Annotated in this window: 55 protein-coding genes, 1 tRNA gene and 2 riboswitches (2 of these 58 only partly in view); of the genes, 10 read left to right on the forward strand and 46 right to left on the reverse strand. The window is 74.1% G+C overall.

Features of this window, described 5'->3' with window-relative positions; translation table 11 throughout:
• The 8 genes from G8D98_RS02200 to G8D98_RS02235 form a co-directional block, all read right to left on the reverse strand.
• Positions 1-540, reverse strand: partial view of a ketopantoate reductase family protein gene (locus G8D98_RS02200; RefSeq protein ID WP_166098446.1) — the 5' portion only. Its footprint begins 444 nt before the window's first position; the window shows 540 of its 984 coding nt (coding positions 1-540); its start codon is at positions 538-540; its stop codon lies beyond the left edge, outside the window.
• A 51-nt stretch (positions 541-591) separates the two neighbouring features.
• Positions 592-1,347 (reverse strand): amino acid ABC transporter ATP-binding protein, encoded by a 756-nt coding sequence (locus tag G8D98_RS02205; RefSeq protein ID WP_166098448.1) that lies wholly within the window; start codon positions 1,345-1,347, stop codon positions 592-594.
• On the reverse strand, positions 1,347-2,141 hold the full coding sequence (locus G8D98_RS02210; RefSeq protein ID WP_166098450.1) for an amino acid ABC transporter permease: 795 nt from the start codon (positions 2,139-2,141) through the stop codon (positions 1,347-1,349). Before G8D98_RS02210 ends, G8D98_RS02205 begins: the two co-directional genes overlap by 1 nt.
• 44 nt (positions 2,142-2,185) lie before the next feature.
• The gene (locus G8D98_RS02215) at positions 2,186-2,986 is read right to left on the reverse strand and encodes a transporter substrate-binding domain-containing protein (RefSeq protein WP_166098452.1); all 801 of its coding nucleotides are present in this window, start codon (positions 2,984-2,986) and stop codon (positions 2,186-2,188) included.
• A 408-nt stretch (positions 2,987-3,394) separates the two neighbouring features.
• Positions 3,395-4,018 carry an L-threonylcarbamoyladenylate synthase gene (locus tag G8D98_RS02220; RefSeq protein ID WP_166098454.1) on the reverse strand — a complete coding sequence of 208 codons (624 nt, stop codon included), beginning with the start codon at positions 4,016-4,018 and terminating at the stop codon, positions 3,395-3,397.
• Positions 4,019-4,055: 37 nt separating this feature from the next.
• A complete protein-coding gene (locus tag G8D98_RS02225) occupies positions 4,056-4,508 on the reverse strand; it encodes an OsmC family protein (protein WP_166098456.1) in 453 nt (150 codons plus the stop codon).
• Positions 4,505-5,047 carry a DUF1697 domain-containing protein gene (locus G8D98_RS02230; RefSeq protein ID WP_166098459.1) on the reverse strand — a complete coding sequence of 181 codons (543 nt, stop codon included), beginning with the start codon at positions 5,045-5,047 and terminating at the stop codon, positions 4,505-4,507. Before G8D98_RS02230 ends, G8D98_RS02225 begins: the two co-directional genes overlap by 4 nt.
• A gap of 57 nt (positions 5,048-5,104) precedes the next feature.
• Entirely contained in the window at positions 5,105-6,586 is a 1,482-nt protein-coding gene (locus tag G8D98_RS02235) for a glutamate-cysteine ligase family protein (RefSeq protein WP_166098462.1), read from the reverse strand.
• A gap of 92 nt (positions 6,587-6,678) precedes the next feature.
• Here G8D98_RS02235 and G8D98_RS02240 point away from each other — a divergent pair, with 92 nt between their 5' ends.
• A complete protein-coding gene (locus tag G8D98_RS02240; RefSeq protein ID WP_166098464.1) occupies positions 6,679-7,851 on the forward strand; it encodes an exonuclease SbcCD subunit D in 1,173 nt (390 codons plus the stop codon).
• Complete coding sequence (locus G8D98_RS15595; protein WP_166098466.1) at positions 7,848-10,850, forward strand: AAA family ATPase; 3,003 nt, start codon at positions 7,848-7,850, stop codon at positions 10,848-10,850. Before G8D98_RS02240 ends, G8D98_RS15595 begins: the two co-directional genes overlap by 4 nt.
• Before the next feature lie 6 nt (positions 10,851-10,856).
• Here G8D98_RS15595 and gcvP read toward each other — a convergent pair whose 3' ends face one another.
• The 10 genes from gcvP to clsA form a co-directional block, all read right to left on the reverse strand.
• Entirely contained in the window at positions 10,857-13,733 is a 2,877-nt protein-coding gene (gene gcvP / locus G8D98_RS02250) for an aminomethyl-transferring glycine dehydrogenase (RefSeq protein WP_166098469.1), read from the reverse strand.
• A gap of 68 nt (positions 13,734-13,801) precedes the next feature.
• A riboswitch (glycine riboswitch) is annotated at positions 13,802-13,897 on the reverse strand.
• A 50-nt stretch (positions 13,898-13,947) separates the two neighbouring features.
• Positions 13,948-14,475 (reverse strand): MerR family transcriptional regulator, encoded by a 528-nt coding sequence (locus tag G8D98_RS02255; protein WP_166098921.1) that lies wholly within the window; start codon positions 14,473-14,475, stop codon positions 13,948-13,950.
• Positions 14,476-14,709: 234 nt separating this feature from the next.
• Complete coding sequence (locus G8D98_RS02260; RefSeq protein WP_166098471.1) at positions 14,710-15,201, reverse strand: bifunctional nuclease family protein; 492 nt, start codon at positions 15,199-15,201, stop codon at positions 14,710-14,712.
• A 49-nt stretch (positions 15,202-15,250) separates the two neighbouring features.
• Complete coding sequence (gene ftsR / locus G8D98_RS02265; RefSeq protein WP_166098473.1) at positions 15,251-15,931, reverse strand: transcriptional regulator FtsR; 681 nt, start codon at positions 15,929-15,931, stop codon at positions 15,251-15,253.
• Between the two features lie 12 nt (positions 15,932-15,943).
• Positions 15,944-16,402 carry an FHA domain-containing protein gene (locus tag G8D98_RS02270; protein ID WP_166098924.1) on the reverse strand — a complete coding sequence of 153 codons (459 nt, stop codon included), beginning with the start codon at positions 16,400-16,402 and terminating at the stop codon, positions 15,944-15,946.
• A 98-nt stretch (positions 16,403-16,500) separates the two neighbouring features.
• Entirely contained in the window at positions 16,501-16,887 is a 387-nt protein-coding gene (gcvH, locus tag G8D98_RS02275; protein WP_166098475.1) for a glycine cleavage system protein GcvH, read from the reverse strand.
• A gap of 31 nt (positions 16,888-16,918) precedes the next feature.
• Positions 16,919-17,686, reverse strand: coding sequence for a DUF881 domain-containing protein (locus G8D98_RS02280; RefSeq protein ID WP_166098478.1), 768 nt, complete (start codon positions 17,684-17,686; stop codon positions 16,919-16,921).
• On the reverse strand, positions 17,683-18,015 hold the full coding sequence (locus G8D98_RS02285; protein WP_166098481.1) for a small basic family protein: 333 nt from the start codon (positions 18,013-18,015) through the stop codon (positions 17,683-17,685). Before G8D98_RS02285 ends, G8D98_RS02280 begins: the two co-directional genes overlap by 4 nt.
• Positions 18,012-18,911 carry a DUF881 domain-containing protein gene (locus tag G8D98_RS02290; RefSeq protein ID WP_166098484.1) on the reverse strand — a complete coding sequence of 300 codons (900 nt, stop codon included), beginning with the start codon at positions 18,909-18,911 and terminating at the stop codon, positions 18,012-18,014. Before G8D98_RS02290 ends, G8D98_RS02285 begins: the two co-directional genes overlap by 4 nt.
• Positions 18,908-19,504: a cardiolipin synthase ClsA gene (gene clsA / locus G8D98_RS02295; RefSeq protein ID WP_166098487.1), complete on the reverse strand. Its 597-nt coding sequence runs from the start codon at positions 19,502-19,504 to the stop codon at positions 18,908-18,910. Before clsA ends, G8D98_RS02290 begins: the two co-directional genes overlap by 4 nt.
• 59 nt (positions 19,505-19,563) lie before the next feature.
• Here clsA and G8D98_RS02300 point away from each other — a divergent pair, with 59 nt between their 5' ends.
• The 3 genes from G8D98_RS02300 (at position 19,564) to G8D98_RS02310 (ending at position 23,816) form a co-directional block, all read left to right on the forward strand.
• Positions 19,564-20,721: a MalY/PatB family protein gene (locus G8D98_RS02300; protein ID WP_229661696.1), complete on the forward strand. Its 1,158-nt coding sequence runs from the start codon at positions 19,564-19,566 to the stop codon at positions 20,719-20,721.
• Between the two features lie 8 nt (positions 20,722-20,729).
• Positions 20,730-20,824, forward strand: a riboswitch (TPP riboswitch).
• A complete protein-coding gene (gene thiM / locus G8D98_RS02305) occupies positions 20,815-21,663 on the forward strand; it encodes a hydroxyethylthiazole kinase (protein ID WP_166098489.1) in 849 nt (282 codons plus the stop codon). Its footprint overlaps the riboswitch before it by 10 nt.
• Positions 21,660-23,816: a bifunctional hydroxymethylpyrimidine kinase/phosphomethylpyrimidine kinase gene (locus tag G8D98_RS02310; RefSeq protein ID WP_166098492.1), complete on the forward strand. Its 2,157-nt coding sequence runs from the start codon at positions 21,660-21,662 to the stop codon at positions 23,814-23,816. The genes thiM and G8D98_RS02310 overlap by 4 nt, the downstream gene beginning before the upstream one ends.
• A 64-nt stretch (positions 23,817-23,880) precedes the next feature.
• Here the strand turns inward: G8D98_RS02310 and G8D98_RS02315 are convergent.
• The 10 genes from G8D98_RS02315 to ald all read right to left on the reverse strand — a co-directional run bounded on the left by G8D98_RS02315 (position 23,881) and on the right by ald (position 32,834).
• Positions 23,881-23,957 (reverse strand) — tRNA-Pro (locus G8D98_RS02315).
• Positions 23,958-24,026: 69 nt separating this feature from the next.
• Positions 24,027-25,496, reverse strand: a complete 1,470-nt coding sequence (gene der, locus G8D98_RS02320; RefSeq protein WP_166098494.1) for a ribosome biogenesis GTPase Der — start codon at positions 25,494-25,496, stop codon at positions 24,027-24,029.
• 44 nt (positions 25,497-25,540) lie between these two features.
• Positions 25,541-26,236 carry a (d)CMP kinase gene (cmk, locus tag G8D98_RS02325; protein WP_166098496.1) on the reverse strand — a complete coding sequence of 232 codons (696 nt, stop codon included), beginning with the start codon at positions 26,234-26,236 and terminating at the stop codon, positions 25,541-25,543.
• Between the two features lie 23 nt (positions 26,237-26,259).
• The gene (locus G8D98_RS02330) at positions 26,260-27,342 is read right to left on the reverse strand and encodes a prephenate dehydrogenase (protein ID WP_166098499.1); all 1,083 of its coding nucleotides are present in this window, start codon (positions 27,340-27,342) and stop codon (positions 26,260-26,262) included.
• Complete coding sequence (locus tag G8D98_RS02335) at positions 27,342-28,202, reverse strand: pseudouridine synthase (protein ID WP_166098501.1); 861 nt, start codon at positions 28,200-28,202, stop codon at positions 27,342-27,344. Before G8D98_RS02335 ends, G8D98_RS02330 begins: the two co-directional genes overlap by 1 nt.
• A complete protein-coding gene (gene scpB / locus G8D98_RS02340; RefSeq protein WP_166098504.1) occupies positions 28,199-28,834 on the reverse strand; it encodes an SMC-Scp complex subunit ScpB in 636 nt (211 codons plus the stop codon). The genes G8D98_RS02335 and scpB overlap by 4 nt, the downstream gene beginning before the upstream one ends.
• Positions 28,827-29,774, reverse strand: a complete 948-nt coding sequence (locus G8D98_RS02345) for a segregation and condensation protein A (RefSeq protein ID WP_166098506.1) — start codon at positions 29,772-29,774, stop codon at positions 28,827-28,829. The genes scpB and G8D98_RS02345 overlap by 8 nt, the downstream gene beginning before the upstream one ends.
• A gap of 5 nt (positions 29,775-29,779) precedes the next feature.
• Complete coding sequence (locus G8D98_RS02350; RefSeq protein ID WP_166098930.1) at positions 29,780-30,595, reverse strand: ParA family protein; 816 nt, start codon at positions 30,593-30,595, stop codon at positions 29,780-29,782.
• A gap of 176 nt (positions 30,596-30,771) precedes the next feature.
• The gene (gene xerD, locus G8D98_RS02355; RefSeq protein WP_308788805.1) at positions 30,772-31,683 is read right to left on the reverse strand and encodes a site-specific tyrosine recombinase XerD; all 912 of its coding nucleotides are present in this window, start codon (positions 31,681-31,683) and stop codon (positions 30,772-30,774) included.
• Between the two features lie 35 nt (positions 31,684-31,718).
• Positions 31,719-32,834, reverse strand: coding sequence for an alanine dehydrogenase (gene ald, locus G8D98_RS02360; RefSeq protein ID WP_166098509.1), 1,116 nt, complete (start codon positions 32,832-32,834; stop codon positions 31,719-31,721).
• A gap of 126 nt (positions 32,835-32,960) precedes the next feature.
• Between ald and G8D98_RS02365 the strand changes: the two genes are divergently transcribed.
• Positions 32,961-33,590 carry a hypothetical protein gene (locus G8D98_RS02365; protein ID WP_166098512.1) on the forward strand — a complete coding sequence of 210 codons (630 nt, stop codon included), beginning with the start codon at positions 32,961-32,963 and terminating at the stop codon, positions 33,588-33,590.
• Here the strand turns inward: G8D98_RS02365 and hisS are convergent.
• Both hisS and G8D98_RS02375 read right to left on the reverse strand, forming a co-directional pair.
• The gene (gene hisS / locus G8D98_RS02370) at positions 33,574-34,920 is read right to left on the reverse strand and encodes a histidine--tRNA ligase (protein ID WP_166098515.1); all 1,347 of its coding nucleotides are present in this window, start codon (positions 34,918-34,920) and stop codon (positions 33,574-33,576) included. The two genes, G8D98_RS02365 and hisS, sit on opposite strands and share 17 nt — an antisense overlap.
• Positions 34,917-35,618, reverse strand: a complete 702-nt coding sequence (locus G8D98_RS02375; protein WP_166098517.1) for an MBL fold metallo-hydrolase — start codon at positions 35,616-35,618, stop codon at positions 34,917-34,919. The genes hisS and G8D98_RS02375 overlap by 4 nt, the downstream gene beginning before the upstream one ends.
• A 70-nt stretch (positions 35,619-35,688) precedes the next feature.
• Between G8D98_RS02375 and G8D98_RS02380 the strand changes: the two genes are divergently transcribed.
• On the forward strand, positions 35,689-36,474 hold the full coding sequence (locus G8D98_RS02380; protein ID WP_166098519.1) for a peptidylprolyl isomerase: 786 nt from the start codon (positions 35,689-35,691) through the stop codon (positions 36,472-36,474).
• A 2-nt stretch (positions 36,475-36,476) separates the two neighbouring features.
• Positions 36,477-37,838: a DUF349 domain-containing protein gene (locus tag G8D98_RS02385; protein WP_229661695.1), complete on the forward strand. Its 1,362-nt coding sequence runs from the start codon at positions 36,477-36,479 to the stop codon at positions 37,836-37,838.
• A gap of 33 nt (positions 37,839-37,871) precedes the next feature.
• Here the strand turns inward: G8D98_RS02385 and G8D98_RS02390 are convergent, their stop codons facing one another.
• The 11 genes from G8D98_RS02390 to pdxT form a co-directional block, all read right to left on the reverse strand.
• On the reverse strand, positions 37,872-40,202 hold the full coding sequence (locus G8D98_RS02390; protein WP_166098522.1) for a RelA/SpoT family protein: 2,331 nt from the start codon (positions 40,200-40,202) through the stop codon (positions 37,872-37,874).
• Between the two features lie 20 nt (positions 40,203-40,222).
• A complete protein-coding gene (locus G8D98_RS02395; RefSeq protein ID WP_166098526.1) occupies positions 40,223-40,753 on the reverse strand; it encodes an adenine phosphoribosyltransferase in 531 nt (176 codons plus the stop codon).
• 2 nt (positions 40,754-40,755) lie between these two features.
• Positions 40,756-41,919 carry a protein translocase subunit SecF gene (gene secF, locus G8D98_RS02400; RefSeq protein WP_166098529.1) on the reverse strand — a complete coding sequence of 388 codons (1,164 nt, stop codon included), beginning with the start codon at positions 41,917-41,919 and terminating at the stop codon, positions 40,756-40,758.
• A complete protein-coding gene (gene secD / locus G8D98_RS02405) occupies positions 41,916-43,676 on the reverse strand; it encodes a protein translocase subunit SecD (protein ID WP_166098531.1) in 1,761 nt (586 codons plus the stop codon). The genes secF and secD overlap by 4 nt, the downstream gene beginning before the upstream one ends.
• Position 43,677: 1 nt before the next feature.
• Positions 43,678-43,956 (reverse strand): preprotein translocase subunit YajC, encoded by a 279-nt coding sequence (gene yajC / locus G8D98_RS02410; protein WP_166098533.1) that lies wholly within the window; start codon positions 43,954-43,956, stop codon positions 43,678-43,680.
• Positions 43,957-44,103: 147 nt separating this feature from the next.
• A complete protein-coding gene (gene ruvB / locus G8D98_RS02415; RefSeq protein ID WP_229661728.1) occupies positions 44,104-45,189 on the reverse strand; it encodes a Holliday junction branch migration DNA helicase RuvB in 1,086 nt (361 codons plus the stop codon).
• 32 nt (positions 45,190-45,221) lie between these two features.
• Positions 45,222-45,827: a Holliday junction branch migration protein RuvA gene (gene ruvA / locus G8D98_RS02420; protein ID WP_166098539.1), complete on the reverse strand. Its 606-nt coding sequence runs from the start codon at positions 45,825-45,827 to the stop codon at positions 45,222-45,224.
• Positions 45,824-46,336: a crossover junction endodeoxyribonuclease RuvC gene (gene ruvC, locus G8D98_RS02425; protein ID WP_166098542.1), complete on the reverse strand. Its 513-nt coding sequence runs from the start codon at positions 46,334-46,336 to the stop codon at positions 45,824-45,826. The genes ruvA and ruvC overlap by 4 nt, the downstream gene beginning before the upstream one ends.
• 88 nt (positions 46,337-46,424) lie before the next feature.
• The gene (locus tag G8D98_RS02430; RefSeq protein ID WP_205859672.1) at positions 46,425-46,628 is read right to left on the reverse strand and encodes a class I SAM-dependent methyltransferase; all 204 of its coding nucleotides are present in this window, start codon (positions 46,626-46,628) and stop codon (positions 46,425-46,427) included.
• The gene (locus G8D98_RS02435) at positions 46,625-47,383 is read right to left on the reverse strand and encodes a YebC/PmpR family DNA-binding transcriptional regulator (RefSeq protein WP_166098545.1); all 759 of its coding nucleotides are present in this window, start codon (positions 47,381-47,383) and stop codon (positions 46,625-46,627) included. Before G8D98_RS02435 ends, G8D98_RS02430 begins: the two co-directional genes overlap by 4 nt.
• Complete coding sequence (pdxT, locus tag G8D98_RS02440; RefSeq protein WP_229661694.1) at positions 47,380-48,000, reverse strand: pyridoxal 5'-phosphate synthase glutaminase subunit PdxT; 621 nt, start codon at positions 47,998-48,000, stop codon at positions 47,380-47,382. The genes G8D98_RS02435 and pdxT overlap by 4 nt, the downstream gene beginning before the upstream one ends.
• Positions 48,001-48,118: 118 nt before the next feature.
• On the opposite strand from pdxT, the gene kynU reads away from it, so the two are divergent.
• Entirely contained in the window at positions 48,119-49,357 is a 1,239-nt protein-coding gene (gene kynU / locus G8D98_RS02445) for a kynureninase (RefSeq protein WP_187566786.1), read from the forward strand.
• Positions 49,358-49,805: 448 nt separating this feature from the next.
• Here kynU and pdxS read toward each other — a convergent pair whose 3' ends face one another.
• From pdxS to pgsA, 5 genes are read right to left on the reverse strand one after another with little or no spacing between them, the layout of a single operon-like run.
• Entirely contained in the window at positions 49,806-50,714 is a 909-nt protein-coding gene (gene pdxS / locus G8D98_RS02450) for a pyridoxal 5'-phosphate synthase lyase subunit PdxS (RefSeq protein ID WP_166098552.1), read from the reverse strand.
• Between the two features lie 43 nt (positions 50,715-50,757).
• Entirely contained in the window at positions 50,758-51,357 is a 600-nt protein-coding gene (locus G8D98_RS02455; RefSeq protein ID WP_229661693.1) for a hypothetical protein, read from the reverse strand.
• Entirely contained in the window at positions 51,354-52,550 is a 1,197-nt protein-coding gene (locus G8D98_RS02460) for a glycosyltransferase family 4 protein (protein WP_166098555.1), read from the reverse strand. The genes G8D98_RS02455 and G8D98_RS02460 overlap by 4 nt, the downstream gene beginning before the upstream one ends.
• Positions 52,547-53,488, reverse strand: coding sequence for a phosphatidylinositol mannoside acyltransferase (locus G8D98_RS02465; protein ID WP_229661692.1), 942 nt, complete (start codon positions 53,486-53,488; stop codon positions 52,547-52,549). The genes G8D98_RS02460 and G8D98_RS02465 overlap by 4 nt, the downstream gene beginning before the upstream one ends.
• Entirely contained in the window at positions 53,485-54,099 is a 615-nt protein-coding gene (gene pgsA / locus G8D98_RS02470; protein ID WP_166098557.1) for a phosphatidylinositol phosphate synthase, read from the reverse strand. Before pgsA ends, G8D98_RS02465 begins: the two co-directional genes overlap by 4 nt.
• Positions 54,100-54,241: 142 nt before the next feature.
• Here pgsA and G8D98_RS02475 point away from each other — a divergent pair, with 142 nt between their 5' ends.
• A protein-coding gene (locus G8D98_RS02475) for an elongation factor G (RefSeq protein WP_166098560.1) crosses the window boundary here: on the forward strand, positions 54,242-56,049 show its 5' portion. Its footprint extends 298 nt past the window's final position; 1,808 of the gene's 2,106 nt are visible here — the first part of the coding sequence; its start codon is at positions 54,242-54,244; the stop codon falls past the right edge of the window.

Raw genomic sequence — 56,049 nt, forward strand, 5'->3', positions numbered from 1 at the left:
GATGTCGGCCACCGTGCGGCTGTCGACGCCGGCGGACCGCAGGGCGTCGGCGACGCCCGCGGCGACGTCGTCGGTGCCGGAGGGCCACACCCCGACGTCCACCATGCCGACCGTCGGGGACGAGTAGGCCTGCACCTCCCCCGGCCGCAGGTGGGCCGCCGGCATCATCACGAGCGCCCCGTACGCGGCGAGCCCGGCGCCGGCGACGACGTCCTCGTTCCGGACCCCGTTCTGGGCACAGACCACGGGCCGACGGGCCAGCGCGGAACCGGCCAGCGCGTGTGCCACCCCCGCGGTGTCCTGGCTCTTCGTCGTCACCAGGACGGCGTCGACGCCCCGCTCCCCCACCTCGTCGACGCCGCCGACGGCCTCGAGCGGGACCACGACGTCCTCCTCGGGCGTGCGCAGCCGCAGCCCCTCGGCACGGATGCGCTCCAGGTGCTCACCGCGGGCGACGGCGACGACCTCGTGCCCCGCCTGGACGAGCCGCACCGCGAGCGACCCCCCGATGGCACCCACGCCGACGACGACCAGCCGCACGCCCGACCCACCTCCCGAGATGGCCGCGGGTTCCGGCGGCCGCGGGCCCCCTCAGAGGACCTTGGACAAGAAGGCCTGCGTGCGCTGCTCGCGGGGGTCGGCGAGGACCTCGACGGGGTCGCCCTGCTCGACGATGACGCCGCCGTCCATGAAGACCAGCTTGTCCCCCACCTCGCGGGCGAAGCCCATCTCGTGGGTGACGACCATCATCGTCATGCCCTCCTTGGCGAGGTCCTTCATGACGCCGAGGACGTCGCCGACGAGCTCGGGGTCGAGCGCGGACGTGGGCTCGTCGAAGAGCATGAGGTCGGGAGACATCGACAGCGCACGCGCGATCGCGATGCGCTGCTGCTGCCCGCCGGACAGGTGCGCCGGGTAGGCGTCCTCCCGGTTGGCGAGTCCGACCTTCTCCAGGTTGCTCCGCGCGATCTGCACCGCCTCGTCCTTGCGCCGCTTCTTGACCTTGGTCTGGGCGATCGTCAGGTTGTCCATGACGGTCAGGTGCGGGAAGAGGTTGAACTGCTGGAAGACCATCCCGATCCGGCTGCGCAGAAGGTCGAGATCGACGTCGGGGTCGGTGACCTCGACCCCCTCGACGAAGATCTTCCCCGACGTCGGCTCCTCGAGGCGGTTGACGCAGCGCAGCAGCGTGGACTTGCCGGACCCGGAGGGCCCGATGACGCAGACCACCTGCCCGGCGTCGACCTCGAAGTCGATCCCCTTGAGCACCTGGTTCTCGCCGAAGTACTTGTGCAGCTCCTGCACGTCGATCGCGTGCGCGGACCTGTCGATGTCGGTCTCGGACATCAGCGCGCCCTCTCGGCTCGGGCCTCCATGCGCCGCACGACGATGGACAGCGGGACGGTGATGATCAGGTAGCTCAGCGCGACGGCGAACAAGGGCGTGAGGTTGACGAACTGCGAGAGGTTTCGCCGCCCGAAGTCGGTCAGCTCGCTGTCGGCGAGGCTGAGGCCGATGACGTACACCAGGGAGGAGTCCTTGGTCAGCAGGATGAGCTCGTTGGTCAGGGGCGGCAGGATGATCCGGAAGGCCTGCGGGATGACGATCGAGAGCATCGCCCGGCTGTGACGCATCCCGAGCGAGCGGGCCGCCTCCATCTGGCCCTTGGGAACCGCCTGGATCCCGGCGCGGATGGTCTCGGCCATGTACGCCGCGCCCACGAGGCCCAGCGCCACGGTGACCACCCCGAGCGTGCCCCCGGGAAGGACACGTCCCGGGAAGGCCACCGGCAGGCCGTAGTAGAACCCGATGAAGACGATCAGCGCCGGCACGCCCCGGAAGAACTCGATGAACGTCGTCGCCAGCCACCGGTACGGGCCCACCGAGGACAGCCGCATGAGAGCCAGCCCCAGCCCGAGCAGCAGGCCGAAGACGAACGCGCAGGCAGTGTAGAGGACGGTGTTCTTCAGCGCCGTCGTGAAGATCGTCGGGAACAGCTGCGGGAGAATCTCACCGTTGAAGAACTGGTCCTTCAAGGTCCCCCAGTCGGCCGTGAGGACGATGACCAGGAGGAGGACGGCGAGTACGGCGTACTGGACGCCACGGCTGAACTGGGCACGCTGACGTGGGCTCGTGGCCATGGCGGTCCTCGTCCTTCGACGTCGCTCGGCGGGTTCCGGGGTGCTCAGCTGTCGCTCGAGTCGGGCGCCTGACCGAACCACTTCTCGTAGATCTCGTCGTAGCTGCCGTCACTCTTGGAGTCGGCGATGACCGTGTTCGCCGAGTCCAGCAGGTCGGCGTTGCTGTCCTTCTTCACCGCGAAGCCGTACTGCTCACCGGTGTCGAACTCGGCGGTCACGAAGGTGTCGGAGTTCTTGTTCGCGTAGTCGAGCAGCGGACCGTTGTCCTGGATGATGGCGTCGATCTGCCCGCTCTTGACCGCGGAGGTCTGCAGGCCGAGGTTCTCGAACGACTTCAGGGTCACCCCGTCGGGGGCGTTCTCCTTGGCGTACATCTCGCCGGTCGTGCCCGTCATCACCCCGAGGGTCTTGCCGTCCAGCGACTCCAGGGAGTCCAGGGACTTGTCCTTGGTGAGCAGCGCCTGGGTGGCGTCGAAGTACGGGTCGGTGAAGTCGATGACCTTGGCCCGCTCGTCGGTGATCGTCATGCCTGCGGCGGCGATGTCGCACTTGCCGGAGTTGAGCGCCTGACCGGACTGGATGCCCTCGAAGCCGGTGACGACGATGGACATGTCCAGGTCGTTGGCGTCGGCGACCTTCTTGACCAGGTCCATGTCGAACCCGACGATCTCGTTGCCCTTCTCGAACTCGAACGGCTCGTAGGGCAGCGAGGTGCAGACCGTGAGCGTCCCGTCCTTGATGACGTTGGCACCGCTCTCGGTCGTCGTCGTCTCGGTGGCGCAGGCGGAGGTGGTGAGAGCGAGAGTCCCGCCGGCGAGGAAGATGGTCATTCGGCGCGTGTTCATGGCTGCACCCTAGGGGTCACCACCGCACAGGTCACGCCTATCCGTGTTTCGTCTGTGCAACATCGCGGCGTCACCCAGGCTCCCCTGGGCGTTCACCCGGCCGGCCTCGCCGCACTCCCCCACGCCGCGGCTGACCTGGCCCGACCACGCGGGACCGGCCCCTGGAGCGCGCAGCCCGGGGGTGCGTTTCCGGGTGGACGGGCCCTGACCGGACCGTTACCGAGTCCTGACACCGTGCTGGTGACGCCCTGACCGAGCGGCTCCTACCGTGGCATCAGGTGGAACCCGCCCCGCGGCCGCCGGCACCGACGCGGTGCCGCCTGTCCTCCCCCTCGAGCCGCGCGCGGCAGACCACCGAGGCCGCGCCCCGGCGCCGGACGGCTCACCGGCGCCGGGGCGCGAGACACCTCAGCGCACCGGCCACGGCCCGGCGCCCTGGCGCACCACCTCGCCGGTCGGCTCGCCCAGGGTGAAGTCGACGACGGTCGTCGGCTCCAGCCCGCACTCCCCCGAGTCCAGGACGATGTCGACGACGTGGTCGAGCGCCTCCTTGACCGACCAGCCGTCGGTCATCGGCTCCTGCTCGCCCGGCAGGATGAGCGTCGAGGACAGCAGGGGCTCGCCGAGCTCGGCGAGCAGCGCCCGCACCACGGCGTGCTCGGGGATCCGCACCCCGACGGTGCGCTTCTTCGGGTGCAGCAGCCGCCGCGGTACCTCGTGGGTCGCCGGCAGGATGAACGTGTACGGGCCCGGCGTGGCCGCCTTGACCGCACGGAAGACGTGGTTGTCGACGTGCACGAGCTGGCCGAGCTGGGCGAAGTCGCGGCAAACCAGGGTGTAGTGGTGGCGGTCGTCGAGCCGCCGGACGGCGCGGATGCGCTCCTTGGCCTGGGCGTCGCCCATCCGCGCCCCGAGCGCATAGCCGGAGTCGGTCGGGTAGGCCAGCAGGCCTCCCCCGTCGAGCACGGCCACGGTCTGGGCGATGGCCCGGGGCTGCGGGTCGACCGGGTGGACGTCGAGGTAGCGCGCCATCGGCCCAGGGTGCCAGACCGGGCCGCGGCGCGCGGGCTCAGACCTCCTCGAGCGTCACCTCGACGGGCGTGCCCCGGGTGATCGTCTGGGTCACGGTGCACAGCCGGTCGTGGCTGCGCGCCATCGCGCTCGGCAGCCGCTCGCGCGCCCGGTCGCCGTCGGCGCCCTCGGGGAAGCGCACCCGGAAGGTGACGACGAGGTCGGTCAGGTGGTTGCCGGCGTCGTCCTTGGTCTTCTCACCCTCGGCGACGAGCTCGAAGACCTCCGGCTCGGCGAGCCGGCTCGTCATCCAGTCCACGTCCGAGCCACCGCAGGCGGCCATCGCGGTGAGGAGGAGCTCGACCGGGGTGAAGTCCTCGCTCTCCCCACCACCGCCACAGCGGATCGTCCCGCCGCGCGGGTTGCGCACCTCGTAGAGGCCCTTCTCCAGCCGGGTCATCGACACGCTGCGGTGGCCGGTGCCGGTCCCGCCGGTGTGCTCCTGGGTCATCCTTCTCCCCATCTGTCGTCGACCGCGCGGACCACGTCGATGCCGCGCCAGGTCGTGGTGAGGCCCGTGATCCGTTCGATCCGGGCGTTGGTCAGGGTGGAGCGGTGGAAGTCCACCCCCAGCTCGGCGAGCACCGCGCCGGTGAGCGCCCGGGCGGCCTCCCCCGCGCGCGGCCAGCCCGCGAGGACCTCGGCCGCCTCCTCGGGCACGTCACCGTCGGCGAGCGCGAGGTACCGGGCTCCCCCGCCCGGCAGCAGCGGCCCGAGTGCGTCGGCCTCCTCGAGGAGGGCGTGCAGCTGGGCCGGGGTCCGCACGATGGCCGGGATCTCGAAGCCCGCCCACCGCGAGAGCACCTCGGTCAGCTCCCCGGCGACCGCCTGCGGCGAGCGTCGCCGGCTGGTCACGTGCACGTTGCCCGACTGGATGTGGGTCTCGACCCGCCCGAAGCCGGCGTCCTCGAGAGCGCCACGCAGGTCGGCCATCCGCACGAACCGGCCGCCGACGTTCACGGCGCGGAGGAAGGCGACGTACCGGGGCACTCCCCCATCCTTCCATCCCCGCCACCGACGAGGACGGACACCCCCCGGGGTGTCGGGTCAGGGCAGCGGCCAGGTGTGCACCGGCTCGTTGGCGTCCATGAGCTCGGCGTACCGCGCGAGCATCCGGCGCAGCGCCTCACGGCGTTCGACCCCCTCGCCCTCGAGGTGCTCGACGGTGCGGGTCTGCCACTCGGCGCCGTTGACGCCGCTGCGCGCGCGGCCCTCGATGATGCCGAGGTAGCGCTCGCGGACCGCGTCGGAGACCCCCCACGCACGCAGGCCCTCGTGGGCCAGCGGCAGCAGGTGGCGCAGGACCAGCTCGTCGGCGGGCACCTCGCCGTAGCCGGGCCAGTAGATCCGCGCGTCCATCCCGTCGCGGGCGGCCTGGCGGAAGTTCTCCTCGCACGCCGCGAAGCTCATCTTCGTCCACACCGGCCGGTCGGCGGCGGCGAGCATCCGCACCGCCCCGTAGTAGAAGGCCGCGTTGGCCAGCACGTCGGCGATCGTCGGCCCCGCCGGCAGCACGCGGTTCTCGACCCGTAGGTGAGGCGTGCCCCCGACGATGTCGTAGATCGGGCGGTTCCACCGGTAGACCGTCCCGTTGTGCAGCCGCAGCTCGCCGAGCTCGGGCGCGATGCCCGCCTCGAGCTTGGCCATCGGGTCCTCGTCGGTGATCTCCGCGAGGAGGGTCGGGAAGTAGCGGACGTTCTCCTCGAACAGGTCGAAGATCGAGGTGATCCACCGCTCGCCGAAGAACACCCGCGGCCGGACCCCCTGGTTCTTCAGCTCCACCGGACGGGTGTCCGTGGCCTGGCTGAACAGCTCGACGCGCGTCTCGGCGTGCAGCCGCTTGCCGAAGAAGTAGGGGCTGTTGGCGGCGAGCGCGAGCTGCACCGAGGAGAGAGCCTGGGCGGCGTTCCAGTGCTGGGCGAACTCGTGCGGCGCGACCTGCAGGTGCAGCTGGACCGAGGTGCACGCGGACTCGGGGGCGATGGAGCTGCAGTAGGTCGCGACCCGCTCCCCCGTCGGGCCCTCGATGTCGAGGTAGACGTCCTCACCGCGGGCCAGGACGATGGAGTCGTTCAGGGCCGTGTAGCGGTTGTTCTCGCTGATCCAGTCGCCCTCGTAGTGCTCGGGCATGATCGTCGGCAGGATGCCGATGGCGACGATCTTGGACCCGACCTCTCCCGCCGCCTCGTCCGCGGCGTTCAGGCTGGAGCGCAGGTCCTCCTCGAGCTCGAGCGCCGCGTCGCCCGGGAGTGGCCGGGGCGGCACGTTGAGCTCGATGTTGTAGCGCGCCAGCTCGGTCTGGTAGCCGGGGTCGGCGATCGCCGCGAGGACCTCCTCGTTGTGGAAGTGCGGCTGCTGCTGCCCGTCGACGAGGTTGAGCTCGATCTCCAGCCCGGTCATCGGCCGGTCGAAGGCGAAGCTGCTCTGGGTGAGCATCCGCTCGAAGACGTCGAGGTTCTGGCGGACCTTCTCCCGGTAGCGCTGACGCTGTTCGCGCGTGTAGCTCTGCGCGCTGACCTCGGCTCCCATGACGACAACCAACCACATCGGGAGGCGGCGTGGTAGCCGGCGACGCGTTTCGGTCCCGGGCTGCGTCGGTGGGTTCTCCTAGCGTGGGACCCGTGCGGCTGCTCCACACCTCCGACTGGCACCTCGGGCGCTCGTTCCACGGGGTCGGGCTGCTCGGTGCCCAGGCCGAGCACCTCGACCACCTCGTCGAGGTCGTCCGCGGCGAGCGGGTCGACGCGGTCCTCGTCAGCGGCGACGTCTACGACCGGGCGATGCCCGCGCCGGACACCGTGGCCCTGCTCTCCCAGACCCTCGAGCGCATCGTCGACACCGGCGCCGCGGTCGTCCTCTCCACGGGCAACCACGACTCCGCGACCCGCCTCGGCTTCGCCGCCGGCCTGCTCGAGCGCTCCGGGGTCCACATCCGCGCCTCGGTGGCCGACATCGGTCGACCGGTCCTCCTCGGCGACGTCGCCGTCCACCCCCTCCCCTACCTCGAGCCGGCGCTGACCGCCGACACCCTCGGCGCTGCGGAGCGCACCCACGAGGCGGTGCTGCGAGCCGCGATGGGCCGGGTGCGCGCCGACGCCGCACGCCGGCCCGGCCGCACGGTCGTCATGGCCCACGCGTTCGTCTCCGGTGCGCTCTCGAGCGACTCCGAGCGCGACATCGCCGTCGGTGGCGTCGCAGCCGTCCCCGCCGACGTGTTCGCCGACGTCGACTACGCCGCCCTTGGCCACCTCCACGGGCGCCAGCGGGTCACCGAGTCGGTCCGCTACAGCGGCTCTCCGCTCGCGATGTCCTTCGGCGAGTGGCGCCAGCGCAAGGGGGGCCTGCTCGTCGACCTCGCCGGCGAGCACCCCGTCGTCGAGGAGGTCGACGCACCCGTGCACCGCCCGCTCGCGGTGCTGCGCGGCCGGCTCGAGGACCTGCTGGCCGACCCGCGCCACGGGGGTGCCGAAGGCTCCTGGTGCCAGGTGACGCTCACCGACGCCACCCGCCCCCTCGGCGCGATGGAGCGTCTGCGGCGCCGCTTCCCGCACACCCTCGAGCTGCGCTTCGAGCCCGAGGGGGCCGTCGCGCCGCTACGGCCCTACGCCGAGCGGGTGCGGGCCGCCTCGACGCTCGAGGTCTGCTGCGACTTCCTCGGTCACGTCCGCGGCGGGCGGGCCGCGGACGACGAGGAGCGCGCGCTCCTCACCGAGGCGCTCACCGCGGCCCGGGTGGCCCGCGGGCTCGCCGACGACGAGGGCGGCGCGCGCACCGCCGGGGCGGGCGCGGCGTGATCCTGCACCGGCTCGAGCTGCAGGCCTTCGGGCCGTTCGCCGAGCGTGCCGTCGTCGACCTCGATGCCGCCTCTGCCGCCGGTCTCTTCCTGGTCCACGGCCCGACCGGGTCGGGCAAGACGAGCCTGCTCGACGCCATCTGCTTCGCCCTGTACGCCGACGTCCCGGGCTCGCGCTCGCGCCGGGGGCTGCGCTCGGACCACGCCTCGCCCGAGACGCCTCCCGAGGTCGTCCTCGAGCTCACCGTCTCCGGGCGTCGGCTGCGGCTGACCCGCTCCCCCGAGTGGCAGCGCCCCAAGCGCCGGGGGACCGGCACGACCCGGGTGCCGGCGGCCGTCGTCCTCGAGGAGCGGCGTGGGAGTGGCTGGGAGGCCGTGAGCACCCGGCACGACGAGGTGGCCGACGTCGTCGCCGACCTGCTCGGGATGGGGATGCAGCAGTTCGCCACCGTCGTCCTCCTCCCCCAGGGCGAGTTCGCGACCTTCCTACGGGCCGAGCCCGAGGCCCGCCGTGAGCTGCTCCAGAGACTGTTCGACATCGGGGTCTTCAGCGACGTCGAACAGTGGCTGGCCGACACCCGGCGGGAGACCGTGGCGGCGCTGGAGGCGGCGGGCGCCGAGCTCGAGCACGACCTGCTCCGGCTCGCCGACGCGCTCGAGGCCCTCGCCACGGCCGATCCCGAGCTCGTGGTGGGCGACCCGGCGCCGGAGATGCTTCCTCGACGGCTGGCCGAGATCGCCACCCGGCTCGGCGACCGGGTCACCGCGTCGGTCACCGAGCTCGACGCACTCGAGGCGACCGAGGCCGCGGCCCACCAGGCTCTGGCCACCGGCCGCGAGCTGCTCGGCCATCGTCGGCGCGGCGAGCAGGCCACCGCCGCCCTCGCCGAGCTGGCCACCGCCGAGCAGGCCCACCGGGAGCGGGCAGCGCGGCTCGCGGCGTGCGAGCAAGCGGCCGCCCTGCGCGGCCACCTCGCGGCCCTGGAGCGCGCACGCGAGGAGGTGCGCACCGAGGCCGCCGAGGCCGAGTCCCGGCGGGCGGCCGCCACCGCCCTCGGGGTCGACCCCTGCGGTGACGAGCCTGCGGTGCTCGCCGAGCGGGCGGGCTCGCTCGACGACGCGGCCGGCGAGGTCGACCGGCTCACGCTCACCGCCCGAGAGCTCGCCACCTCGCTCGAGGGCCTCCTCACTCGGCGCGACCGGCTCGAGGCGCAGCAGGCAGGGCTCGCCGAGGAGCTGCCCGCCGCCCGCTCCGCCGCGGAGCAGGCCGGAGAGACCGCCACCGCGGTCGCCGCCGAGGCCGCCCGCGCCACCGACCTCGCCGCCGCCGTCGAGGAGGTCGAGCACCGCCTGGGCCTGCTCGCCGAGGCCGACGCCGACGCCGCCCGGGCCGCCGCCCTCGAGCCCGCCCTCCTCGCCGGCCGGGAGCGGCTCTCCGGGCTGCTCGGGCAGCTGATCGAGCTGCAGCACAGGCGGCTCGAGGGCATGGCCGCCGAGCTCGCCGACCGGCTCGAGCCCGGCACGCCCTGCCCGGTCTGCGGGGCCGCCGAGCATCCCGACCCCGCGGTCGCCGCCGACCCGGTCTCCCCCGAGCAGCTCGCGGCGGCGCAGGACGCCGTCGAGCACGCTCGCGTCGAGGTGGACCACACCGAGGGCGCCGTCCGGGACCTGCTCGCCGCCGTCCGTACGCGCGAGGAGGTGCTCGGCGGCGCCACCGGCGAGGGCCTGCGCGCCCGGCTCGCCGAGCGTCGGGCCGCGCTCGAGGCCGCGCGGGCGGCCGAGCACCACCTCGTCGAGGCCGAGTCCACCCGGGCCCGGCTGCGCGCCGAGGCCGACCGGGTGACCGCCGCCCACGAGCAGGCCACCAGCACGCTGGAGTCCCTGGGCGAGCAGGTCCGGGCCCTCGGCGAGCAGGCCGAGGACGTCGGCTCACGGCTCGCGGCGGCGGTGGCGGCCCACGACGGCTGCCCCTGCGGTGGCAGCGACCCGGCCCGGCACCGCGAGGTGGCCGCCGTGCTGACCGGGCTCGCGCGGGCCGAGGCCGCGGTCACCGCGGCGCGCTCACGCCTGGCCGGGGCCCAGGACGACCTCGCGGGCGCCCTGGCCGAGGCCGGCTTCCCCGACGCCGACGCCGCCCGCGACGCGCTGCTGCCCGCGCCCGAGGCCGACCGGCTGCGCGACGCCGTCCTCGGGCACGAGCGCGCGGTCGCCGCGGCCACGGCCGTCCTCGCCGAGCCCGAGGTCGACGCCGCGCTCGCCGGGCAGGCGCCCGACCTCGAGGCTCTCGCGGCGGCGCACACCGCCGCTCGGCGTCTCGTCCTCGAGGGCTCCTCGCAGCACGAGGCGCTCACCCGCGCCGCCCGCGCCGTCGACCGGCTGCGCCCTCGGCTCGAAGAGCACTGTCGGGGGCTGGCCGAGCTCACCGGGCGTCATGCCCGGGTGCGCGAGCTGGCCGACGCGGTGGGCGGCACCGGCGGCGAGAACACCCTGCGCATGCGCCTGACCTCCTTCGTCCTCGCTGCGCGCCTGGAGAAGGTCGCGGCCCTGGCCAACGAGCGCCTCGCGGTCATGGGCTCCGGCCGCTACCTCCTCGAGCACAGCGACGACCGGGCCGCCCGGGGTGCGCGCTCCGGGCTCGGCCTGCGAGTGCTCGACCAGTGGACCGGCCGGGTGCGCGACACCGCCACCCTCTCCGGCGGCGAGTCGTTCATGGCCTCGCTGGCGCTGGCCCTCGGGCTGGCCGACGCCGTCCGCGAGGAGGCCGGGGGTCTCGACCTCGGCACCCTCTTCGTCGACGAGGGCTTCGGCAGCCTCGACGAGGACAGCCTCGACCAGGTGGTCGGGGTGCTCGACGGACTGCGCGAGGGAGGCCGGGCGGTCGGCGTGGTCAGCCACGTCCCCGACCTGCGCGCCCGGATCGGGCACCAGGTCGTCGTCACCAAGGGGTCCGCGGGCAGCACCGTCGCGGTTCGGGTCGCGGGCGTCACCCCCGCGGCCTGAGCGGCCTCACTCCTCGAAGGCCTCCGGCGCCGGGCACGAGCACACGAGATGCCGGTCGCCGTAGGCGCCGTCGATCCGCCGTACCGGAGGCCAGTACTTCGCCGTCGGGTCCACGCCCGCCGGGTAGGCCGCCGTGTGCCGGTCGTAGGGGTGCTCCCACGGGCCCGCGAGCGAGGCGGCCGTGTGCGGGGCGTTGCGCAGGACGCTCTCGCCCAGGGTCACGGCACCCGAGGCGACCTCGTCGACCTCCGCGCGGATGGCGACCATCGCGTCGCAGAACCGGTCGAGCTCGGCGAGGTCCTCGCTCTCGGTGGGCTCGACCATGAGCGTGCCCGCGACCGGGAAGGACATCGTCGGTGCGTGGAAGCCGTAGTCGACGAGCCGCTTGGCGACGTCGTCGACGGTGACCCCGGTGTCCTTGGTGATGCCGCGCAGGTCGAGGATGCACTCGTGGGCGACGAGGCCCTCGGCGCCGGCGTAGAGCACCGGGTAGTGCTCACGCAGCCGGGCGGCGACGTAGTTGGCGCTGAGCACCGCCACCTGGGTCGCCCGGGTCAGCCCGGCGCCACCCATGAGGCGGACGTAGGCCCAGGAGACCGGCAGGATGCTCGCCGACCCGAAGGGCGCCGCCGAGACCGGCCCCACGCCGGTCGACGGCCCCGCCTGGGGGTCCAGCGGGTGGTTCGGCAGGAACGGCGCGAGGTGCTCGCGACAGGCCACCGGGCCCACCCCCGGGCCCCCGCCGCCGTGCGGGATGCAGAAGGTCTTGTGCAGGTTCAGGTGCGAGACGTCGGCGCCGAACCGGCCGGGCTCGGCCAGCCCGAGCAGGGCGTTGAGGTTGGCCCCGTCGACGTAGACCTGCCCGCCCGCGTCGTGGACCAGGGCGCACAGCTCGGTGATGGTGTCCTCGAACACCCCGTGCGTCGAGGGGTAGGTGACCATGATCGCCGCCAACGTGTCCCGGTACTGCTCGACCTTGGCGCGCAGGTCGGCGAGGTCGACGTTGCCGCTCACCGGGTCGGTGCCGACGACGACCACCGTCATCCCTGCCATGACCGCGCTCGCCGCGTTCGTGCCGTGCGCGCTGCTCGGGATGAGGCAGACCCGGCGGGCCTCCTCGCCGTTGGCGCGGTGGTAGGCGGCGATGGCCAGCAGCCCGGAGAGCTCTCCCTGCGAACCGGCGTTCGGCTGCAGCGAGCACGCGTCGTAGCCGGTGAGCTCGCACAGCCACCCCGACAGCTCCTCGACGAGGTCACGGATGCCGCGGGTCTGGCCGGCCGGCGCGAACGGGTGCAGGTCGGCGAACTCCGGCCAGGTGACGGCCACCATCTCGCTCGTCGCGTTGAGCTTCATCGTGCACGAGCCGAGGGGGATCATCCCCCGGTCGAGGGCGAAGTCCCGGTCGGCGAGCCGGCGCAGGTAGCGCAGCATCGCCGTCTCGGAGCGGTAGGCGGAGAACACCGGGTGGGTGAGGTAGCCCGAGGTGCGCACGAGCGCCTGCGGCCAGGCCGGGGCGGTGAGCTCGACCTCGCCCGGCGGAGTGACGCCGAGCGCCCGGCAGACCTTCCCGAGGACCACGGTGTCGGTGGTCTCGTCGACGCTGAGCCACACGGTGTCCTCGTCGTGGCGCCAGAGGTTGACCCCCTCGGCGAGCGCCGCGGCGAGAACCTCGTCGGCCCGGCCCGGCACGTGCAGCGTGAGGGTGTCGAAGAACGGCGCGTCACCGACGGCGACGCCCCCGGCGGCCAGGGCCTCGGCGAGCGCCCGCGCGTGGGCGTGGGTCCGCAGCGCGATCGCGCGCAGGCCCTCGGGGCCGTGGTACACGGCGTACATGCTCGCCATGACCGCGAGGAGCACCTGGGCGGTGCAGATGTTCGACGTGGCCCGCTCCCGCCGGATGTGCTGCTCACGGGTCTGCAGCGCCAGCCGGTAGGCCGGCGCGCCCTCGGCGTCGACCGACACCCCGACGAGGCGCCCGGGCAGGGTGCGCTCCAGCCCCGCGCGCACGCTCAGGTAGCCCGCGTGCGGGCCGCCGAAGCCCATCGGCACCCCGAACCGCTGGGTGGTCCCGACGGCGACGTCGGCGCCCCACTCCCCCGGCGGGGTGGCAAGCGTCAGGGCGAGCAGGTCGGCCGCGGCGGTGACCAGTGCACCCGCCTCGTGCGCGGCTCGGGCCAGAGCGCTGTGGTCGCGCAGTGCCCCGTCGGCGCTCGGGTACTGGACGAGCACGCCGAAGACGTCGCGGCCCCCGGCGGCGTCCCGTACCCCCTGTGCGGTGTCGACCGTGGTGAGGTCGGCGACGACGACCTCGATGCCGAGCGGCAGCGCACGGGTGCGGACCACCGCGAGCGTCTGCGGGAAGACCGCGTCGTCGACGAGGAGCACGGCGTCGGCGGGCGTCTTCGCCGCGCGCCGCATGAGCGTCATCGCCTCCGCGGCCGCCGTGCCCTCGTCGAGCAGGGAGGCACCGGCGGTCGGCAGCGCGGTGAGGTCGGCGACGACGGTCTGGAAGTTCAGCAGGGCCTCGAGGCGCCCCTGGGAGATCTCCGGCTGGTAGGGCGTGTAGGCGGTGTACCAGGCGGGGTTCTCCAGGACGTTGCGCTGGATGACGGCCGGGGTGAGCGTGCCGTAGTAGCCGAGGCCGATGAGCGAGGTGAGCACGGTGTTGCGCACCGCGCGCGCCCGCAGCTCCTCGACCACGGCCCGCTCCGAGGCCGCGGCCGGCAGCTCGAGGCGTCCCTCGAGCCGGATGCCGGCGGGGAGCGCCGCGTCGAGGAGCCCCTCGAGCGAGTCGCGCCCCACGCGCTCGAGCATCCCCGCGAGCTCCTCCTCGCGCGGACCGACGTGGCGGGCGACGAACGCGGGAAGGTCAGCGGTGCTCACGGAGGGCCTCCAGGGGCAGACGGCAGGGTCGTCCTCCCCCTCTGTCGGGCGCGCTCCTCCAGAGGTGCCTGCACCGTGCGGTCCCTGGTGCCTGAGAGGTTCTGGGGAGTGTTGCCCCTTCGGCGCCCCGGCACGGATGCCGGGGACTCTCCCGCGCGGTATGGGCGGCGAGGGCCAACCTACCACCGGGACCGGGCCGCGCCCGGGACGCGGATCAGGCCAGCCGGGCGGCCCGACGGGCGCCGAGCTCGTCCCCGGGCTGGAGCGCCTCGGCGCCGCCCTCGTCGGCGGCGCGCTCGCTCGGCAGGTCCGAGAGGGTCCCCTCGACCTCGCGCCAGACCTTGCCGACGGCGATGCCGAAGACGCCCTGGCCGCCCTGGAGGAGGTCGATGACCTCGTCGCTCGAGGTGCACTCGTACACCGAGGCCCCGTCGCTCATCAGGGTGATGCCCGCGAGGTCCTCGACCCCGCGCTCGCGCAGCACCTGGACGGCGCCGCGGATCTGCTGGAGGGAGACCCCGGTGTCGAGCAGCCGCTTGACCACCTTGAGCGCGAGGATGTCGCGGAACCCGTACAGCCGCTGGGTGCCCGAGCCCCCTGCCGCGCGGACCGACGGCTCGACGAGCCCGGTGCGCGCCCAGTAGTCCAGCTGGCGGTAGGTGATGCCGGCCGCCTTGCAGGCGGTCGGGCCGCGGTAGCCCACCTCGTCGTCGAGCTCGGGGAGGTCGTCGGCGAACAGCATTCCCTGCGCGGCGACGGGGGTGGTGCCCTGCCGCGCGTGTTCGGTGGAGCCCACGCCTACCTCCTGGTGATGCCGGCTGCTGCGAGCGACTCTACGCCCGCGAATGACATCGGCGTCACTCTGCCGGCCACGTCTGTGACGGATGTGACGCTAGGGGCGGATGTGACCAGCGTCAACGACCGAGGCCCCGACCGCCCCCGGCGTGTCGCATCCGGGCGTGTCGGGGACCGGCGCTCAGGACTCGGGGTCGGTGTCGAAGTCGTCGGCCGAGACCTGGTCGAGGAACTCCTTGAAGCGCTCCACCTCGTCGTCCTCGTTCTCGGCCATCTCCACGCCCGCCTCGTCCAGCAGGGTGTCCTCGGCGACGATCTCGGCGCCGGCACGCAGGGCCAGGGCGATGGCGTCCGAGGAGCGCGAGTCGACGTCGGCTCCCCCGCTGCCGGCGCCGCCGTCGATGGCGAGGACGGCGTGGAAGGCACCGTCGCGCAGGGCGACGATGCGCACCCGGGTCAGGGTGTGGCCGAGGTCGTCGATGACCGCGCGCAACAGGTCGTGGGTGAGCGGTCGCGGCGGGACGACACCCTGCTGGGCGTACGCGATCGCGGTGGCCTCCGCGGCACCGATCCAGATCGGCAGATACCGTCCGCCGTCGCGCTCGCGGAGCAGGACGATCGGCTGGTTGTTCGGCATCTCGACGCGGACCCCGAGGACGTCCATCACCTTCACACCGTCACCGTACCCCGCGGGCCTGGCGCGCGAGGATGGCGACCCGACCTCACTCCGGTCGCTCGAGAGCACTGCGCAACAGGGCCGCGTGCAGTGCCAGGAGGAGCCGGGCGACCTCCTCGGTGGCCCGCTCGGCGTCCTCCCCCCGGCGCGGCCCGAGCACCTGCTCGGCGAGCCCGAGCTCACGGTCCACGGCCACCCGGACCGCCCGCAGATGGCGCGCCTCGAGCCCGAACCCGGCAAGGCCGGCGGCGGCCCGGGCGGCCCGCAGGGCCTGCACGTCGAAGCCGCCGTCGCCGCCGGGCGCGAGCAGGCCGTGCTCGACGAGCTCGGCCACGGCCGCGGGCTCCAGGCCGCTCGCCCGGCCCAGCTCGGCTGCGGTGACCCGCAGCGCCTGACCGGCGCGGACCGCCGCGGCGTCGGGCAGGTCCGGGTCCGGCCCGGCCTCCGGCACCCACGGCGGGTGGTCCGGCCCGCCCGGCTCCAGCCCCCGGTCAGCGGCAGCGAGGGCCTCCTTGATGACCCGCAGCGGCCAGAAGTGGTCGCGCTGGGCGCGCAGGACGTAGCGCAGCCGCTCGACGTCGTCCGGGCCGTAGCGGCGGTAGCCGGAGGGGGCCCGCTCGGGCGTGAGCAGCCCCTCGGCCTCGAGGAAGCGGATCTTGGAGATGGTGACGTCCGGGAACTCCTCGACGAGCTCGCGGACCACCGCCCCGATCGTGCGGGCAGGCACCCCCGCGCCCGCTCAGTCCTCGGCGCTGGCGTAGAAGACGAGCCGGAACTTGCCGATCTGCACCTCGTCGCCCGTCGAGAGGCTCGCCTCGTCGACGAGGTCCCGGTTGACGTAGGTGCCGTTGAGCGAACCGACGTCCTCGACGACGAACGTCCCGGCCGAACGGCGGAAGACGGCGTGCTTGCGCGAGACGGTGACGTCGTCGAGGAAGATGTCGCTGTCCGGGTGCCGGCCCGCCATCACCTCGTCGTCGTCGAGCAGGAAGCGGGCGCCGGTGTTCGGGCCGCGCAGGACGACGAGCAGCGCCGTCCCGGGCCGCAGGGCCTCGACGGTGGACAGATCAGCCTTGGTCAGGACGTGCTCGGCCTCGCCCTGGGGCTCGCTGCGGGTACCGCCCTCGACGGCCTGCAGCCGCATCGTCGTGGGGTCGGGCGCAGGCTGCTGCTCCTCGCCGCGCTCGTCGCCAGTCATCTGCTCCATCACCCTTCGTCGTGACCTGCCGCCCACGCCACCCTAGATCACCGGGGCACCGCAGGCCCACCCCCTGCCGGGCGCTTCCCGCGCCCCGGTCAGGACAGCTGGGAGGTGTAGGCCTCGACGTCGAGGAGCGCCTCGACGTCCTCGGCCGTGGTCGGGCGCAGCTCGTACATCCAGCCCTCGCCGTACGGGTCGCTGTTGACCAGCTCGGGCGTGGCGTCCAGCGCGCTGTTGACCGCCGTCACCTCACCGCTCACCGGGGCGTAGAGGTCGCTCACCGACTTCGTCGACTCGACCTCGCCGCAGGTGTCGCCGGCGGTGACCGCATCCCCGACCGCCGGGAGGGTGACGTAGACGACGTCCCCGAGGGCCTCCTGGGCGAAGGCGGTGATCCCGACCCGCACCGTGTCGCCGTCCGGGCGCACCCACTCGTGCTCGGCGGTGTAGCGCAGGCCGGAGGGGTACTCGAGGTCGCTCATGACTCTCCTGTCTCGGGGACGCGCGGTGGCGTCAGGGGGTGCTCGTCGGTACCGGTTGAGCGTACTGAGGCGTGGTGACGCTGAGCAACGCGTCGACGTCGACCCGCTCGCGGATGTCGACCGTCGCCTCGGCGCCGACCCGGCGGACGGTGGCCGTCACCCCGCCGGGGATCTGCATCGCGCCGGCGAGGGTGTCGGAGTCGCCGATGGCGCGCACGACGTACGGAGGGCTGACCTCCGTGCCGGAGACCGAGATGCCCTCGTCGGTGTCGGCGAACCACGTCGAGGCCGCCACCCGCACGTCGCCGACCTGGATGGCCTCGGCGCCGGCGTCCCGCAGCTCCTGGATCGCGTCGAGCAGAAGGATCTGACCGACCGCGTGCTCCGGGTCGGCGATGCGCAGCACGATGCCGGGGCCGGTGGCCGGCTCGGTCCCGGCGAGGATGCCGAGGGCGTCGAGCCGCTCCTGGGCCGCGCGCTGGGCCTCCTCCTCACCTGTCGTCCGGCTCTCGAGCAGCTCGAGGGAGGACTGCAGGTCCCGCACCTCCTGCGAGAGACGGTCGCCGTCCTGGTCGACGTCGGCGAAGATCCGCACGAGCTCGTCCTCGCGCAGGTTCTCCAGCCCCTGGATCGAGGTCTGGCGCACCTGCGCGATGATCGCGAAGCCGAGTGCCGCGGCGAGCAGCATGGCCAGCAGGTTCGACCTGCTCGGCCGCGGGGCGCCCGCACGCCGCAGCCGGGCCCACGCGTGGCGGGCGTCGGTCGGGGGGTTCGTGCTCGCGCGCTCCGGCTGGCTCATGCGTCGAAGAGGTGGCGGCGGATGGAGGCGACGTTGGAGAAGATCCGCACGCCGAGGACGACGACGACGCCGGTGGACAGCTGGCTGCCGACCCCGAGCTTGTCGCCGAGGAAGACGATGAACGCGGCGACGACGACGTTGGAGAGGAAGGAGACGACGAACACCTTGTCGCTGAAGATGCCGTCGAGGATCGCCCGGACCGCGCCGAAGACCGCGTCGAGGGCCGCGATGACGGCGATCGGCAGGTAGGGCTGGAGCCACACCGGCACCGCGGGCTGCAGCAGCAGCCCGACGACGATGCCGAGGGCGAGTCCGATGGCAGGGATCACGACGAGGGGTCCTCCGGGTCGCTGGTCGCCCCGCTCGTCGGGGACACCCCAGTATCCAACGGCGTCGCGTAGCGGGTCGTCAGGCCGACGGCGGCGGGCACGCGCAGGTCGTCGGAGACCTCGGTGTCGGCCCGGATGCCGAAGTTGCTGTGCAGGGCCGAGACGTAGCTGCCGCCGACGCCGTCGGCGAACCGCCCCGGCAGCTCCTGGGGGTCCCCGAGGGCGGTGACGACGTAGGGCCGGGCCAGGGGTCGGTAGTCGACGATGAGCGCCGACCCGGCGAACCGGATGGCCGAGACCGAGGTCAGCCGGTTCCCGTTGATGCTCACCGCCTCGGCACCCGACTGCCACAGGGCGTTGACGACGTACTGCAGGTCGCGGGCGAGGATCCGCTGCTCGTCGGCCTGGTCGCTCGTCGTGGCGTCGGCGCTGTCGGCCTCCGGGGAGTCGTCGAGGGTGAGCACGAGGCCCGGGCCGGTGAGGGGCACGGCGCCGACGGCCTCGGAGATCTCCTGGCTGCGGGTGGTGTCCGCGCCCACGGACGCCAGCTGCTCGGCCTCGAGCGCCGCCACCTGCGCCTGCAGGCGCTGGGCCTGGGCGGTCAGCCGGTCGGCCTGGGCCCGTCCCGCCTCGATCTCGCGCACGAGGTCCTTCCGGGCGGTGCTGCGCGGCGTGTTGCTCGCGGTGAGGTTGGCGGCGGCCACGCCCACCGCGAGCCCCATGACGAGCGTCGCGAGCAGCAGCCGGGGCGCGCGCAGCGACGTCGAGCGAGGCAGGCCCGCCGCGGCCCGGCGGTCCGCGGCCGCCTGGTAGCCGGGGTCCAGCGGTCGCTCGAGCATCGTGCGGATCAGCGTCATCGACGCGTCGGGGCGTCGACCTCCCGACGCGGCCGTCATGCCAGGACCGTCCGTTCGTGCGCGAGGAGGCGGCGCAGCTGGGCGGCGTAGAGCAACCCGGCGAGCCAGTACAGGACGATGCCCCACCAGGCGAACCCCCACCCGATGGGTTCGGCCACCCGGGCCACCGGCGAGTCGCCGTCGGCGAGGAGCAGCAGCGGGAAGGCGTAGAGCAGGTTGAAGGTCGCGGCCTTGCCCGTGAGGTGGACCGGCAGCCCCAGCCAGCCGTGCCGCTTGGCGACGAGGACGACGACGCCCATGAACGCCTCGCGGGCGAGGAGCACCCCGACGACCCACCACGGGATGACGTCGCGCACCGCCAGCCCGAAGAGGGTCGAGGCGATGTAGAGCCGGTCCGCGACCGGGTCGAGGAGCTGTCCGAGGCGGGACTCCTGGCCCCAGGCGCGGGCGATCCGCCCGTCGAGGTAGTCGGTGGCCCCGGAGACCGCGAGCAGGACGATGGCCAGGGCGTCGTGCCCGGAGAGCACGGCCCAGAGGAAGACCGGCACACCGACGAGACGCAGCGCGCTGAGCAGGTTCGGCAGGGTCAGGACACGCGTGCTCACCGCCCCCGAGGAGTCCTGCGCCACCATGGCCGTCACTGTAGGCGGTGCGCGCGTCCGGGCGCTCGACACCCACCTAGGGTGGTCGGGTGAGCACTCCCATCCTCGGCGCGAGCGAGGCCGAGCTGCGCCGTGACCGCACGAGCGTGAAGTGGCGGGCCTACCCACCGGACGTGCTCCCCCTGTGGGTGGCCGAGATGGACGCGGCGCCGTGCCCCGCCGTCGTCGAGGCGGTGACCGCCGCCATGGCCCGGGGCGACACCGGGTACGGCTGGGCGCCGGACTACGCCGCAGCGGTCGCGCGCTACGTCTCGACCGCCTGGGGATGGGCCCCCGACCCGGCCTCGATGCTCGTCGTCACCGACGTGATGATCGGCGCGAGCGAGACCCTCCGGCTGCTCACCGACGAGGGCGGGCCCGTCGTGATCTCCCCGCCGGTCTACGACGCCTTCTTCGGCTTCCTCGAGGCGATCGGCCGCCGACGCGTCGAGGCGCCGCTCACCCCGCAGGGCCGGCTGGACCCCGAGGCGCTGCGGGCCGCGTTCGGGGAGGCCACCGCCCGCGGCGAGCGGGCCGCCTACCTCCTGTGCAACCCGCAGAACCCGACGGGGGCCGTCCACTCCCCCGCCGAGCTGGCGGCGCTGGCCGACGCGGCCGCCGAGTACGGGGTGCGGGTCGTCGCCGACGAGATCCACGCACCGCTCGTACTGCCCGGCGGGCCGGCGTTCACGCCGTACCTCACCGTGCCGGGTGCCGAGGACGCCTTCGCGGTCTTCTCGCCGTCCAAGGGCTGGAACCTCGCCGGGCTGAAGTCGGCCGTCGTCCTCGCGGGGCCGCGGGCCCGTGGCGACCTCGCCCGCCTCCACGAGGTGCACACGCACGGCTCCTCCCACCTCGGCGAGATCGCGCACGTCGCCGCCATGCGCGACGGCCTCGGCTGGCTGGACCGGCTGCGCGCCGAGCTCGGCGCCAACCGCGACCTCCTCGGGGGCCTGCTCGCCGAGCATCTCCCGCAGGTGCGCTGGCGTCCCCCCGAGGCGACCTACCTCGCCTGGCTGGACTGCCGTGCCCTGGGGCTGGGCGACGACCCCGCCGAGGTCTTCCGGGAGCGGGGACGGGTCGCCCTGGGCTCCGGGCCGCGCTACGGCTCGGACGCCGGCCGGGGCTTCGTGCGGCTCAACCTCGCGACCTCACCGGCCCTCGTCGAGGAGGCGGTGCGCCGGATGGCGTCGACGCTGTCGGACTAGAGTGCGCAGGTAGTGGCACGGGGTGCCGCCACGGGCGGCTGAGATCACACCCGTCGAACCTGCTCTAGTTCGTACTAGCGGAGGGATGTCGCCATGAGCGCACGTCTGCATTCGGAACTCGGCTCGACCCTGCCCGCCGCCGCCGCGGAGCTCCTCGGCGCGCTGCGCGAGCGACCGCCACTGACGCAGTGCATCACGAACACGGTCGTCACCGGCTTCACGGCCAACGCGCTGCTCGCGGTCGGCGCGGCGCCGGCGATGGTCGACATCGTCGGTGAGGCCGGGAGGTTCGCCGAGGGCGCCTCGGGCCTGCTGGTCAACCTGGGCACCCCCACCCCGGAGCAGCGCGCCGCGGCTCTCGAGGCGGTGGGGGCCGTCACGGCAGCCGGCACCCCGTGGGTGCTCGACCCCGTCGCGGTCGGCGCGCTACCGGTGCGCACCGAGCTCGCGCACGCGCTGGCGCGGCAACGCCCGACCGCGGTCCGGGGCAACGCCTCCGAGATCCTGGCGCTCGCCGGTCTCAGCGCGGGAGGGCGCGGCGTGGACGCAACGGACAGCACGGACGCCGCGCTCGAGGCAGCGGTGCTGCTGGCCCGCAGGCACGGCAGCGTCGTCGCCGTGTCCGGACCGGTCGATCTCGTCACCGACGGCGAGCGGACATGGCGCATCGCGAACGGCCACGTGCTGCTGACGCGCGTCACCGGCGGGGGCTGCGCCCTGGGAGCGCTCATGGCGGCCTTCCTCGGTGGGGCCGCCCACCTCTCGGCCGACCCGCTCCTCGCGGTCGCCTCGGCCACCCTCGTCTACACCGTCGCCGCCGAGCGGGCCGCGCAGGCAGCGGCCGGGCCCGGCAGCTTCGCGGTCGGGCTGCTCGACGCGCTGGACGCCCTGGAGCCCGGAGAGCTGGCCGCCGCGGCGCGCGTCGAGGCGGGCACGCTGTGACCGCCGACCTGTCGCTGCATCTCGTCACCGACCCCGTGCTGTGCGGCGAGCGAGGCGTCGTCGAGACCGTCCGGCTCGCCGTCGCCGGCGGGGTGCGGGTCGTGCAGCTGCGCGACAAGACGGCGACCGACGCCGAGGTCGTCGAACAGCTCGTCGAGCTCGCGGCGGTCATCGACGGTCGTGCCCTCCTCCTCGTCGACGACCGGGTGGACGCAGCGGTGGCGGCGAGGGAGCGGGGGGCGCGTGTCGACGGCGTCCACGTCGGCCAGAACGACGCGGACGTGAGGTGGGCGCGCGCGAGGCTCGGGTCGGACGCGCTCATCGGGCTCACCGCGAACCGTCCCGACCAGCTCGCCGCGGTGAGCGCCCTGCCCGCCGGCACGGTCGACTACCTCGGCGTCGGCGTGGTCCGGCCCACGCGCACCAAGCCCGACCATCCACCCGCGCTCGGCGTCGACGGGTTCCGTGCCCTGGCCGCGGCCACCCCGCTCCCGTGCGTGGCCATCGGCGGCATCGGCCCCGACGACGTCGAGGCACTGCGGGACGCCGGGGCCGCGGGGGTCGCGGTCGTCTCCGCGCTGTGCGCCGCGGACGACCCGGAGGCGGAGGCGGCAGACCTCGCCCGTCGCTGGCGGGCGGGCATCGCGCCCCGGGTGCTCAGCATCGCCGGGAGCGACCCCTCGGGGGGCGCCGGCATCCAGGCCGACCTGAAGTCCATCGCCGCCAACGGCGGCTACGGCATGGCGGTGCTCACCGCGCTCACGGCCCAGAACACCCGCGGCGTGCGGGCCGTGCACGTCCCGCCCGTCGACTTCCTCGGTCAGCAGCTCGACGCCGTGTCGGACGACGTCGCGGTCGACGCCGTCAAGATCGGGATGCTCTCGGACGCGGACGTCATCCGCACCGTCGCCGACTGGCTCGACGCGGTGCGCCCGCCGGTCGTCGTCGTCGACCCCGTCATGGTCGCCACGAGCGGCGACCGCCTGCTCGACCCCGACGCGGAGGTGGCGCTGCGCGAGCTGCTCGTGCGGGCCGACGTGGCGACCCCCAACCTCGCCGAGCTCTCCGTGCTCGCGGGGCGAGCGGTCGACGGCTGGGAGGAGGCGCTCGACGCAGCGCAGGAGCTGTCGGCGTCACTCGGCGTCGCCCTGCTGGTCAAGGGTGGCCACCTGCCCGGCGACGAGGCGCCCGACGCGCTGGTCGACGCGACCCGGGGGGTGCGGCAGGAGTTCCCCGGACCCCGCATCGCCACCGTCCACACCCACGGCACCGGCTGCTCGCTGTCCTCGGCGCTCGCCACCCGGCTCGCACACGGCGACAGCCCCGCCGACGCGGTGGCGGCCGCGCGCGGGTGGCTGCGCGAGTCGCTGCGGGCCGCCGACCGCCTCCGCGTCGGGGGCGGGCACGGGCCGGTCAGCCACTTCGCCGGGCTGTGGTCCCGCGGCGGGCTGGAGACCCGGCCGGCCGCGGCGGAGGTCGCCGACGAGTGGTGGGGGCGCATCGCCGGCATCCGCGCCCGCATCGACGAGCTGCCGTTCATCCGGGCACTCGCCGACGGCACCCTGGAGCGCGAACGCTTCCTGACCTACCTGGGCCAGGACGCGCTGTACCTGCGCGACTACGCGCGCGTGCTCGCGCAGGCCGCCCGGATCGCTCCGACACCGACCGAGCAGGCGTTCTGGGCGCAGGCCGCGCACGGCGCGATCGCCGGTGAGCTGGAGCTGCACGCATCGTGGCTGGACCCCGACGGCGACCTCGGGGCGGCCACCGTCGACCTGGCACCCTCCGCGGCGACGACCGCCTACCTCGACCACCTGCGCTCGGCGGCGTTCGCCGGCGACTACGGCCGGCTCGTCGCCGCCGTCCTGCCGTGCTTCTGGCTGTACACCGACCTGGGCCGACGGCTGGAGGCCGGCGAGCTCGGCGAGCGCGCCCGGGACCCGGGCCACCCCTACGCGTCGTGGCTGGCCACCTACGCCGACCCGGCCTTCGCGCAGGCGAACGACCAGGCCATCCGGCACGTCACCGAAGCGGCGGCCGCGGCCGGTGCGGCCGATCGGACGAGGATGTTCCGGGCGTTCGAGCTCTCCAGCGCCCACGAGCTCGCCTTCTTCGCCGATCCCGGGCCCGCTGCCACGCCACGGGGTGCGTAGGCCTCTGGCCACCGGAGACGAGATCGCCATGGCCCCGGGGAGACGGCCTCTCCTCCAGGGCAACTGGTCGGGCTGACAGGATTTGAACCTGCGACCCCTTGACCCCCAGTCAAGTGCGCTACCAAGCTGCGCCACAGCCCGTGGCTGCTCCCTCACGGGAGCGGTCGAAACCTTATCCCACGCCCACCCGCGCGGCCGAATCCGCCCGCCTCAGCGGCGGGCCCGGCGCTTCTCGCGCACCCGGACGGAGATCTCGATCGGGGTCCCCTCGAAGCCGAACTCCTCGCGCAGCCGGCGCTCGACGAAGCGGCGGTAGCCGGCCTCGATGAACCCCGAGGCGAAGAGGACGAACCGCGGGGGGCGGGTGCCGGCCTGGGTGGCGAAGAGGATGCGGGGCTGCTTCCCGCCGCGGACGGGGTGCGGGTGGGCGGCGACGACCTCGCCGAGGAAGGCGTTCAGCCGCGCGGTCGGCACGCGGGTCTCCCAGGAGTCCAGCGCCCGGTCGAGGGCCGGCACGAGGCGCTCGAGATGGCGACCGGTGCGTGCCGAGAGGTTGACCCGGGGCGCCCAGGGCACCTGGACGAGGTCGCGCTCGATCTCCCGCTCGAGGAAGTGCCGACGCTCCTCGTCGGTCAGGTCCCACTTGTTGTACGCGATGACGAGCGCCCGGCCGGCGTCGATGACCTGCTGGACCACCCGGACGTCCTGCTCGGCGATCGGCTCGCTCGCGTCGATGAGGACGACCGCGACCTCGGCCTTCTCCAGCGCGGTCTGGGTGCGCAGGGAGGCGTAGAAGTCCGCCCCCCGCGTCTGGTGCACGCGCCGGCGGATGCCGGCGGTGTCGACGAAGCGCCACGAGCGGCCCGCGAGCTCGACGACCTCGTCGACCGGGTCGCGCGTGGTGCCGGCGACGTCGTCGACGACCACCCGGTCGGTGCCGGTCAGCTTGTTGAGCATCGAGGACTTCCCGACGTTCGGGCGGCCCAGGAGCGCGACCCGGCGGGGGCCCCCCGGCTGGTAGGCGGTCACCCGAGAGACGGCGGGGAGCACCTCGAGGAGGGCGTCGAGGACGTCACCGCTCCCGCGCCCGTGCAGCGCGGAGACCGGCCACGGCTGCCCGAGCCCGAGGTTCCACAGCGCGGCGGCGTCGGCCTCGGTGCGCTGGTCGTCGACCTTGTTCGCGACGAGCACGACCGGCTTGCCCGAGCGCCGCAGCATCCGCACGACGGCCTCGTCGTCGTCGGTCGCCCCGACGGTGGCGTCGACGACGAAGAGCACCGCGTCGGCGAGCTCGACGGCGATCTCGGCCTGCTCGGCGACCCTCAGGTGGATGCCCGTCGCGTCGACCGCCCACCCGCCGGTGTCGACGAGGGTGAACCGCCGCCCGGACCACTCCGCGTCGTAGGCCACCCGGTCGCGGGTGACGCCCGGGACGTCCTCGACGACGGCCTCCCGGCGGCCGAGGACGCGGTTGACGAGGGTGGACTTGCCGACGTTGGGCCGACCCACGACGGCGACCACCGGGGCGGGCGCGCGGACCTCACCGTCCTCGTCGAGCAGCCCCTCGGCCTCGAGGAGCGCGCGGTCCTCCTCGTCGAGCTCGAAGTCCTCGAGACCGGCACGCAGGGCCCGCTCGATCGCCTCGGGGTCCTGGGTGCGGGTCGGCTCGTCCGTGCTCATCCCCCCATTCTCCCGTATGCGCGCGGGTGCCGGCGACGCGCGGCTCAGCCGCTCGCGGCGGTGCGCTGCGCGACGACGTCGAGGACCGCGGCGATGCTCTCCTCGAGGCCGAGCTCGGAGGTGTCGACGAGGGCGACGCCGTCGGCGGCCCGGGTGAACGCCGACACCGTCGAGTCGTCCCGGTCACGGCGCACGACCTGGTCGCGGGTGGCCTCGACGGCGGCCGCGTCCGCCGAGCCGTGCAGCTCGGCGGAGCGCCGACGCAGGCGGGCCTCCTCGGAGGCGGTGAGCAGCACACGCACCCGCGCGTCGGGAGCGACGACCGTCGTGATGTCGCGCCCTTCCGCGACGACGCCACCGGCGCGCGCCGCGACGTCCTCGATCAGCTGCCGCTGGAGGCGCTGCAGCACCGGTCGGACCTCGAGGTTGGTCGCGACCGCGGAGACCGCGCTGCTCACCGCGGTCGTGCGGATGGCGGCACCCACGTCGGTGCCGTCGACCGTGACGCTCGGGGCCGCGGGGTCGGTGCCCATCGCGAGCGGCAGGTCACGAGCGGCCTGCGCGACCGCGGCCCGGTCGGTGAGGTCGACGCCGCGCTCGAGGCACGACCAGGTGAGCGCCCGGTACATGGCACCGGTGTCGAGGTAGCCCAGGCCGAGCCGCGTCGCCACGGCACGCGCCACGGTGCTCTTCCCGGAGCCGGAGGGACCGTCGATGGCGATCGTCAGCGGCGTACCCATGGGGCCGCAGCCTAGTGGCCGCCTCACCCGTGGATCCGCCAGCCCCGTTCGCCCAGGGCCTGCGCCAGCCCGGCCGCGGCCGCCGGCAGCACCTCGACCTCGGCGAGGCCCAGCTGCTGGCCGAGGCCGTGGTCGAGGTGGAACTCCTCGACGTTGACGCCGATCGCGCCGATGTCGGCGAAGAGCCTCCCCAGCTGGCCGGGTTCGTCGGGCAGCAGGACGCGTACCGTCTCCAGGCTCGTCGGGGCGGCACCGTGCTTGCCGGGGATGCGGGCCTGTCCCAGGTTGCCGGCGGCGATCACCCCGGCGAGCGCCCCGCGGGCACCCGGGGCGTCGCCTCCGTCGGCGAGCGCGGCCAGCGCCTCGAGCAGCCGGTCGAGGTCCTCGGCCAGGCCGGCGAGCACCTCGCGGACGGCGGGGGCGTTGCCCGCAAGGATCTGGGTCCACAGGTGCGGGTCGCTCGCGGCGATCCGCGTGACGTCGCGCAGCCCCTGGCCGGCGAGGGCCACCGCGTCCTCGTCGAGCGTCTCGAGCCGCGCCGCGACGAGGCTGGCGGCCAGCTGCGGGACGTGCGAGACCACCGCCACGGCGCGGTCGTGGCCCTCCGGCGGGAGCTCGAGGACGGCGGCACCGGCGGCCCGCGCGACGTCGGCGACGAGCTCGCGGGCCTGCGGGCGGGTCTCCGCGGTCGGCGTGAGGACCCAGGCGCGGCCGTCGAAGAGGTCGTGCCGGCCCGACACCGCGCCCGAGCGCTCGCGCCCGGCCATCGGGTGCGACCCGCAGTAGCGCCCCAGGTCGGCGTCGGCGGCGCGCAGCCGGGCCAGCACGGCACCCTTGACCGACGCGACGTCGGTGACCGCCGCGGAGGGCCAGCGCTCGAGCGCGGTGGCGACGCAGCCGGCGGTGACGTCCGGGGGTGCCGCGACGACGACGAGCTGCGGGTCGAGCGTCTCCCCCTCCCCCGGCAGCCGGCCGGCCCCGAGGTCGCGGGCGAGGGCGGCGTGCGTCGGCACGGCGTCCTCGAGGGTCACCTCGTCACCGTGCCGGGTCAGGGCCAGACCGAGCGAGGTCCCGATGAGGCCGGTGCCGACGACGTGGACGCGCATCACAGCCCGGCGGCCTTGTACAGCGCGGCGACCTCGGTCGCGGTGAGCGCCCGCCACTTGCCCGCCTTGGTGTCCCCGAGCCGGACCGGCCCCACCTGCGTGCGCACGAGGGAGATCACCGGGTGGCCGACGGCGTCGAGCAGGCGCCGCACGATGTGCTTGCGGCCCTCGTGGAGGACGACCTCGACGAGCGCCTTGCCCGGCTGGGAGTCCACGACCCGGAAGGAGTCCACGACCACCGGGCCGTCCTCGAGCTCGACACCCTCGCGCAGCCGGCGCCCCAGGTCACGGGGCACCGGCCCGGGGATCTGCGCCAGGTAGGTCTTCAGGACCCCGTAGCGCGGGTGCTGCAGGCGGTGGGCGAGGTCGCCGTCGTTGGTCAGGAGCAGCAGCCCCTCGGTGTCGGCGTCGAGCCGCCCCACGTGGAAGAGGCGCTCCTTGCGGGCACCGACGTAGTCCCCGATGTCCACCCGCCCGAGCTCGTCGCTCATCGACGTCACGACGTTGAGCGGCTTGTTGAAGGCCAGGTAGACCCGCGACTCGTCGAGCTGGACCCGTTCGCCGTCGACGTGCACGACCTGGGTGGGCCGGATGCGCACGCCGAGCTCGGTGACCACCTGGCCGTCCACCTCGACCCGGCCCTGGCTGATGAGGTCCTCGCAGACCCGGCGCGACCCGACGCCGGCGGCGGCGAGCAGCTTCTGCAGCCGCACACCGTCGGGGTCGTGGACGTCCACCCGCGCACGCTGCGGCTCGCGAGGGGGCGTCGTCGGTTGGCTGCGGCGGGTGTTGCCCCCGCCGCGCGGTCGCTGCTGCCGGTCGCCGGCCCGGCGGCCGCCGCGTCCCTTCGGCGGGGTCATCCCCGGCCTCCTTCGGCGATCTCGTCGAGGACGTCCACCTCGGGCAGGTACGGGGCGAGAGCCGGCAGCTCCTCGACGCTGCCGAGGCCGAGGCGCTCGAGGAAGTAGGACGTCGTGCCGTAGAGGGTCGCGGTGGACTCCTCGTCCTGGCCGACCTCCTCGATGAGCCCCCGGGTGAGGAGGGTGCGGATCACCCCGTCGACGTTGACGCCCCGGACCGCCGCGACCCGTGAGCGGGACACCGGCTGCCGGTAGGCGATGACCGCCAGGGTCTCCAGCGAGGCCTGGGTCAGCCGGGCCTGCTGGCCGTCGAGCACGAACCGCTCGACCAGGGGCGCGTACTCGTGCCGGCTGTACATCCGCCAGCCGCCGCCCACCTGGCGCAGGGTGAACCCGCGCGACTGCTCCTCGTAGCCTCTCTCGAGCTCGGCGAGCGCCCGTTCGACGTCCTCGACCGGCTGCTCCAGGACGGCGGCGAGGGCCAGCGTCGTCACCGGCTCGTCGACGACCATGAGGACGGCCTCCAGCGCGCCGGGCACGCCCCCGGGCAGGTCCGCGACGTCGAGGGCCAGCTGGCCCTCGGCGGGCGCCGCGCCCTGCGGCTCGGGCGCGGTCGGCTCCGGCTCACTCATCGGTGCCCTCCTTCGGGCTGGGGTCGGGGGCCGGCCCCGCGGCGGGGTCGGGCGCCGCGAGCGGTGGCTCGTCGAACTCGTCGGTGACCTCGACCTCGCCCTCCGGCCCGGTCCAGCGCACGGTGAGGTCGCCCAGGGCCTGGGCCTGCTCGAAGCCGATCGCGGACTCCCGGAAGAGCTCGAGCAGGGCGAGGAAGCGCGCGACGACGACGAGGGTGCTGTCGGCGTCGGCGACGAGGCTGCGGAAGGACGCGACCCGCTCCCGGCGCAGCCGAGCGCCGATGACGCCGGCCTGCTCGCGCACGCTGACCTGGGGGGCGTGCAGGTGGGTCAGACCGACGCTCGGCTCGGTCTTGGGTGCCATCGCCCGAGCCGCGACCACCGCCAGCTGCTCCGGGGTGACGGTCATGACCAGCTCGGGCAGCAGGGCCGCCAGGTGCGGCTCGAGGGCCACCGAGCGCGGGTGGCGCCGCCCGGCGGTCGCCATCCGCTCGCCGAAGGTGTGCGCGATGTCCTTGAACGCGCGGTACTGCAGGAGGCGCGCGAAGAGGATGTCGCGGGCCTCGATGAGGGCGAGGTCCTCCTCGTCCTCCGGGCCGGCCTGGGGCAGCAACCGCGCCGCCTTGAGGTCGAGCAGCGTCGAGGCGACCACGAGGAACTCCGTCGCCTGCGAGAGGTCCCAGCCGTCCTCGGACTGCTGCGCCTGGCGGATGAAGGCGACGAACTCGTCGGTGACCGTGGCCAGGGCGATCTCGGTGATGTCCAGCTTGTGCTTGCTGATCAGCCCGAGGAGCAGGTCGAAGGGCCCGGAGAAGTTCTCCAGGTGCACCTCGAACGGGGTGACCGCCGCCCGGCGGGTGATGACGCCGCCGGGCACGGCGGCCGGCTCGGTGGCCGCGGCGGCGCTCTCGCGCTCCGGGGCCCCGGGAGGCGAGGACATCCGGGTCAGGCCGCCCCGCCGCGCGCGATGAGCTCGCGGGCGAGCTGGCGGTAGGCGTCGGCACCCTTGTGCGAGGACTCGTAGGTCGTGATCGGCTCCGCGGCCAAGGTGGCGTCCGGGAACTTCACGGTGCGCGAGATGACGGTGTGGAAGACCTGGTCGCCGAAGTGCTCCACGAGGCTCGCGACGACCTCCCGGGAGTGCAGGGTGCGCCCGTCGTACATCGTCGCGAGGATGCCGTCGATCGTCAGGCGCGGGTTGAGCCGGTCGGTGATCTTCTCGATCGTCTCGACGAGCAGCGCGACGCCGCGCATGGCGAAGAACTCGCACTCCAGCGGGATGACCACGCCGTGGGCCGCGGTCAGGGCGTTGACCGTGAGCAGGCCCAGGGAGGGCTGGCAGTCGATGAGGACGACGTCGTAGTCGTCGAGGACGGGCCGCAGCACGCGGGCGAGGATCTGCTCGCGGGCGACCTCGCCGACGAGCTGGACCTCGGCGGCGGAGAGGTCGATGTTCGCGGGGACGATGTCGAGCCCCTCGACGCGGGTGTGCTGGATGACCTCGCGCACGTCGTGCCCGCGCTCGACCAGGAGGTTGTAGACCGTCACCCCGAGGTCGTGGGTGGGGATGCCGAGGCCGACCGACAGCGCGCCCTGGGGGTCGAAGTCGACGAGGAGGACCCGGCGGCCGACCTCGGCCAGCGCGGCACCGAGGTTGATCGTCGTCGTGGTCTTGCCGACCCCGCCCTTCTGGTTGCACATGGCGATGATCCGGGCCGGGCCGTGGCTGGCCAGCGGCGCCGGGTCGGGGAAGTGCGGCATCGGCCGGCCGGTGGGTCCGAGCTGCCCCTCGGTGGCGATGCGGAACGCCGCGTCGGTCTCGCCCAACTCACACTCCCCGTGCCGCTCGTGCCTCGGTCAGCCTCTCGCTGATCGGGCCGACCCTACCAGCGGGGACCGGGGCGACCGCGACCCCGGGGCCGCTGCCGGCACCGTTCTCAGCGGGCCCTCGGGTGGGCCTGGGCGTACACCTCGCGCAGCTGCTGGACGGTGACGCGCGTGTAGATCTGGGTGGTCGTGACCGAGGCGTGCCCGAGCAGCTCCTGGACCACGCGCACGTCCGCCCCGCCCTCGAGCAGATGGGTGGCGAAGGAGTGCCGCAGGGTGTGCGGTGAGAGGTGGCCGGGCAGCCCGGCCCGCTCGGCGGCGGCCCGCAGCACGGCCCAGGCGCTCTGCCGCGAGAGCCGCGCGCCCCGGACGCCGAGGAAGAGCGCCGGGGTCCCCCGCCCGTGCGCGGCGAGGGCCGGGCGGCCCCGCACGAGCCAGGCCGAGAGCGCCTCGCTCGCGTACGAGCCGAGCGGCACGACCCGCTCCTTGCCGCCCTTGCCGCGCAGCCGCACGACGCCCTCCTCGCCTGCGAGGTCGTCGACGTCGAGGCCGACCGTCTCGGAGATGCGCGCCCCCGTCCCGTAGAGCACCTCGAGCAGGGCGCGGTCGCGCAGGGCCGTGGGGGTGTCCCCGACCGAGGCTGCCGCGAGCAGCCGCTCGACCTGGTCCACGGCGATGGCCTTGGGCAGGCGCTCGGGTGTCCGCGGCGGCGCGACCTCCCGGGTGGGGTCGGCGTCGAGCACGCCCTCGAGCGCGAGGAAGCGGTGCAGCCCGCGGACCGCGACGAGGGTGCGGGCCGCCGAGGAGGCCGCGAGGGGGCCGTGCGTGGCGTCACCCTCGCGCAGCCGGGCGAGGAACTCCGCCACGTGCGCCGGCGTCACGTCCTCGGGCCGGGTCACGCCGACGCTCCCGAGGTGCTCCATCCAGCGCCCGAGGTCGCGGCGGTAGGCGGCGAGGGTGTGCCGCGAGACCCCCCGTTCGACGTCGAGGTGGGTCAGCCAGGCCTCCGCCGCCCGGGCCACCGCCGTGGCCCGGGCCGGCTGCGGGTCCGGACCGCTCAGGAGAGCGCCTCCGCGAGGGGGATGCTCGCCATCCCGAACGCCTCGGCGACCGCGGCGTAGGTGATCTGCCCGCCGTGGGTGTTCAGCCCGCGGGCGAGCGCGTCGTCGGCCTGCATCGCCGCCTGCCAGCCACGGTCGGCCAGGGTCGTCGCGTAGGGCAGCGTCGCGTTGGTCAGTGCCCACGTCGAGGTGTGCGGCACCGCCCCCGGCATGTTGGCCACGCAGTAGTAGATCGAGTCGTGGACCTGGAAGATCGGGTCGGCGTGCGTCGTGGGCCGGCTGTTCTCGAAACAACCGCCCTGGTCGATGGCCACGTCGACGAGCACCGAGCCGGGCTTCATCTGGGAGACCATCTCGTCGGTGACCAGCTTGGGGGCCTTGGCACCCGGGACGAGGACGGTCCCGATGACGAGGTCGGCCTGGAGCACCTGCTCGCGCACCGCCATCGTCGAGGACGCGATCTGGGCGACCCGGTTGTCGTAGCGCCAGAAGCTCATCCGCAGCTTGTCGAGGTCGGTGTCGAGCAGCGTGACGTCGGCGCCCATGCCGAGGGCGATGTTCGCGGCGTTCTGCCCGGCGACCCCGGCGCCGAGGACGACGACCTTGGCGCTGGCGACCCCTCCGACACCACCCATGAGGACGCCACGCCCGCCCTGCGCGCGCATCATCGAGTGCGCGCCGACCTGCGGGGCGAGGCAGCCGGCCACCTCGGACATCGGGTAGAGCAGGGGCAGCAGTCCCGAGGGCAGCTGGACGGTCTCGTAGGCGACCGAGGTGACCCGCCGCTCGACGAGCTCACGGGTGAGCGGCTCGTCGGCGGCCAGGTGGAGGTAGGTGAAGAGGACGAGCCCCTCGCGCAGCCGGTGGTACTCCTGCTCGACCGGCTCCTTGACCTTCATCACCATGTCCGACTCGCCCCACAGCTCGTCGGCGTCCGGCACGATCCGGGCCCCCTGGGCGCGGTACTCGTCGTCGGTGATCGACGAGCCCAGCCCGGCGCCCTGCTCGAGGTAGACCTCGTGGCCGCGACGGCACAGCTCGTGGACACCGACCGGGGTGATGCCGACCCGGAACTCGTTGTTCTTGACCTCGGTGGGGATACCGACCTTCACGGCTATCAGACCCTGTCTCGTGTCCTGGGCCGCGGGCGTCGCGGACCACGCTGGGACGCCACCCGGGCGGGCGGCGATGGAAGTCTAGTGGCGGCGCCCCGCCGTCCGACCCGAGGGAGGAACCCCGTGAAGCTCTACAGCGACGTGACGACCCGACGAGCGGCCCAGGTGGCCGCCGACGTCGGCGTCGTCGTCTGGGTCGTGCTCTGGGTGCGCCTCGGGCTCTGGCTGCACGAGGTGACGCTCCGGCTCGCCGAGCCGGGCCACCGGCTCGCGGACGCGGGTGCCGGCTTCCGCGACACCATGACGAGAGCGGGCGACTCGCTCGAGGGTCTGCCGCTGCTCCAGGACCGGGTCGCCGCGCCCTTCCGGTCCGCGGCCGACATCGGCGGTGACCTGCAGCAGGCGGGAGCCGACCTCGCCGACGGCGTCGGACGCGTCGCCGTCCTCCTCGGCCTGACGACGGCCGCGGCGCCGGTGCTCCTCGTCGTCGGCACCTGGCTACTGCTGCGCTGGCGCTTCGTGCGCCGGGCGAGCGCCGCCGCGCGGTTCGTCGACGCCGACCCCGACCTCGACCTGTTCGCCCTGCGGGCGATGGCCAACCAGCCGATGGAGCGGCTGGCGCGGATCTCGCCGGACCCGGCCGGCGCCTGGCGCCGCGGCGAGCGGGACGTCGTGCGCGCGCTCGCCGTCCTCGAGCTGCGCGAGTGCGGGCTGCGCCCGCCCCCACAGGCGGCCGTCAGCCCGCCGGCGTGACGATGCCGGGGCGCAGGTCCTGCGGTGGGCACACCCACGTCGTGGCGTCGGCGTCGACCTGCTCGCCCGAGCGGATGTCCTTGACCTGGTCCGCGTCGTCCTCGCCGGCCCCGGGGAACCAGACGAACGGGATGCCCCGGCGGTCGGCGTAGCGGATCTGCTTGCCGAAGCGCGCCGCACTCGGCGCGACCTCGCAGGGGACGCCACGGCCCCGCAGTGCCGCGGCCACGAGGTCCGAGCGGCGGCGGGAGGCCTCGTCGACGACGGCGACGAGGACCGCCGCGGGGGTCGACCGGCTCGCGCGCAGGCCGCGCCGGGTGAGCAGGAGGTGGACCAGCCGCGTGACGCCGATCGAGATGCCGACCCCGGGGTAGGTCGTGCGGCCGTCGCTCGCCAGCGAGTCGTACCGCCCGCCGGAGCACACCGAGCCCCACTCCTCGGCGCCGAGCAGCTGGGTCTCGTAGACGGTGCCCGTGTAGTAGTCGAGCCCCCGGGCGATCCGCAGGTCGGCCACGAGGGTCCCCGGGGCGCTCTCGGCCCCGGCGCGCACGACGGCCGCCAGCGCCTCGAGGCCCTCGTCGAGGACCGGGTGCTCCACCCCGAGCCCACGCACGGCCTCGACGAACGAGAGGTCCTGCGAGCGCACCTCGGCCAGGGCCAGGGCGAGCCGCGCCTGCTCGGCGCTCGCCCCGGCCTGCACGAGCTGCGCCGCGACCTGCTCGGGCCCGATCTTGTCGAGCTTGTCGACGATCCGCAGGGTGCCCTGGACGTCGGTGAGCCCGATCCCGAGGTAGAACCCCTCGGGCACCTTGCGGTTGTTCACCTGGATGCGGAAGGGCCCCACCGGCAGTCGGCGGAAGACCTCGGCGACGACGAGCGGCACCTCGGCCTCGAAGTGCGCAGCGAGCTCTCCGGCGTCGACGATGTCGATGTCGGCCTGGGTGAACTCGCGGAAGCGGCCCTCCTGCGGGCGCTCTCCCCGCCAGACCTTCTGCACCTGGTAGCGCCGGAAGGGGAAGTGCAGCTTCCCCGCGTGCTCGAGGACGTACCGCGCGAACGGCACGGTGAGGTCGAAGTGCAGCCCGAGGTCGGCATCCCGGCTGCTCTCCTCGCCCGTGAGCCGGGTGACCCCGTAGATCTCCTTGTCGGCGTCGCCGCCCTTGCCGAGGAGCCGCTCGACCGGCTCCACGGCGCGGGTCTCCAGCGGGGCGAACCCGTGCAGCTCGAAGACCTCCCGGATGGTGTCCAGGACGTGCAGCTCGAGCAGGCGGTCGGCGGGCAGCAGCTCGGGGAAGCCGGAGATCGGGGTGACCTTGGTGGGGGCGCTCACGCCACCAATCCTCGCAGGTGCGGGTTGGTGGCCCGCTCCCGGCGCATCGTCGTCGCCGGTCCGTGCCCGGCGAGGACGAGGGTGGGGTCCGGCAGCGGCAGGACGACCTCGCGCAGCGAGCGGCGCATCGCCGCGGCGTCGCCCCCCGGCAGGTCGGTGCGGCCGATCGACCCGGCGAAGAGCACGTCACCGGAGAGGACCGTGCGCTCCAGCTCCTCCTGCGCCGTGAGGCCGTCGGGCAGGTCGGGGAGCGCGAACATCACCGACCCCTCGGTGTGCCCGGGAGCGTGCAGCACCTCCACGGTGAGCCCCGCGAGCTGCAGCCGCTCCCGGTCGGCGAGCTCGACGACCTGCTCGGGCTCGCGCCAGGTGGCCCGGGAGCCGAACTGAGCCTCCATCATCGCCACCGTGCCCGGGTCGAGGCTCGCGAGGGGGTCGGCCAGCCGGTAGCGGTCCTCGGCGTGGACGTAGGCGGCGGTGGTGCCCCCGCACACCGGCGTCACCGAGTAGACGTGGTCGAGGTGGCCGTGCGTGAGCAGCACCGCGGCCGGGCGCAGCCGGTGCTCGGCGAGCACCGCGGCCAGGGGCTCCTGCACGCCGATGCCCGGGTCGACGACGAGGCACTCCTCGCCGGCCCCCGCCGCGAGGACGTAGCAGTTGGTCCCGAAGGCGGCTGCGGGGAAGGTGACGGCGAGCACGCCCGCGAGCCTAACGGGCAGGCGTGCCTACACTGGGCGCCGCTGGAGCCTCGAGGAGCAAGGACGTGGCGTGACGAGGAAGCAGGAGCGGGCACGGGCCCGCCGGCGCTGGGCGAAGCAGGAGGCGGTCCGGGCGCGCAAGGCCGCCGACCGCGAGCGGCTGCGACGGGTCGGTGCCGTCGTGGGCGTTCTCGTCCTCGTGCTCGGCATCATGGGCGTGCTCGGCCTGACCGTGGGCCGCTCCGGCGGTGCGGCCCCGACGACCCTCGCCGGCTGTGCGGAGCCGCCCGAGGCGCTCGGCACCGGTGCGGAGCTGACCCTGCCGGACAAGAAGACCGCCGAGGGCAAGACCTACGAGGCGACCCTGACGACCAACTGCGGCGACATCGTCCTCGAGCTGGACGGCACCAAGGCGCCGCAGGCGGTCGCCTCCTTCCTCCAGCTGGCCCGCGAGCAGTACTGGAAGAACGCCCCCTGCCACCGGCTGACGACCGACGACGCCTTCAAGGTCCTCCAGTGCGGCGACCCGACCGGCACCGGGCAGGGCACCCCCGGGTACGGCTTCGGCGTCGAGAACGCCCCCGAGGACGGCGTCTACCCCCGGGGCACCGTCGCGATGGCTCGCACCTCGGACGCCGAGAAGGGCAACGGCGGGCAGTTCTTCCTCGTCTACGGCGACACGACGATCGAGGACCCCGACGGTTACACGGTCTTCGGCACGGTCACCTCCGGGTTGGATATCGTCGACAGGGTCGCCGCCGAGGGGGTCGCCCCGAACGACACCTCCCCCACGGACGGCACACCGGCCGCACCGATCAGCATCCTGCGGGTTGCTGTCACCGAGGAGAAGTCCTGACCGTGTCTGAGGACCAGCCCGCCCCCCGCCCGCCCGTGCCCTCCCCCGCCGCACTCGCGCGGCGGGTCGCTCCGCGTCCCCCGGCCGCGGCGCCGGCGCCGGCCGAGCACTCGGAGTCCGCCCGCTTCGGGCGGGTCGACGACGAGGGCCGGGTCTTCGTGAGCGTCGACGGCGGCGAGCAGGAGGTCGGCTCCTACCCCGGCGCCACGCCCGAGGAGGCCCTGCAGTACTTCGCCCGCAAGTACGACGAGCTCGCGGCCTCGGCGGAGCTGCTGCAGGCCCGCCTCGGCAACCCCGAGGTCACGGCCAAGGAGGTCTCCGACGCCCTGGCCACCCTCAAGGAGCACCTGGCACAGGCCAACGTCGTCGGTGACCTGCCGGCACTGCACGCCACGGTCGAGCGCGTCGAGGCCGGGCTGGAGGCCAAGCGCGGTGCCGAGACCGAGCAGCGCCGGGCGGCCCGGGCGCTCGCCGCGACCGAGCGCGAGCAGATCGTCGCCGAGGCCGAGGCGATCGCCGCCCAGCCGCCGGGCAGCACCCAGTGGAAGCAGTCGGGCGAGCGGATGCGGGCCCTGCTGGATCGCTGGAAGGAGCACCAGCGTGGCGCCGCCAAGCTCGACAAGCCGACCGAGGCCGCGCTGTGGCAGCGCTTCAGCCACGCGCGCAACGCCTTCGACAAGGCCCGCCGGGCGTGGTTCGCCGAGCTCGAGACGACCCGCGAGCAGGCCCGCTCGGCCAAGGAGGCCCTGGTCGCCGAGGCCGAGGCGCTCGCCTCGAGCACCGACTGGGGGGCCACCGCACGCGCCTACAAGCAGCTCATGGACCGCTGGCGCCGGGCGGGGCGGGCCGCGCGGGCCGAGGACGACGCCCTCTGGGAGCGTTTCCGCTCCGCTCAGGACGCCTTCTTCACCGCCAAGGACAGCGCGGCTGCCGCCGAGGACGAGGAGTACCGGGGCAACCTCGTGGTCAAGGAGGAGCTGCTCCTCGAGGCCGAGGCGATCCTGCCGGTCACCGACGTCGAGGCCGCCAAGTCCGCCCTGCGGGGGGTCCAGGAGCGCTGGGAGGCGGCCGGCAAGGTGCCCCGCGGCGACCTGGACCGGGTGGAGAAGCGGCTGCGCCGGGTCGAGGCCGCCGTCCGCGAGGCCGACGAGCGCAAGTGGCGCGCGACCAACCCCGAGCTGTCCGCGCGGGCCCAGAGCATGGTCGAGCAGCTCGAGGCCGCGGTCGCCAAGGCACAGGCCGAGGTGGACCAGGCGCAGGCCGCCGGGGACGAGCGCACGGCCGACGCGGCCCGTGAGCGGCTCGCGGCCCAGCAGCAGTGGCTCTCCCAGGCACGAGCCGGGGTCGACGAGTTCGGCGGCTGAGGGCGCCCCGCGACGCGGGCGCGCGACCCGGGCTCAGCCCTCGCGGCGCCCGCCGGTGACCCGGGCCGCGTCGAGGACGCCGTCGACCTTCTGCACCGAGCGGATGACGTGCCCGAGATGGCCGGGGTCACCCATCTCGAAGGTGAACCGGAGCACGGCCACCCGGTCGCGGGAGGTCTGCACCGACGCGGAGAGGATGTTCACCCCGTTGTCGGAGATGACGCGGGTGACGTCGGAGAGCAGCCGCGAGCGGTCGAGTGCCTCGACCTGGAGCTGGACGAGGAAGAGGCTGCTCGCCGTGGGCGCCCACTCGACCTCGATGATCTTGTCCGGCTGGGCGAGCAGGGAGTCGGCGTTCGTGCAGTCCCGACGGTGCACCGACACCCCGTTGCCCCGGGTGACGAACCCGAGGATCTCGTCGCCCGGCACCGGAGTGCAGCAGCGGGCGAGCTTGACCCACACGTCGCTCATCCCCTTGACGACGACGCCCGGGTCCCCCGAGCGGCGCGGTCGCGGATGGTCGGGGACGGGCGTGGCGACCTCGGCGAGGTCCTCGCTGGCCCCTTCCTCGCCGCCGACCGACGCCACGAGCCGGGAGACGACGTGCTGGGCCGAGACGTGCCCCTCCCCGACCGCGGCGTACAGGGCGTCGATGCCGGGGTAGCGCAGCTCCTCGGCCACCCCGGTGAGCGACTCGACCGAGGTGAGCCGCTGCAGGGGCAGCCCCTGCTTGCGCATCGCCTTGGCGAGGGCCTCCTTGCCCTCCTCGATCATCTCCTCGCGGCGTTCCTTGGTGAACCAGTGCTTGATCTTGTTGCGGGCGCGCGCCGAGCGCACGAAGCCCAGCCAGTCGCGTGAGGGCCCCGCCGAGTCGGCCTTGGAGGTGAGCACCTCGACGACGTCGCCGTTGTCCAGGCGCGACTCCAGCGGCACGAGCCGGCCGTTGACCCGGGCCCCGATGCAGTGGTGCCCGACCTCGGTGTGGACCGCGTAGGCGAAGTCGACGGGGGTGGCCCCGGCGGGGAGGCCGACGAGCTGTCCCTTGGGCGTGAAGACGTACACCTCGCTCGCGGTGATCTCGAAGCGCAGCGACTCGAGGAACTCCCCCGGGTCGGCCGTCTCCTTCTGCCAGTCGAGCAGCTGGCGCAGCCACACCATGTCGCCCGCGGGCTCGGTCTGCCCGTCGCGTACCTGGGCACCGGGGGTCTGGGCACCCCGGGCGGCCGGGTCCTCCTTGTACTTCCAGTGCGCGGCGACGCCGTACTCGGCGCGGCGGTGCATCGTGTGCGTCCGGATCTGGATCTCGACCGCCTTGCCGCCCGGGCCGATGACCGTCGTGTGCAGCGACTGGTACATGTTGAACTTCGGCATCGCGATGTAGTCCTTGAACCGGCCGGGCACCGGGTTCCACCGCGCGTGCAGCGCGCCGAGGGCCGCGTAGCAGTCACGGACGGTGTCGACGAGCACCCGGACCGCGACGAGGTCGTAGATCTGGTCGAAGTCGCGACCCCCGACGATCATCTTCTGGTAGACGGAGTAGTAGTGCTTGGGTCGGCCGGTGACGGTCGCCTTGATCTTCGCCGCCCGCAGGTCGGCCCCGACCTCGTCGCGGACCTGGGCGAGGTACTCCTCGCGCGCCGGTGCGCGCTCCGCGACGAGCCGGACGATCTCGTCGTAGACCTTGGGGTAGAGGGTCTGGAAGGAAAGGTCCTCCAGCTCCCACTTGATGGTGTTCATCCCGAGCCGGTGGGCCAGCGGAGCGTAGATCTCCAGGGTCTCCTTGGCCTTGCGCTGCGCGCTCTCCTGCGAGACGTAGCGCCAGGTGCGGGCGTTGTGCAGCCGGTCGGCGAGCTTGATGACGAGGACGCGGATGTCCTTGGCCATCGCCACGACCATCTTGCGCACCGTCTCGGCCTGCGCGGCCTGGCCGTAGGTGACCTTGTCGAGCTTGGTGACGCCGTCGACGAGCATCGCGATCTCGTCACCGAAGTCGCGCCGGAGCGCCTCGAGGCTGTAGGCGGTGTCCTCGACGGTGTCGTGCAGCAGCGCGGCAGCGAGCGTCGTCGGGGTCATACCGAGCTCGGCGAGGATGGTGGTCACCGCGAGCGGGTGGGTGATGTAGTCGTCGCCGCTGCGGCGCTTCTGGCCCTCGTGGGCCCGCTCGGCGACGGCGTAGGCGCGCTCGACGACGGCCACGTCGGCCTTGGGGTGGGTGCTGTGCACGATCTGCAGCAGCGGCTCGAGGACCGGGTTGCGCGGGGGGCGGGTGCGACCGACGCGCGCCAGCGCGGCGCGCGCCCGGGCGCGCGACCCCACCCCGGGTGGGGCGCTGCCCGAGGTGGCGGTGGTCGTGTGATCCGCCATGGAGGAAGTCTAGTCGCGGCTCACGGGACGACGTGCAGCGAGCGCACGGGCCGCTCCCCCAGCCGCCGGCGCCCGTCGAGGAAGCCCAGCTCGACGACGCAGTCGAACCCGACGACGCTCCCCCCGACCCGTTCGAGCAGCTCCCAGGCGGCCAGCGCCGTCCCCCCGGTGGCCAGCACGTCGTCGACGAGGACGACCCGCCGGCCCGGCCCGAGCGCGTCGGCGTGCACCTCGATCGTCGCCGACCCGTACTCGAGGTCGTAGGAGGCCGCGACGGTGTCGCCGGGCAGCTTGCCCGCCTTGCGCACCGGGACGAAGCCCACGCCGAGGGCGTGCGCGAGGGCCGCCCCGACGACGAACCCACGGGCCTCGACACCGGCGACGAGGTCGACCTGCCCCCGGCGCCCGTCGGCCAGGGCGGCCACCACGGCGGCGAACGCGCCCGGGTCGCCGAGCAGCGGGGTGATGTCCTTGAACACCACGCCGGGCTGCGGGAAGTCGGGCACGTCGCGCAGCGAGCGCGCGACGAGCTCGGAGACCCCGACGTCCATGCTCAGCGCTTGGACCTGGGGGTGCGCTTGGGCTGGTTCCGCGGCCCGGAGCGCGCGTACTCGTGCACTGCCCGTCCGGTGAGGGTCGAGCCCTCCTCCCGGGTGGCCGGGGTGCTCGGCAGGGCACCGGCCGGCACCGGCGCGTCCCCGGAGACGGGGGCCGCGTGCTCGGCGTCCTTGGCCACCTTGGCCTGGTGACGCAGCGCCTTCTTCTCGAGCTCGACGACGGCCGCGTCCTTGCGTCGCAGGGTCACGAGGAACGGCGTCGCGATGAAGATCGAGGAGTAGGCCCCGACGAGGATGCCGACGAACAGGACGAGCGAGAGGTCGAGCAGCACGCCCGGGCCGAGGAAGACCGAGCCGACGACGAGGACCGCCGAGATCGGCAGCAGCCCGATGACGGTGGTGTTGATCGAGCGCACCATCGTCTGGTTCACCGCGAGGTTCGCGGCCTGGGCGTACGTGAGGCGTCCGTTGGCGAACGCTTGGTTGGTGTTCTCGCGGACCTTGTCGAAGACGACGACGGTGTCGTAGAGGCTGTACCCGAGGACGGTGAGGAAGCCGATCATCGTCGCCGGGGAGACCTCGAAGCCGACGAGCGCGTAGATGCCCACCGTGATCGCCAGGTCGTGGGCCAGGGCGAACAGGGCGGCCGCGGCCATCTTCCAGTTGCGGAAGTAGATGCTCAGCATGAGCACGACCGCGACGAGGAAGATCACGAGCGCCCGCAGCGCCTGGGCGCTCACCGACGCCCCCCAGGAGGGGCCGATGAAGGTGGCGCTCACGTCCTCCTCGGGGACCTCGAAGGCGTCGGCGAGGGCGGAGCGCACGCTCTGGGAGTCGGTGTCGGAGAGCCGTTCGGTCTGCACCCGCACGGTGTCGGTGCCGACGAGGGTGACGTTCACGCCCCGCTGGTCCTCGGCCGCTCCGACGGCCTCGCGGGCGGTCTGCTCGTAGTCCTGGGGTGCGCTGCTCGTCGCGACCCGGAACTCCGACCCGCCCCGGAACTCCAGGCCCAGGTTGAGCCCCTGGGTGGCCAGGCCGAGCACGGCGACGAGGAAGAGGGCGAGCGAGCCGAGGTAGAACCTGCGGCGGTGGGCGACGACCGCCACCGAGCGCCGGCCCGTGTACAGGTCGTTGCCGAGCTGGGCGAACGAGGCGCTCATGCGCGGCTCCCTTCGGTCTCCCGCAGGGCGGGCGTCGGGGTGAACCGTCCACGACCCGCGTAGCGCATGCTCTTCGCCCCGAGCCGAGAGGGGTCGAGACCGGAGAGCCGGTGCCCGTCGCGGAAGAACGGTACCCGGGTCAGGAGGGTGAGCAGGGGGTGGGTGAACCAGAAGACGACGAGCACGTCGATGACCGTCGTCAGGCCGAGGGTGAACGCGAAGCCCCGCACGCTCGAGCTGGCCAGCAGGTAGAGCACGAGGGCGGCGAGGAGGTTGACGCCGTCGGCGATCAGCACCGTGCGCTTGGCGCGGTTCCACCCGGTCTCGACGGCGCTCGCGAGCGAGCGCCCCTCGCGCAGCTCGTCCCGGACACGCTCGAAGTAGACGATGAAGCTGTCGGCGGTGAACCCGATGGCGACGATGAGCCCGGTGACGCCGGCCATGTCCAGGCGGTAGTTCTGTGCCCAGCCCAGGACGGTGATCGTCAGGTAGGTGAGCAGGCCGGCGACGAGGATCGAGCTGATCGTGACGAACCCGAGCATCCGGTACTGCCCGAGCGAGTAGACGACGACGAGCAGCAGCCCGACGAGCCCGGCGAGGAAGCCGTAGCGCAGCTGCTCGGAGCCGAGGGTCGGGCTGATGTCGACGCTCGACTGCTCCTCGAAGGAGAGCGGCAGCGCGCCGAACTTCAGCTGGTCGGCGAGGGCCTTGGCCGACTCGAGGGTGAACCCGCCGGTGATGCTCGCCCGGCCGTTGGGGATGGCGCTGTCGAAGCGCGGGGCGACGATGACCCGGGAGTCCAGGACGGTGGCCAGCTCGTTGCGCGGCTCCTCGAGGCCCACCATCGTGCGGCTGATGTCGGCGTACTCGTCGGCGCCCTCGCTGTTGAAGGTCAGCGCGATCTCGACGGTGCTCGTCACCGTGCCCTGCTGGTTGGTCTGGTACCCGGCGGTGGCGTCGGAGATCTTGTCGCCGGAGACCGCGACCGGGCCGAGGATGTACTTCGCCGAGCCGTCCGAGGAGCACGTGACGAGCGGCTTGTCGGGGTCGTCGACGAGGTCGTCGAGGGCCTTCTGGTCCGAGCAGTCCAGGTCCTGGTAGGCCTGCTGGACCTTGTCGGTGACCCAGGCGAGGTCGGTGGGGTCGCTCGGGGTGTCCGAGTCGCCGCTCGAGCTCGGGCTCGGGGAGCTCGAGGCCGTCGTGGACGGTGAGGGCGAGTCCTCGGTGAGCGCCTCGTTGAGCGCGCTGTTGTTCGTCGAGGACGAGCTGGGCGCCGGGGAGGCGGTGGCCGTCGGGCTCGAGGAGGCCGAGCCGCTCGCCGTCGGCGAGCTCGAGGAGGACGGGGTCTCGGTCGGCTCCGGGACCCCGGAGGTCACCGCGAGCACGGGCCGGAACTGCATCTGCGAGGACTGCTTGATCGCGTTGCGGACGGCCTGGCTGGGGATCTCGGGGATGCTCACGACGATGTTGCGGTCGCCCTGGGTGGTGACCTCGGCCCCGGAGACACCGCCGGCGTCGACGCGCTGGACGATGATGTCGCGCGCCTGCTCGATCTGCTCGGCGGAGACGCTCTGCCCGCCGGTGGTCTTCGGCTCGAGGATGATCTGGGTGCCGCCCTCGAGGTCGAGACCGAGCTTCGGGGTGGTCTGACCGTCGCTCCACAGGACCGAGCCGGCGAGCAGGGCGCCGAGGGCGAGGGCCAGGACGCCCAGCGCGACGAGCGAGCGTCGGGCGACGGTGCGGGGTGCCGACGCCACGTCAGGAGCCCTCGCCGACGCGCATGCCGATGGCCCGGCGGTCGAACCGCAGGCTCACCCCGTTGCCGACGTCGAGGGTGGCGACCGTGTCGTCGAGGGCGGTGACCGTGCCGTAGAGCCCGGAGGTGGTGACGACCTCCTCCCCCACCTGCAGGGAGGACTGCAGCTGCTGGACCTGCTTCCCGCGCTGGCGCTGGGTGAAGAACATCCAGACGAGCAGGAGGAACGGCAGTCCCAGGATGAGCAGGTAGGCGAGGCCGGAGCCGGAGCCGTCAGACATCGGTGTGTGGTCCTTCGAGGCGGGCGTTCCGCACGTGGCGAGCAGTGGTTCGGCCCGGACGCACCGGGCCGAGGACCCACTCTAGGCGAGAGCCGGACACCTCACCAACGACGCGGGGCGCGCCCGCGTGCCCGGCTCGGGTCGGCATCAGCCCTCGAGGCGGCCCGGCCCGTCGTCCGCGAGCGGCAGCGCGGCCTGCTGCGGCGCGTCGACCGGAGGGGTGAGCCCGAGATGCTGCCAGGCACGGGCCGTGGCCGCCCGCCCCCGGGGGGTACGGGACATGTACCCCTCACGCACGAGGTAGGGCTCGGCGACAGTCTCGACGGTGTCGGCCTCCTCGCCGACGGAGACCGCGAGGGTCGACAGGCCCACCGGGCCGCCGCCGAAGCGCCGGCACAGCGCCTGCAGGACCGCGCGGTCGAGGCGGTCCAGCCCGGCGTCGTCGACGTCGAAGAGGGCCAGCGCCTCGCGCGCGGCGTGGTGGTCGACGTGCCCCTCGCCGTGCACCTGCGCCCAGTCGCGCACCCGGCGCAGCAGGCGGTTGGCGATCCGTGGGGTGCCGCGCGAGCGTCCGGCCACCTCGGTGATCCCCGGCTCGTCCGCGTCGACCCCGAGCAGCCCTGCCGAGCGGTGCAGGATCGTCACGAGGTCGGTGGTCTCGTAGAAGTCCAGGTGGCCGGTGAAGCCGAACCGGTCGCGCAGTGGCGCGGGCAGGAGGCCGGCGCGGGTGGTGGCGCCCACGACCGTGAACGGGGGCAGCTCGAGCGGGATCGCGGTGGCCCCCGGCCCCTTCCCGACGACGACGTCGACCCGGAAGTCCTCCATGGCCAGGTAGAGCATCTCCTCGGCGGAGCGGCTCATCCGGTGGATCTCGTCGAGGAAGAGCACCTCGCCCTCGTCGAGGCTCGACAGGACGGCGGCGAGGTCGCCGGCGTGCTGGATGGCGGGGCCGGAGGTGACCCGGATGGGGCGCTCGAGCTCGGCGGCGACGATCATCGCCAGCGTCGTCTTGCCGAGCCCGGGCGGACCCGACAGCAGCACGTGGTCCGGCGGGGTCCCGCGCCGCCGGGCGGCCTCGAGCACGAGCCCGAGCTGGTCGCGCACCCGGGGCTGGCCCGGGAACTCCGCGAGGCGCCGCGGGCGTAGCGCGGCCTCGACGACCCGTTCGTCCTCGGTGCCGGCCGCGTCCACCACCCGGGCGGTGGCCTCCGGGGGGTCCCCCGCCTCGCGAATCTCGCTGCGGAACCCGTCGCGCCGGTCGGCGCTCACCGGCGCAGCTCCCGAAGGGCCAGCCGCAGGTAGGCGGAGACCTCGGCGTCCGCCGGGGCCTGCGCCGCCGCCCGTTCGACGGCCTCACCGGCCTGCTTGCTGCTCCAGCCGAGGCCGACGAGCGCCTCGGCCACCTGCTCCCGCCAGGGCTCGCCGGCCGCGGCCGGCACCGCTGTGGCGGCCGGTGACCCGGGGGCACCGAGCGCGGCGACCTTCTCGCGCAGCTCGAGCACGAGCCGCTGGGCCGACTTGGCGCCGACCCCGGGGATCGCCGTGAGCGCCTTGGTGTCACCCGCGGCGAACGCGCCCGCGAGCTCGTCCGGCCCCATGACCGAGAGCATGGCCAGCGCGAGCCGGGGCCCGACGCCGGAGACGGTCTGCACGGTCTCGAACATGTCGCGCTCCGCACCGCCGGAGAACCCGTAGAGGGTGAGCGAGTCCTCGCGCACGACGAGGCTGGTGGCGAGGAGGGTCTCCTGCCCGCGGCGGCACGCGGCGGCCGTGGCCGGGGTCGTGTGCACGAGCATCCCGACCCCGCCGACCTCGACGACGACCCGGTCGAGCCCGACGTGACCGACGACCCCGCGCACCGAGGCGATCACCGGCTGCCCCCCTCGGCGAGGACGGCCAGGCGGGCGCTCGCCGCACCGCGCCAGGCGTGGCAGATGGCCAGGGCGAGGGCGTCGGCGGCGTCGGCGGGCTTCGGGGCGGCGTCGAGGCCGAGGATGCGGGTGACCATCGCTGCGACCTGGGCCTTGTCGGCCCGGCCGCTGCCGGTGACCGCCGCCTTGACCTCGGTCGGGGTGTGGAAGACGGCCGGGATGCCCCGGCGCGCGGCGCCGAGCAGGGCGACGGCGCTGGCGTGCGCCGTCGTCATCACGCTCGCCACGTTGACGTCGGCGAAGACCCGCTCGACGGCGACGACCTCTGGCGCGAACCGGTCGAGCCACTGGTCGAGCTCGCGCTCGAGGTAGAGCAGCCGCTCCCCCGGCTCGGCGCCGCTCGGCGTGCGCACCACGCCGACGGCGACCATCGCCGCTCGCCCGGGCCGGCCGTCGACCACGCCGAGGCCGCAGCGGGTCAGGCCGGGGTCGACACCGAGGACGCGCACGGGAACTCCTGGGACGGGGGTGTAGAACACGTGTTCGGCTTCGAGGTTACGGGAGCCGGCCGGCGGCTCCCGCCACCGACACGCCCGGTCAGGGCAGCGCGACCGCGGGGAGGAGCGAGAGCGTGCCGGTGCCGCAGCCGAGGTCGGCCACGGCGGCCGGAGCCGGTGGCGGCGCGTAGCGCAGGAGCTCGCGCCACGCCTCGCGGACCGTGGGGTCGGCCAGGCCGTGGTCGGCGGCCTCGTCGAAGGTCGCGGCCTCGGCGTCCCAGAGGGCCGGGTCGGCCGAGCTCACTCCTCGGCGTCGAGCTCGGCGAGGACGTCGTCGGGGATGTCGCCGTTGGCGAAGACGTCCTGGACGTCGTCGGAGTCCTCGAGCGCCTCGATGACCCGGATCATCTTCTTCGCGCCGTCGAGGTCGAGCGGCACCTGGAGGTTCGGGACCCAGGACGCCTCGGCCGAGTCGTAGTCGACGCCCGCCTCCTGCAGGGCGCTCCGGACGGTCACGAAGTCGCTCGCCTCCGAGACGATCTCCCAGGTGTCCCCGTTGTCGTTGACCTCCTCGGCGCCGGCGTCGAGGACGATCTCGAGCAGCTCGTCCTCGGACTTCTCGCTCTTGGGCACGATGACCACGCCCTTGCGGTCGAAGACGTAGGACACCGACCCGGGGTCGGCGAGCTGCCCCCCGTTGCGGGTGAGCGCCGTGCGCACCTCGGCCGCGGCCCGGTTGCGGTTGTCGGTGAGGCACTCGATGAGCACGGCCACGCCGCCGGGGGCGTACCCCTCGTAGGCGATGGTCTCCCAGTCGGACCCGCCGGCGGTCGCACCCGAGCCCCGCTTGACGGCGTTGTCGATGTTCGAGTTGGGGACCGAGGACTTCTTGGCCTTCTGGATCGCGTCGTAGAGCGTCGGGTTGCCCGCGGGGTCGCCGCCGCCGGTGCGCGCGGCGACCTCGATGTTCTTGATGAGCTTGGCGAAGAGCTTGCCGCGCTTGGCGTCGATCGCCGCCTTCTTGTGCTTGGTGGTCGCCCACTTGGAGTGGCCGCTCATGAACGCTCCCTCAGACTCTCTCTCACGATGTCGGCGAACAGCCGGTGCACCCGGTGGTCTCCGGTCACCTCGGGGTGGAAGGACGTGACCAGCAGGTTCCGCTGCCGCGCGGCGACGATCCTACCCGTGGCCGGCCCGTGCTCGACCCGCGCCAGGACCTCGACCGTCGGCCCGGCCTCCTCGACCCACGGAGCCCGGATGAAGACCGCACGCACCGGCTCGCCCCCGAGCTCGCGGATGTGGAGGTCCTCCTCGAAGGAGTCCAGCTGGCGCCCGAAGGCGTTGCGGCGCACGAGGATGTCCATCCCCCCGAGGGTCTGCTGGCCGGGGGCGCCGTCCGCGAGGCGGTCGGCGAGCATGATCATCCCGGCGCACGAACCGTAGACCGGCAGGCCGGCCGCGATCCGCTCGCGCAGGGGCTGCTGGAGCTCGAAGACCCGCACGAGCTTGTCCATGGTCGTCGACTCGCCACCGGGGACGACGAGACCGTCGACGGCCTCGAGCTCGCTCCTACGGCGCACGGTGGTCGCCCTCGCCCCGCCGCGCTCGAGTGCCTGGAGGTGCTCGCGCACGTCGCCCTGGACGGCGAGGACTCCGATGGTCGCGGTGGTGGTCACGCCCGCCGACTCTACGGCGTGCCGGGGGGTGGGCCAGATGCCGCGCCCCGCCTGTGCACCCGCTCGGTCGAGCCGGCGCTCGCTCGACCGCCCCCGCCCGCGCGCTACCGTCGCCACCATGACCTCCGCGCTGACCGAACGGGCCCGCGCGCTCGACGCCGAGCACGCCGCCACCGACCTGCGCGGCCGCTTCCGCCTGCCTGCCGAGGTGGTCTACCTCGACGGCAACTCCCTCGGCGCCCTACCCGTCGGGGTCGCCGAGGCGGTCTCGGACGTCGTGCAGCGCCAGTGGGGCAGCAGGCTGGTCGCCAGCTGGAACGAGTCGGACTGGTGGGGTGCCCCCACCCGCGTCGGGGACCGGGTCGGCGCGCTGGTCGGCGCGGACGAGGGCCAGGTCGTGTGCACGGACTCGACGACGGTCAACCTCTACAAGTGCGTCGTCGCGGCGGCGCGGATGCGGCCGGGGCGGCGGGTCGTCCTCACCGACCCCGGGTCCTTCCCCACCGACCTCTATGTCACCGAGGCGGCCGCGCGCGACCACGGGCTGACCGTCGAGCGGGTCGCGCCGCCGCAGGCCCCGGCCCGGATCGCCGAGCTCGGCGACGACCTCGTCCTCGCCGCGTACAGCTCGGTCGACTACCGCACCGGCGAGCTGTGGGACCTGCCTGCCGTCACGAGCGCCGCCCACGCGGTGGGCGCCCTCGTGTGCTGGGACCTGTGCCACTCGGCCGGGGTGCTCGACGTCGCGCTCGACGCCCATGGGGTCGACCTCGCGGTCGGCTGCGGCTACAAGTACCTCAACGGTGGGCCCGGAGCGCCCGCCTTCCTCTACGTCGCCCGGCGCCACCAGGAGGCCTTCGACCAGCCGCTCGCGGGATGGAACGGCCACGCGCGGCCGTTCGCGATGGCCCCCGACTACGCCCCGGCGCCGGGGGTGGCGCGCGGTCGGGTGGGCACTCCCCCGATGCTGTCGATGCTGGCGCTCGAGGCGGCGCTGCGCACGTACGACGCGGTGACGGTCGCCGATCTGCGCGCCCGGTCGGTCTCGCTCACCGGGTTCTTCCTCGAGTGCCTCGACGCGCTCCTTCCCGAGGTCGAGGTCGCGACGCCGCGCGAGCCCGGCCGCCGCGGTTCTCAGGTCAGCCTGCGTCACCCGGCGGCGTACGAGGTCGTCCAGGCGCTCATCGCCCGGGGCGTCGTCGGCGACTTCCGCGAGCCGGACATCGTCCGGCTCGGGTTCGCGCCGATGTACCTGACCCACGCCGACGTCCTCCGGGCCGCCGAGCAGCTGCGCGCGGTGCTCGACGGGCGCGAGCACGAGCGCCCCGAGCACGCTGCCCGCCCCACCGTCACCTGAGCCACAACTTTCCCTCCGGCTGCCGGAACCTTCAGTGAGCGGCCCCTTGAATGCGGCAGGTCGCTGAAGGTCCCGGCAGGTGTGCGACGGCGGCGAAGGTTCCGGCAGGTGGCTGAAGGCTCTGACAGATTTGCGACGGCGGCGAAGGTTCCGGCAGGTCGCCGAAGGTTCCGGCAGGTGTGCGACGGCGGCGAAGGCTGGCGACGGCGCCAGGGGCTGTCCGAGGGTGCAGCGGCCGGCCGAGCGAGCCGGTGGCACCGGCGCGTCGGCGTCCTGCCGGAACCTTCAGTGAGCGGCCCCTTGCATGCGGCAGGTCGCCGAAGGTTATGGCAGGTGGCTGAAGGTTCTGACAGGTGGCTGACCGCGCCGGCAGGTGGCTGAAGGTATCGGCAGGTAAGTGACTGGCTGCGGGCGCCGGCGGCCGACGGACGTCGCCCCGCGGGCGCAGCTACCAGCCGCGCTCGGCGAGCCGGTGCGGCTGCGGGATGTCGTCGACGTTGATGCCGACCATCGCCTCGCCGAGGCCCCGCGAGACCTTCGCGACGACGTCGGGGTCGTCGTGGAAGGTCGTCGCCTTGACGATGGCCTCCGCCCGCTGCGCCGGGTTGCCCGACTTGAAGATGCCCGACCCGACGAAGACGCCCTCGGCGCCGAGCTGCATCATCATCGCGGCGTCGGCGGGGGTCGCGATGCCGCCCGCGGTGAAGAGGACGACGGGCAGCTTGCCGGTCTCGGCGACCTCGCGCACGAGGTCGTGGGGCGCCTGGAGCTCCTTGGCCGCGACGTACAGCTCGTCGGGCTCCATCGAGCGCAGCCGGTTGATCTCAGCGCGCAGCGTGCGCATGTGCGTCGTCGCGTTCGAGACGTCGCCGGTGCCCGCCTCGCCCTTGGAGCGGATCATCGCCGCACCCTCGGTGATCCGCCGCAGCGCCTCGCCGAGGTTGGTCGCGCCGCAGACGAACGGCACGGTGAAGGCCCACTTGTCGATGTGGTTGGCGTAGTCGGCGGGGGTGAGCACCTCGGACTCGTCGACGTAGTCGACCCCGAGGCTCTGGAGCACCTGCGCCTCGACGAAGTGCCCGATCCGGGCCTTGGCCATGACCGGCACCGAGACGGCCTCGATGATCGAGTCGATCATGTCCGGGTCGCTCATCCGGGACACGCCGCCCTGTGCCCGGATGTCGGCCGGCACCCGCTCGAGGGCCATGACGGCGACCGCGCCGGCGTCCTCGGCGATGCGCGCCTGCTCGGCGGTGACGACGTCCATGATGACGCCGCCCTTGAGCATCTCGGCCATCCCGCGCTTGACGCGCGTCGTGCCGGTGCCGGAGGTGGGGGCGGTCTGCTGCTCGGTCATGGTCGCGATTGTAGGTCGGGCGGGGCGGGCCCGGCGGAGGCGGTCATCGGCCGAGGGCGGCCGGGACCTCGTCGTCGAACTCCACCCGCTCCGGCAGCCCCGCGTGCCCGGCGAGCCGGAACCACCGCACGGCCCGCTTCGCCCGCACCCGCCGCACCTCGCGCACCGCGTCGTTGTGGAAGCGGCGCGCCATGCGCACCCGCAGCGCGCTGGCCCCGATCCGCTCGAGCGCCTCCTCGACGAGCTCGTCGCCCTCGGCCCGCAGCCCGGTGACGAGCTCGTCGGTCAGCGTCAGGGAGAGCACCTCGGTCAAGGTGGCCTCGACCTGCTCGCGACCCCCGAAGTGCTGGCCGTCGAGGAGGTCCTCGGCGAGCGGGTGCTCGGTGGTCCGTTCGATCGACTCGGTCGCCGCGTCGGTGAGCAGCAGGGCGGTGGCCGGGTCGAGTGCGCCGCTCGTCGCGAGCTCCAGCGTGGCCTCCGCCCGGCGGACGAGCTGGGCGTCCAGCGCGGACATCGCCCCCTCGACCTTGGTGTGCAGCCGGTCGAGGCGGGCCGCAGCGTAGGAGAGGTACCAGGCCGCGGCGATGAGCGCGATGACGAGGAAGGTCGCGACCTGGAGGACGTCGATGTCGAGACCGCTCACGACCCGCCTCCCCCGGTGCCGGGCACGCTGCGCACCAGCCGGTTCCACAGGGTGCGCGGGGCGGGGTCGGGCACCTCGGCGTGGGCGCCGGCCAGCACGGTCTCGTAGACGGCCATCACCTGGCCGGAGACGCGGGACCAGTCGAAGGCCCGTGCCCGCTCCCGCCCGGCCGCCCGCAGCGACGCGCGGCGGGCGCCGTCGCCGAGGAGCGCGGTGAGGGCCGCCGCCAGAGCGGAGGGCGACCCCGTCTCGAAGGTGACGCCGCACCGGCCCCCGTCGAGGACGGCGACGAAGGCGGACAGGTCGGAGGCCACGACCGGGGCGCCCGCGGCCATCGCCTCGACGAGGACGATGCCGAAGCTCTCGCCCCCGAGGTGAGGCGCGACGTAGGCGTCGACCGAGCGCAGCAGGGTCGCCTTGTCGGGGTCCGAGACCGCACCGAGGACGGTCGTCGCCGCGCGGGCCCGCGGGTCGGCGCGGCGCAGCAGGTCCTGCGCGTCTCCCGGCCCGGCGACGAGCAGCCGCGTGCCGGGATGGCTCTCGAGGACGGCCGGCAGGGCGCGCAGCAGCACGTCGAGGCCCTTGCGGGGCTCGTCGACCCGGCCGAGGAAGGCCAGCGTCGGCGCCGAGGGCCGCCCGGTCCACGCCTCGCGCGCCGGGGCCGCGCCGAACCGGTCGACGTGCACCCCGTTCGGGACGATGTACGTCTCGCCCCCGAGGTGGCTGCGCACCGTCCGGGCGGCGTCCTCGGAGACGGCGATCCGGCCACGGATCTTCTCCAGCGACGGCCGAAGCAGCGGGTTGGCGGCGTGCATCGCACGGGAGCGCACCGTCGAGGTGTGGAACGTCGCCACGACGGGGTCCTCCGCCGCCCACAGCGCCATCAGCGAGACCGACGGGGTCACCGGCTCGTGGAGGTGGACGATGTCGAACCGCCCGCCCTCCAGCCAGCGGGCGACCCGGGCCGAGGTCACCGGCCCGAAGGTCAGCCGGGCCACCGAGCCGTTGTACCGCACGGGCACCGCCCGGCCGCACGACGTGAGGTACGGCGGCAGGTCGGCGTCGTCGTCCGCCGGTGCCAGCACGGAGACCTCGTGGCCCTGGGCGAGGAAGACCTCGGCGAGGTCGCGCACGTGGAACTGCACCCCGCCGGGCACGTCGAAGGAGTACGGGCAGACCATCCCGACCCTCATCGGCCGACCCCCGCCCGCGCGAGCCGCTCCTCGTCGAGGTCCTCGAGGAAGACCCGCTGGAGCATGTGCCAGTCGGCCGGGTGGCTGCGGACGGCCGCGCCGAGGGCGTCGGCGCACTGCTGGGTCATCGCGAGGACCTTCTCGCGGGTCGCACCGGTGCTCGGGACGGCGACCGCGGGGTGGAAGGTGATGACGATGCCCCAGCCGCGCCCCCGCCGCTCGTGGCGGATGGACACCGGCACGAGCGGCCGGCGCTCGGCCAGCGCCAGCGCGGCCGGCCCGGGGGCCATCCGGGCCGGGCGGCCACACAGGTCGACGGTGACGCCGTGGTGGGTGAGGTCGCGGTCGGCGAGCAGGGGGATCAGCCCGGGCCGGCGCGCGGCCTCCCGCAGCGCCGGGAAGACCGCGGGCCCTCCGGTCAGCGGCAGGATCGTCATCCCGAGACCCTCCCGGAAGGCGAGGAACTCCTCGAACACCTCCTCCGGCTCCAGCCGCTCGGCCACCGTCGTCACCGGCGCGAGGTGCACGCTCGCCCAGGCGCCGGCCAGGTCCCAGTTGCCGAGGTGGCCGAGGAAGCAGACGAGCGACCCGCCCGCGTCGAGCACCTCGCGCACCGGCCCGTCGCCCTCGGGCCGCACACGGGCCGCGAGCTCCTCGGGCCCCAGCTCCGGCAGCCGGAACGCCTCGCAGTAGTAGCGCAGGTAGGCGCGCATGCCCGCCCGGGTGAGGGCGTCGAGCTCGTCGCCCGCCAGGTCGGGGCGCACGCGGGCGTAGTTGGCGCGCAGGGCTCGCGCCCCGCCGCGGGCGACCGTGAGGTCGGCGAGGCCGTCGAAGGCCCGGTAGGCCAGCCCCTCGGGCATCCGCCGCACCGCCCCCCAGCCGAGCCGGTACGCGGCCAGCGTCCCGGCGTCGGTCAGCCGGCGGGGCAGCGACCTCACGCGGGACCCAGGGCCTGGCGACGCACCTCGAGGATCCGCTGGACGACGGTGACCAGGCTCGCGAGCGCCAGGAGCGCCAGGACCGTGCCGAGGAAGCCGGTGGGGATGTCGAACCACCCGGTGAGGCCGGTGGCGACGAGGACCGCCACGAGCCGGTCGGCACGCTCGGCGATGCCGACGTTCGCGGTCATCCCGAGGCCCTCGGCGCGCGCCTTGGCGTAGGACACGACGCTGCCGAGGATGAGGCAGGCGAGCGCGAGCGCGGCCATGTAGGCGTTGCCGCCGTCACCGGAGTACCACAGGACCAACCCGCCGAAGATCGCCGCGTCACCCACCCGGTCGAGGGTCGAGTCGAGGTAGGCCCCCCAGCGGCTCGAGCGGCCCGTGCGTCGCGCCATGATCCCGTCGACCGTGTCGGAGAAGACGAACGCGGTGACCACCAGGGTGCCGACGAGGAACTCGCCGCGGGGGTAGAACGCCAGCGCGCCGGCCGCCACCCCGATCGTGCCGATGACGGTCACGACGTCCGGGCTCACCCCGAGCCGGACGAGGAAGGCGGCCACCGGCGTGAGCAGCTTGGTGAAGAAGGCACGGGCGTATCGGTTGAGCATGGTGCTCGCCAGCGTAGTGGGACCGCCGCGCGGGCCGCGTGAGCCGGGCCGGGCGCGGCGCTCGCGGTGGGGTGGCGCAGGTCTCCCGGGCGTGGGGGTGCGTCCCCTTGTGTGCCGTCGCGGCGTGGAGTTGATTGGGGTCATGAGCAGCGCAGCCACCGCCCCCGTCGTCGCCGACCCCCGTCGGCTCCGCACCGTCCTCCTCGTCGGCCCGAGCGGCGCCGGCGCCTCGCGGCTGTTCGACCGGGTGGTCGACACCCTGGCCCCCGGCCGCAGCACCCGGGCCCGAGGGGACGCGGCGGTGGGCCTGCGGGCGGCGACGCTCGAGCTCGGGGAGGTGGTGCTGACCCTCCTCGACGCCCCGGGCAACCCCGACTTCGTCGGGCAGGTGAGGGCGGGTCTGCGCGCTGCGGACGCCGCCCTCTTCGTCGTCTCGGCCGCCGACGGTGCCGACGCGCACTCGCGCTCGCTGTGGCACGAGTGCGCACTCGTCGGCATGCCCCGCGCCGTCGTCGTCACCCAGCTCGACGCGCGCGACGCCGACTTCACCGCGACCCTGGAGGACTGCCGCGCGCACTTCGGCGCCGGCATCCAGCCGCTCGGGGTCCCCGTCACGGGGCCGGACGGGCAGGGCACCTCGATCGCCGACCTGCTCCTCGGCGAGATCCACGACTACGACGGCGAGCGGCGCACCGTGCGCCCGGCAGGCGCCGAGCACGCGGGCGCCTTCGACACCCACCGCCCCGGCCTCGTCGAGGGGATCATCGAGGAGTCCGAGGACCCCGACCTCATGGACCGCTACCTCTCCGGGGAGGAGCTGGACTTCGCCACCCTCGAGCGTGACCTGCTCCAGGCGGTCGCCCACGGCAGCTTCCACCCCGTCCTGCCGGTCTCCGGCGAGACCGGCGCCGGCGTCGACGTGCTCCTCCACCTCCTCGAGGCGGCCTTCCCGCACCCCGGCCTGCGCCCGACGCCCTCGGTGACGGCGGTGGGCGGCGGCGAGCCCGTGGAGGTCACCCCCGACCCCGACGGTCCGCTCGTCGCCGAGGTCGTCCACACGGCGTCGGACGCGTACGTCGGGCACCTGTCCCTGGTGCGCGTGTTCTCGGGGACGCTGCGTGCCGACCGGCCGGTGCACGTCTCGGGGCACCTCGACCTGCTCGAGGGCCCCACCGGCGAGGGGCACGAGGCCCACGACGAGGACGTCCGTCCGGGCTCGCTCGCGGCGCCGCTCGACGGTGAGCTGCTGCCCAAGGACTCCGCCGTCGCGGGCGAGGTCGTCGTCGTCACCAAGCTCGCCGGCGCGCAGACCTCCGACACCCTCTCCGACCCCGCCCGACCGCTGCTCGTCACCCCGTGGGCGCTGCCGGACGCCCTCCTGCCGGCCGCCGTGCAGGCCGTGACCCGCGCGGACGAGGACCGGATGCCGGTCGCCTTCCACGAGCTGGCGGCGGAGGACCCGGCCCTGCGGATCGAGCACGACCCGGAGACCGGGCAGGTCGTGCTGTGGACGACCGGTCCGGCACACCTCGAGCTCGTCCTGCACCGGCTGCGGGAGCGGTTCAACGTCGGCGTCGAGCAGGTGCCGGTCAAGGTCGCGCTCAAGGAGACCGCGGTGGCCCGCGCCGAGGCCCAGGGGCGGCACGTCAAGCAGTCCGGCGGCCACGGGCAGTACGCGGTCTGCCAGCTGGTCGTGGAGCCGCTGCCCCGCGGTGCCGGGGTCGAGTTCACCGAGGTGGTCGTCGGGGGCGCGGTGCCGCGGCAGTTCATCGGCAGCGTCGAGAAGGGTGTCCATGCCCAGCTCGCCAGGGGCCTGCTCGCCGGGTGGCCGGTCACCGACGTGCGGGTCACCCTCACCGACGGCAAGGCACACAGCGTCGACTCCTCGGACATGGCCTTCCAGACGGCGGCGGGCCTCGCGCTGCGCGAGCTCGCCTCGCCCGCGACGAT

Origin of the sequence: Phycicoccus endophyticus (genome assembly GCF_011326735.1) — a bacterium.
Taxonomy (GTDB): Bacteria; Actinomycetota; Actinomycetes; order Actinomycetales; family Dermatophilaceae; genus Phycicoccus; species Phycicoccus endophyticus.

Excerpts from the sequence above, each read along its gene's own strand:
- G8D98_RS02205 (WP_166098448.1), bottom strand. The coding sequence starts at position 1,347 with ATGTCCGAGACCGACATCGACAGGTCCGCGCACGCGATCGACGTGCAG.
- G8D98_RS02210 (WP_166098450.1), bottom strand. The coding sequence starts at position 2,141 with ATGGCCACGAGCCCACGTCAGCGTGCCCAGTTCAGCCGTGGCGTCCAG.
- G8D98_RS02215 (WP_166098452.1), bottom strand. The coding sequence starts at position 2,986 with ATGAACACGCGCCGAATGACCATCTTCCTCGCCGGCGGGACTCTCGCT.
- G8D98_RS02220 (WP_166098454.1), bottom strand. The coding sequence starts at position 4,018 with ATGGCGCGCTACCTCGACGTCCACCCGGTCGACCCGCAGCCCCGGGCC.
- G8D98_RS02225 (WP_166098456.1), bottom strand. The coding sequence starts at position 4,508 with ATGACCCAGGAGCACACCGGCGGGACCGGCACCGGCCACCGCAGCGTG.
- G8D98_RS02235 (WP_166098462.1), bottom strand. The coding sequence starts at position 6,586 with ATGGGAGCCGAGGTCAGCGCGCAGAGCTACACGCGCGAACAGCGTCAG.
- G8D98_RS02255 (WP_166098921.1), bottom strand. The coding sequence starts at position 14,475 with ATGCTGTTCGCCGACGACCTCCCCGAGCTCGACGACGAGGTGGGCTAC.
- G8D98_RS02270 (WP_166098924.1), bottom strand. The coding sequence starts at position 16,402 with ATGACTGGCGACGAGCGCGGCGAGGAGCAGCAGCCTGCGCCCGACCCC.
- gcvH (WP_166098475.1), bottom strand. The coding sequence starts at position 16,887 with ATGAGCGACCTCGAGTACCCCTCCGGCCTGCGCTACACCGCCGAGCAC.
- G8D98_RS02280 (WP_166098478.1), bottom strand. The coding sequence starts at position 17,686 with ATGAGCCAGCCGGAGCGCGCGAGCACGAACCCCCCGACCGACGCCCGC.
- G8D98_RS02290 (WP_166098484.1), bottom strand. The coding sequence starts at position 18,911 with ATGACGGCCGCGTCGGGAGGTCGACGCCCCGACGCGTCGATGACGCTG.
- clsA (WP_166098487.1), bottom strand. The coding sequence starts at position 19,504 with ATGGTGGCGCAGGACTCCTCGGGGGCGGTGAGCACGCGTGTCCTGACC.
- thiM (WP_166098489.1), top strand. The coding sequence starts at position 20,815 with ATGAGCGCACGTCTGCATTCGGAACTCGGCTCGACCCTGCCCGCCGCC.
- der (WP_166098494.1), bottom strand. The coding sequence starts at position 25,496 with ATGAGCACGGACGAGCCGACCCGCACCCAGGACCCCGAGGCGATCGAG.
- cmk (WP_166098496.1), bottom strand. The coding sequence starts at position 26,236 with ATGGGTACGCCGCTGACGATCGCCATCGACGGTCCCTCCGGCTCCGGG.
- G8D98_RS02330 (WP_166098499.1), bottom strand. The coding sequence starts at position 27,342 with ATGCGCGTCCACGTCGTCGGCACCGGCCTCATCGGGACCTCGCTCGGT.
- G8D98_RS02335 (WP_166098501.1), bottom strand. The coding sequence starts at position 28,202 with ATGACCCCGCCGAAGGGACGCGGCGGCCGCCGGGCCGGCGACCGGCAG.
- scpB (WP_166098504.1), bottom strand. The coding sequence starts at position 28,834 with ATGAGTGAGCCGGAGCCGACCGCGCCCGAGCCGCAGGGCGCGGCGCCC.
- G8D98_RS02345 (WP_166098506.1), bottom strand. The coding sequence starts at position 29,774 with ATGTCCTCGCCTCCCGGGGCCCCGGAGCGCGAGAGCGCCGCCGCGGCC.
- G8D98_RS02350 (WP_166098930.1), bottom strand. The coding sequence starts at position 30,595 with ATGCCGCACTTCCCCGACCCGGCGCCGCTGGCCAGCCACGGCCCGGCC.
- G8D98_RS02390 (WP_166098522.1), bottom strand. The coding sequence starts at position 40,202 with ATGGCGGATCACACGACCACCGCCACCTCGGGCAGCGCCCCACCCGGG.
- G8D98_RS02395 (WP_166098526.1), bottom strand. The coding sequence starts at position 40,753 with ATGGACGTCGGGGTCTCCGAGCTCGTCGCGCGCTCGCTGCGCGACGTG.
- secF (WP_166098529.1), bottom strand. The coding sequence starts at position 41,919 with ATGAGCGCCTCGTTCGCCCAGCTCGGCAACGACCTGTACACGGGCCGG.
- yajC (WP_166098533.1), bottom strand. The coding sequence starts at position 43,956 with ATGTCTGACGGCTCCGGCTCCGGCCTCGCCTACCTGCTCATCCTGGGA.
- G8D98_RS02435 (WP_166098545.1), bottom strand. The coding sequence starts at position 47,383 with ATGAGCGGCCACTCCAAGTGGGCGACCACCAAGCACAAGAAGGCGGCG.
- kynU (WP_187566786.1), top strand. The coding sequence starts at position 48,119 with ATGACCTCCGCGCTGACCGAACGGGCCCGCGCGCTCGACGCCGAGCAC.
- pdxS (WP_166098552.1), bottom strand. The coding sequence starts at position 50,714 with ATGACCGAGCAGCAGACCGCCCCCACCTCCGGCACCGGCACGACGCGC.
- G8D98_RS02460 (WP_166098555.1), bottom strand. The coding sequence starts at position 52,550 with ATGAGGGTCGGGATGGTCTGCCCGTACTCCTTCGACGTGCCCGGCGGG.
- pgsA (WP_166098557.1), bottom strand. The coding sequence starts at position 54,099 with ATGCTCAACCGATACGCCCGTGCCTTCTTCACCAAGCTGCTCACGCCG.